Source organism: Nitrospirota bacterium (assembly GCA_004296885.1).
Lineage (GTDB): Bacteria > Nitrospirota > Nitrospiria > Nitrospirales > Nitrospiraceae > SYGV01.
The window spans coordinates 1-57671 of the sequence record SCVN01000007.1; the positions used below are offsets into that span (position 1 = coordinate 1).

Sequence of the window (57671 nt, forward strand, 5' to 3'; positions counted from 1 at the left end):
ATCCAGCGAGTTGGCCGTCTGGGGCGAAATGGCCGTGCCGCCGCCGGCCTGCCGGGAATTCGCCTGGAACTGTCCGACCGTCAATCGGAGGGGCACCCTGGCCCAGACGTCGTTGTTGATTGCCTTGAAATAGAACGTCTGTTTGTCGTCGATGCGGAAACGCATGTTGAGGTTGACGGTAGTGGTCCAGTAGTTGCTGTGCTGGATGTATCCGTCCTCGCCGACGTAACTGCCGAAGTAGGCGATGTCCACGTTGCCGGAGTTTTTCCCGTAGGCCAGCGCGTGCTTGTGAAAGCCGTAGGAGCCGCCCGCGTTCAGCATTTCCAGGCCGTCGATGTCGCTGCCGCGACGCGTCTTGAAGTGGACCATGCCGCCGAGACAGTAATTGTCGTACCGTGAAGAGCAGGCGCCGCGCTCCACTTCCACTCCTTCCATGAACCAGGGATCGTGCAGGTCCAGCCGGGACAGGCCGTCGGACTGGGTCTGCGAGATTCCGTCCTCGTACATCTTGAGGTTGCGGATGCCGAATGTTTGCTTCGCCCCCTGGCCGCGGATGTTGATATTGAAATCGCGCGGACCGTTTCCCTGCCGGACCACCACGCCTGGCAGGGACTCCAAGGATTCCCTGAAATGCCGGGTGGGCTGCTCGGTGGTTTCGCTCCGTTCGGTGGCGGAGATCGTCACGCCCTCCGCCCGCTTCTGCGGCTTCCCGCTGATGATGCTGATGTCCGTCAAATCCAGTTCCGGCGCTACGCCCGGCTCTTCCGGTTCTACCCGGCCTTTGATGATGCTGGTGCCTTCCGGCGTCCGACGATCGCCTTCAGGTGGGACTTGCTGGAGTTGGTCCAGCTCCTCCAAAATCCTTTGCAGCTCTTTTCTCAGATGTTTTTCCCGCTCGGAGGGTTCGGCCGCCGACCCGCTCTGCGCGGTCGGTTCCTGCGCGAGAATCTGCGCCCCTGGGCTCAGGCCCAACAGGAGCAGGGCCAGCGCCAGATTCCGAATACGAGCCGATACGCCGCATCTCTGTCGGATACGATTCCACGACATCACGATACTCCTTCGAAAAGAATAGATGGATGAAACCCATACATGGGCAGGCGCTCCCGTTCCCCGCCACAAGGCGGCAAACGCGGAACCACGTCATGCGTCAACTAAAACGATTCGATTGTGCGATGAGGTCAGCGGGGCGGCGCGCGGGAGCGGAGGGACGATCCGTAGCGGATCACCGGGAGCGACGAGAGAGCAAACAAAAAGAACGTCGCCACAAGTTGCGGCGTCATCTGGGGCGCGGCGGAAATCAAGCCTTGCGTGGGATTGACCTGGCAGGCCCAGGCGCACAGGGTGGAATGGGCGGGGCCGCTGCCCTGATGATGCCGATGGTGTTGGTGCTGGCTCGATTGCGTCGAGGCGGCCGGATCGAAGAGGCAGGTCGAGGCGGCAACTCCTAGGACCAGATAGAGGAGGACCAGCGCGAGCGCCACCGGTCTGGCGCCCTGTTGGACCAGACGGATCACCGGGCGGCCTCCTTGAGACCCTGAAGCAGTGCGACCGCCTCGGGACTATCCCAGGCCCGAGGTCCGACCGCCCGCCCGACCAGCCGGCCGTCCTTGCCGACCAGGAACGTCGTCGGCAAGCCGCGCACCATGAAGGAACCGGACACCTCCTGATCTTCGTCGAAGAGCACCGGCAAGGCCAACCCCAGATGTTTCATGAACGCCCGGATGCCCTCGCGTTGGTGATCGGTGGTCACGGACAAGACCACCACGTCGGCGGGATCGAATTGTTTCCGGAGCCACTCCAGCGAGGGCATTTCGTCCTTGCAGGGCCCACACCAGGTCGCCCAGAAGTTGAGGAGCACGACCTTTCCTTTTAAGTCCACGGAGGCCACCGCACGACCGTCCAGCGTTTCCAGGCTGAAGGCCGGCATGTCACTGCCGGCACCCAGTCGGCTGATCTTCAGCGCCGCCATGGGGTCGGTCATCGTCTCGCCGGCCGACAGCCCTGCGGCGCCGAACGCACAGACCAGCAAGCCCGCCACCAGCCCGAGCCAACGAGCCGTGCCGGCGTGGCCGGAGAATCCGATTACGGGCCTCTGGTTGTTTCGTCTCCGCATCGTCAGTTCAACAGCTGCTGCGTCACCTGCCCATGCGGCAATTGCAGCGTCTGCAGGATCATCTTGTGACCGGTCATCGCATGTTCCAACCAGGCGAAGGCCGCCAAGCCCTGTTCGTTCATCGAGACAGTCGGACTTTGCCCCTTCTTGTCGTTCAGTTTTTGAGGACGGCTGAAGGTCCGGCCGCGATCCAGGGAGTAGCTCATCACCACTTCCCGCCTCACGGGCGACTGCTCCTCCCAGACGGCCACGATGCGGCCCGCTCCATCCACCGCCATCTGAGGGTGATCGGGGAAGGTGCCCTTGGACACGTTCAACGCCCGCTTGGGAGCAAAGGTCCGGCCTTGATCGTCCGACATGGCCACATAGACGGCTGGCGTCTCGTCTTCGCCCTCGGTATACCAAGCGACGTAGAGCCGGCCCTGACGATCCGCTCCGATCGACGCGGGGCGATGCGGACAACCGAGGTAGACCCACCGATCGTTCCCGACGACGACGGGCGGCGAAAAGGTCTGCCCTCCGTCGGTGGACCGAGCCACGACGGTCTCCCGCACGCCCCCCTCCATGATCTTGCGCCAGGCCACGTAGAGCGTCCCGTCCGGTCCGGTCGCCATGGAAGTCCGGCAACAGACGCAGGTATTGTCGTCCAGCTTCAGATTCTTCGTAACGGTGTGTCCCTGGTCGGCAGAGCGGGCGACAAAGGTGCCTGGGTCCTTCTTCCCTTCCCGGCCGTCGATCCAAGCGATGTGCAGCACGCCGTCGTGGCCGAGGTGCAGCGAATCGAAACTGTGGGTCATCACCTGGTTGTCGTCATTGACCAACACCGACGGCAAGAAGGACCGGCCTCCGTCGGCGGATCGGCTCAACCGCAACTCGCTGCTGAAGGGCTTGTCGGGGCTGATTTTCGGATGCGTCAGCGCCCAGGTGATAAAGACTTCATCGCCGTTGACCGCGAGGGCCGGGGCTTCCTGCCGCCCGTACGGCAATTCCTCAGGCCGGTTGACGACGACCGCCGTCCCCAGAGGACCGCCGGCCTGACCGCGAGCATACCGCACCGAGCGGACCTCTTTTCCTTCCTGCTTGTCTTCCTGCATCCAGGCCAGATGGATCGTGCCCCGCGCATCCACCTGCAACGACGGCGCGGTGATGCTTTTGACCTGATGCTCGATCGTCTGTTTGGCTCCCAAGACGATGCCGGCCGGCGCGGAGCCCGGCTCTTCCGCCACGGACCAGGTTGCGCCCGCAGCCAGCAGAAAGCCCAACCCCGCGAATATGCCCCGCATCATCGATGTTTTCATCGCCGGCTCCCGACCATTCCCAGGCTGATTACTGCAGCTTGTAACTGATCGGCACCTGCACGACGACTTCCGGCCGGCCCAGCGGCTGCCTGAGGTGCAGCGGGCAGGCCCGCTTGATGATCTCGATGGCGTCCAAGTCCAGAATTTCATGGCCGGAGCTTTCCGCCACGTCCACTTTGGCCAGATGGCCATCTTCCCGGATTACCGCCCGGACCACCACCCGCCCCTCCAGATGTTTGGCGCGGGCCAGATGGGGATAGCGTTTCAGGTTGGCCACTCGGTCCCACAAGACTTTCCCCAGCCAGCCATAATCGGCTTTCGTCGCACGGCCTGTGCCGGAGGGGGCCGGTGCATGGTGAACGGCAGCCTCTTGAACCGGTGCGGATGACGACTCGGCAGGCTGTTCCTTGGCGGACTCCTGGGCCGCTTGATGCGCAGGAGCAGGCGGCGCCGCTTCGACCGGCGCACTGGACGCCACGCTGGCGACCATCGGAGCCGACGCAATCATCGTGGCCGGCTCGGAAGACGCATGGGATACGGCCGGCTGCGTGCTGATGTGATGAGTCGGGTGCTGAACCAGAGGCTCCACCGGCTTGGCCACCATCGGCATCGGCGAAGGCGCCTCCGGCTTGATCTCGGGCTTGAGTTCCGGTTCCGGCTTTCTTTCGACGACCGGCGGGACCGGTTCCTGGCGCTGGACCACCGGAGTCGGTGTGGGTTGTGGCGTCGGCACGGCCTGGACGATCGTCGTCTGCCGTTCGACCGGTTTCGGCGCCGGAGCCTGCTTGGCCGGTTGCGCCGGCTTCGGCTGGGCGTCGGCTGGCTGGGCGACCTGTCGCGGCGGCGGTTCGACCATCGCGACATTCCACTTGAACGGCTCCGGCTTCGGCGTCAGCGTCAAATCGCCCAACATCAGCACCGTCACGCCCAGCGCCAATCCGTGGATGAGCAGGGACAGGCCCCAGCCCTGGGCATGGTGGAACGAGCCAGAGGCCCGCTGCGTCAGCGCTTCATGCATCGTGTTCGATCTCTGATGTCAGATGGCGTCATGAGCGACTCTCGATCCGAGCCGGTCAGCCTTCAGACGGCTTTTTACCCCAACTATTCGTGTCGAAATACTTGGTGAGTCCAAATGTGTAACTCACGTCCTGGGCCAGGTTGTTGTTGGAGTCACGGGCCACAGGGATCTGCGCAAAGAAGTAGAACGAGGTCGTGTCGTTCGCGCTGATCTGGAACCCCGGTGTATAGGCCAGATATGTCGAACCGGTGTTCGGCACCCGCCGGTCCCGGATGAGCGGGTTGATCACCACCGGTTCGCCTGGGTAATCCGGGGCATCGCTGGGAACGGCAGATCGTGACAGGGATGCGCTCATGTTGTCGTGGGTTAGGTACCGGTAGTTGACCTGCTGGGTCAGCACAAGCCAGGGCACCGTCACGAGATTGAAGCCGGCGTTCAGCGTGTACTCATCCCCGAACTGGTACCCGGCGTTGTTCCGGAACGTATGCCGATAACTGGCAAAAGAAAACTGGTTCAGCCGGTGGGGAATGATCTCATAGGTCTGATACACGGACCCGATCAGCCCGGCCTGCCCCCGTCCGAGCTGCGTGGGGGCCTCCATCACACCGCTCGCGGCGTCCCGTGAGTTGTATTTACCGGTGGGCAGTTCCACACCGATTCCCGTCACCACCATACTCGTGAGCGTAGGCAACACGTTGTACTTGGCGGTGAGTCGGAGATCCCCGATCCCATTGTCGAAGAAATCTATGTTATTCCCGGATCCCCCGTTGGCTTCACCGAGCCCGTCGATATGATGATGGGTCCGGCTCAGATAGGGCAAGGTGACCTCGATCCCGAAGCGATCCGTCACCCCGTAGTTCAAGTCCAGTGTGGCGGTTTGCGTGATCGTGCGCGTCTCTTGGTGATGGTCCAGGATCATCCGGCGCCGGTCCTGGTCAACGGCAGGAATCACACCGGTGGTCCCGCCCGGCAGGGTCATGGGGGTCAGGGAATAAAACACATTCATCGTCAAGAGGCCCTGCTGCGGAATCTGCTGCTGAGCCCCGATGACGATAAAACAGGTCACGCTTCCGCAGGCCGCCTCCGCCTGCGGGGCAACCCAGGTATGGAGTCCGACCGCGACCGCGAACGATACAAACGTATGAATGATGCGACGAATCATGATGGTCCGATCCCTCTCTGCGTCTAATGAAAGGCATGGCACACACCCATCAGAATCGGCGCCTTCAATCGGCGCTTAGCCTCGAAGGGTAACGGCCGAATGCCGACGATTGGCCGGGACAGCTTAGTTAGATGGAGAAGGAAGGAGGACCGCGGGCAACTGACGTCAAGCGAACCGCGCTAAGCGGCTTGTGAGCGACCGGCAGGTCAGCCAGCGCGAGCAGGTCCCGCTCTACCTGGAAATCAAAAGCGACACCTTCAAGACTTTGACCGGCCGCGCACATCCAGGCGCAGATGCCGGTGCCGTGCATGCCGGGCGAATGGTGGCCCGCGTGCTGAACCTCGTGGGCGAACGCGCTGCCGGTGGTTGCGCCGAGGAGAAGCAGGAAACCCAGCGCCAGCACGGCGGCAAAGGCTTTGAATGTATGTCGTGCGCCCATCCCAGTCAGTCAATCCGTAAAAGAATTCGTCAGCGAACCGTGGCGCCGGCTAACGGACCGACGCCGTCTTCATATGAGCGGCCGTCTTTACCCGTTCGACCATCTCCAGAATCTTTGGCTCGGTCAGGAGACCGCCCTTGATGTATTCCTGGACCACGCCCTGCTCGTCGATCAGCACGCTCACAGGGAGACCATAGACCCCGTACATGTTGGCCACGCGGTTGTCCTTGTCCATCAGCACCGGGAACGTGTGGCCGTACGCTTTGACATGTTCAGCAACCTTCTGGGCGTCTTCCAACTCATTCACGGCCAAAACAACAAAGCCCTTGTCCCGCAATTTGTCATAACAGGCTTGCATGGCCGGCATTTCGGTTGTGCAGGGTTTACACCACGTCGCCCAGAAGTTGAGCAACACGACTTTGCCCCGATACTGGCCCAGGCTCTGGGGCTTGCCCTGGAGATCCAGCAGCGTAAAATCCGCCGCCGGCATCCCCGTAACCGGTGGCCGTTCCCCCATACTCCAGGACGGCTCAACGGGGAACACCGCCTGGCCCAGCAGGGCCATCATGAAGCTTGCAACGAGTATCCGCATATACCGCGCCATGGGATTCCTCTCTCGAACGATTCTCCGTGTCGATTTCGCGCACTGCGCCGCTGTCGGCGCCGTCAGGTGAGGGCCACCCATCGCAATGCGACCACACAGCCTTCCGGCTTTGTGGCCCGCCCTACCGAAACCTGACCGAGCAGAGTGGACTACTGGAAGAAGAGGGGAGGAGCGCGGGAGGCGGATGTGTGCTGGATACTCGCTGCGGGAACTGGCGCGGCAGGGATGCCGAGCGTGCCGACGTGGGGGGCCAGGGCCTGCGGGGGGACATTCACGCCATCCAAGGCGCTGCCGGCGGCGCACATCCAAGCGCAGATGCCCTGGCTGTGCATGCCGGCGTTGTGGTGCCCCGCATGCTGAATCTCGTGGGCAAAGGCGCTACCGGTGGTGCCGCCGAGCAACAACAGGAAGCCGACGGCCAACGTCCAGGCAAGAATCCTTATGGACCGTCCTCGGTGCTTCATGGCAACCCTTCACCCGATACGCCCGCAATCATACTCAAGCCGGGGCCTTACGTCAAATATTTAGCCGTTGGGCGTCCTTGCTTCTTTTCCGACACCCCGGCGCCGTCATTTTCCGCCGCCCTGGTTGCGCCCGCCCTGGCTCCCCCCCAACTGATGGACGATGCGCTCGACCCGCTCGTCGGTGCCGCCCAACTCCAGATACCGCCGGTACTGGGCCAGTGCCTTCCCGACATCCTTGCGGTGCAGTTCGAAGAAGATCCCCAGGTTGTAATGGGCCTCGGCCAACGTCGGCTTCAGGGTGATGGCGGCCTCGTACTCCTTCTCCGCCTCGTCCAGCTTGCCCTGGGCCGTATAGATCACGCCGAGATTCATGTGCGCTTCGGCATAGTCCGGATTCAGTCGGAGCACCTCTTTGAATTGCTTGGCCGCCTCTTCCCGCCGCTCCTGGCTCAGGTAGACGAAGCCGAGATTGTAGTGCGCGTCGACCAGGTCCGGCTTGGCCGCGATCGCCATCCGGTAGCCATCCATGGCGTCTTTCAGCCGGTTCTCCTTTTCCGCGAGACGGCCGAGCAGGTACCAACCATCCGCATGGCCCGGGTCGATCTTGGTGAGCCGCTCCAGCAAAGCGCGGGCATCCTTCGCCTTGCCCTGACCGTCGTAAATATGCCCCAGGCTGTACAGCGCGCCGGGATGATTCGGGTTCAACCGCAGGGCTTTCGTCAAGGTCTCGATGGCCGCCGGGTAATTCCCCTCCCTGTAGAGTTTCACCCCCTGTTCGTAGGCTTGCCTGGCCGGATCGGGTTTGACGGGCTCCGCAAAAACCGGTGCGGAGAGGACCAGGAGCAGCCCCCCCAGAAACGCCGCCGACGCCAGGCCCCCTTCACGCCTCTGTATGGTTTCTCGCGTCATATCCGCTCCGCCATCCTGTCGCCGTCCACGCCCTGCCCCCACGAACTATAAGCGGAGCCGTCCGTGAAATCAACGCAGCCCGGCGCCCTGACGCGGACAAGTCGCTGCCAAGGACGAGGCCCTGCGCTTTTGCTGGTGAAACCGGTCACGATTCCTGTATACTGAACAACGTCATTCGAAAATCGTCTTTAGTCTGAACGGGTTACATCTATGATCGTCAAGCTCCTCAACGCGCTCTTCGGCAGCAAGAACGAGCGCGAAATCAAACGCCTCCGGCCGGTGGTGGATCAGATCAACGCGCTGGAAGCAAGCCTCACGCCGCTGTCCGACCAAGCCCTGCGTGAAAAAAGCGAGGAGTTCAAAAAGCGCCTGGCCGATGGGCTGCCCTTGGACGATTTGCTCCCGGAAGCCTTCGCGGTCTGCCGGGAATCCTCCCGCCGCTGCCTCAACATGCGGCACTTCGACGTGCAGTTGCTGGGCGGCATGGTGCTGCACCAGGGCAAGATCTCCGAGATGAAGACCGGCGAGGGCAAGACCCTCGTCGCCACGCTGCCGCTGTATCTCAATGCGCTGGCCGGCAAGGGCGCGCACCTGGTCACCGTCAACGACTACCTGGCCAAGCGCGACGCCCAGTGGATGGCGCCGCTCTACCATTCCCTCGGCCTCTCGGTGGGCGTGATCCAACACGACGCCTCGTTCCTGTTCGACCCGACGTACGACGCGGAGGACAAGCGCCTGCAGCACCTGCGCCCCTGCAGCCGCCCCGAGGCCTACCGGACCGACATCACCTACGGCACCAACAACGAGTTCGGGTTCGACTACCTGCGCGACAACCTGATCGTGAGCGACATCGGCCAGTGCGTGCAGCGCGAGCTGAACTTCGCGATCGTGGACGAGGTGGACAGCATCCTGATCGACGAGGCCCGCACCCCGCTGATCATTTCGGGCCCCACGGACGAAACCACCGACCTCTACTACCGGATCAACGCGATCATTCCGCAGCTCAAGATCGAGCGCGATTACACGATCGAGGAAAAGACCAAGACCGCGGCGCTCACCGACGACGGCAACGCGCGCGTCGAGAAGCTCCTGGGCGTGGACAACCTCTACGACCTGGCGCACCTGGACCTGGTCCACCACGTCGTCAAGGCGCTGCAAGCCTATGCGATCTACAAACGCGACGTGGACTACGTGGTCAAGGACGGCGAAGTCATCATCGTGGACGAGTTCACCGGCCGCCTGATGCCGGGTCGCCGCTGGAGCGACGGTCTGCACCAAGCCGTGGAGGCGAAGGAAGGGGTCAAGATCGCCAACGAGAACCAGACGCTGGCCTCGGTCACCTTCCAGAACTTCTTCCGCATGTACAAGAAACTGGCCGGCATGACCGGCACCGCCGACACGGAAGCCAGCGAGTTCGCCAAGATCTACAACCTCGACGTGAACGTGATCCCCACCAACCGGCAGATGGTGCGCAAGGACTATGCGGACGTCATCTTCCGGACCGAGAAGGAAAAGTTCGACGCGATCGTGGAGGAAATCAAGGACTGTTACGAGCGAGGCCAGCCGGTGCTGGTCGGCACCATCTCGATCGAGAAGTCCGAGCGCCTCGCGGGCCACCTGAAACGGCACGGCATCAAACACAACGTGCTGAACGCCAAGTACCACGAGAAAGAGGCGGAGATCATCGCCCAGGCGGGCCGCAAGCAGGCCGTGACCATCGCCACCAACATGGCGGGCCGCGGCACGGACATCCTGCTGGGCGGCAACCCGGACTTCCTGTTCAAGCGCATCCTCTACGGAGGCGAGGAGCTGACCGAGGAACGGAAGAAACAAATCTTCGACGAGATCAAAGCCGACTGCGAGCAGGACAAGCAGGCGGTGATGGCCGCAGGCGGCCTGCACATCCTGGGCACCGAACGGCACGAGAGCCGCCGCATCGACAACCAACTCCGCGGCCGCGCCGGTCGCCAGGGCGACCAGGGCTCCTCCCGTTTCTATCTTTCGCTGGAAGACGACCTCCTGCGCATCTTCGCCTCCGAGCGCATCTCCAACCTCATGCTCAAGCTCGGCATGGAGGAGGGGGTGCCCATCGAGCACGGGATGGTCACCAAGGCCATCGAGAACGCGCAGAAGAAAGTCGAGGCGCACAACTTCGAGATCCGCAAACAGCTCCTCGAATACGACGACGTGATGAACAAGCAGCGCGAGGTCATCTACCAGCACCGCCGCGCCATCCTCACCGGCGAGAACCTCTCCGAAGAGGTCGCACAGATGATGGCGGAGGTGATCGGCGGGCTGGTGGACGTCTACTGCCCGGCGGAACAGTATCCGGAGGAATGGGACTTCGCCGGCCTCAGCGAAGCGCTGCAAGCCCAGTTCGGCCTGGACCTGTTCAACCAGCAACCGGATGCGGCCGGCAACGGCGATACCCTGGACCTCAAGACCCTGGGCCGCGAAGCCCTGCTCGACGAACTGCGGGAGCGGGCGGAGCGGGCCTACCAGGCCAAGGAACGGTCGCTCGGATCGGACCTGCTCCGCTACCTGGAGAAGATGCTCCTGCTCCAGGTGATCGACCACCATTGGAAAGACCACCTATTGGGCATGGACCAGCTCCGGGACGGCATCGGCCTGCGGGGCTACGGGCAGAAGGACCCGCTGCTGGAATACAAACGCGAAGGCTTCGACATGTTCTCCGGCATGATGGCGCGCATTCAGTCCGATGCGTTGGAGCGGCTGTTCCGCGTCCAGGCGGTCAAGGGCGAAATGCCCGAGCCCCAGGCGCCGCCTCCGCCGCCGCCGGTCCGCCTGACCCTCAACCGGGGCGAGGAGCCCGTGGCGCCCCAGACCGCCCACCGCACCGCCGACAAGGTCGGCCGCAACGACCCCTGCCCCTGCGGCTCCGGCAAGAAATACAAGAAGTGCCACGGGCAGTAACGGACCAGGAGACCCGCCATGTCTAAGAAATTCACGGCGGTGCTCACCAAGGAAGACACGTGGCACGTCGCTCATTGCGTCGAACTGGGCGTGGTGAGCCAGGACAACACGGTTGAAGAAGCCCAAAGTAACCTCAAAGAGGCCGTCGAACTCTACCTGGAGAGCTTTGGGACAGAGGACCTGCCTGAAAGCACGGGTGAAGTGATGTTCTATCCTCTTGAGGTCACGGTCGGTGGCTAAACGGCCGGTCCTCTCCTGAAAGACACTCATCGCAGCGCTCAAGAAGGACGGCTTCGAGGTCGTGAGGCAGAAGGGACGTCATGTGAGTCTTCGAAAGGGAGCCAAGAGAACGGTGGTCCCGCTCCACGATGAGTTGGCACAGGGAACCCTGCTCGGCATTCTGAAACAATGCGACCTTTCAAAGGAAGCCCTGTTGAGCCTGATGAGGCAATAGGCCCGTTGTCGCTGCCCCTGCGGCTCCGGCAAGACATACGAGCGGTTCATACTCTCCTCGTATCCGTCCTGGCCGCCCTCCTCCTGAGCGCGCCTGCCGCGCTGGCGCAGGCGCCAGCCACCGTTCCCCTCTTCAACAACCTCGGCACCCTGCATCATCCGATCACGACCCCGTCCGACCTGGCGCAGCAATACTTCGACCAAGGGCTCCGGCTGGTGTACGGCTTCAACCACGAAGAGGCGATCAACTCGTTCCAGGAAGCGGCGCGCCAGGACCCTCTCGCAGCCATGCCCTACTGGGGCATCGCGCTCGCGCTCGGGCCCAACGTCAACGCCGAGATGGACAAGGTGCAGGCGCGCCGGGCGGTGGAGGCGATCCACAAGGCCAAGGCCAGACTGGCCCAGGCCTCCCCGCAGGAGCGGGCGTACATCGACGCCCTGGCCACACGCTATTCCACGGACAAGAAAACCAAACGGCAGATTCTGGACCAGGCCTATGCCAACGCCATGCGCCAGGTCTCACGTCGCTTCCCGGACGACACGGATGCCGCCGTACTGTTCGCCGAGGCGCTTATGGACCTGAGCCCCTGGAATTACTGGACGCCGGACGGCAAGCCGAAGCCGGGGCTGGAGGAAGTCGTCCCGACGCTGGAGCAGGTCATCGCCCGACATCCGGACCATCCGGGCGCCTGCCACTACTACATCCATGCGGTCGAGGCCTCCGCGCAGCCGGAGCGCGCGCTTCCCTGCGCGCAGCGGCTGCCGAGCCTGATGCCCGGCGCCGGCCACCTGGTCCACATGCCGGCCCACATCTATATGCGACTCGGGCAGTACAAGGCGGCGGTCGAGCGCAACGCCGAAGCCGCGGACGTGGACCAGGCCTACCTGGACCGGCGCCGCCTCACGGGCGACTATCCTCACAGCTACTACTTGCACAACATTCACTTTCTCTGGGCCGCGTTGCTGATGGAAGGCCGGAGCAAGGAGGCCCTGCAAGCGGCCCACCGGCTCATCTCCACGATGCGAGAAGAAGATCCCGACAAGGTCAGCCATCCGGATTTCTTCGCCTCCGTTCCGCTGTTGACCCTCGCGCGATTCGGCCGCTGGGACGAGCTGCTGCGCGAGCCGGCCCCCAAGCCGGAGTGGCGGCTCACCGTCGGCCTCTGGCATTACGCCCGCGCCCTGGCGCTGACCGCCACGGAACGGTTCGGCCAGGCGGAAGCCGAGCAGGCCGAACTCCTCGAGAGCATCAAGCTCCTGTCCAAACAGCGCGGAGCCGAGGCGGAGACGGAGCGGCAGGTGCTCAAGGTGGCCGAGCGGGTGGCGGCGGGAGAGCTGGCGGCCAAGCGCCGGGACTTCGACGAAGCCATCCGGGCGCTCAAAGAAGCAGTCGCGTTGGAAGACGCCCTCCGCTACAGCGAGCCTCCCTACTGGCACGCTCCGGCGCGGCAGAACCTGGGCGCCCTGCTGATGGCCGTCGGACATCCGATCGAGGCGGAAACGGTCTACCGGGAAGATTTGAAACGGAACCCCGAGAACGGCTGGTCGCTCTTCGGTCTGGCCCAAAGCCTGCGCGCGCAAGAGAAGATGGAGGACGCTCGGACGGTGGAGGATCGCTTCCGGCAAGCCTGGGTCCGCGCCGACGTCAAGCTCGCCGAATCACGGTTTTAATCCTGAAGCTCGGCTCGACCGACGAACGGTGCGCGCGCATCGGTGGCCGGTCCGATGCGTAACCATCGGCCTGCCGATGCAAGCCATCCCGCCGGCCCGGCGACACCCGTTTACGGTTCCATCATGGATTCGAATCCTTCTCGCCTCCCGACCAATGAGCCCCGTTCCAAATGCGTATGGGGGAGCGCCCGTTCGGATGCGCACCGGCATCCTGTCGTATTTCATTGATTAATAGAGGCGGCGCTCCTAAGCTCTTGTTCGCAAGGCCCTCTTGCTGCGCCGGTCGCGTCTGCTTGTGGCCTTTCTTATCTCCCGATGCCGGTACCCGTCCGATTCTTCCTGTTTGCCGTTTGGTCTCGAGGGCGTTAGAATCTTACCGGTCGTCTTTGTTGTCCCGATGAGGATGCAGGAGGTGGCGCGATGCATATCGAGCAGACCCGCTGGACGGAGGCCACTGGCTGGGACCCTGAACCGCCGGGCAGGCTCGACACGGCCGCCAACCTCGTATTGCTTTTCGGGAGTCCCGCGCGACTCAAAGAACGGCCCCTCCTCGACACCGTCAAGAAAGCCTATCCCCATGCCCATCTGATGGGGTGTTCCACCTCGGGCGAAATTTGCGGAACCCGGGTGCTGGATGACTCGTTGGTCGTGACGGCGGTGCAGTTTGAACATACCAAGATCGCGGGAACCCGCATCGTCATCGGCGACAACGGGGATAGCGTGCACGTGGGTGAGCGCTTGGCGAAATCCCTCGATCCCACCGAACTGACACATGTGCTCGTGCTCTCCGACGGCTTGAACGTCAACGGCAGCGATCTCGTCCGCGGGCTGACCACACATCTGCCCAGGGGCGTGACCATTACCGGCGGCCTGGCCGGCGACGGAGCGCGGTTCGCCGAGACGCTGACGTTGTTCGACAGCCCGCCGGAGCGGAACGTGGTGAGCGTGCTCGGCCTGTACGGAGCCCGTCTCAAAGTCGGCTACGGCTCGCTGGGCGGCTGGGACCCCTTCGGTCCCGAGCGTCTCATCACGAAATCGGTGGGCAACGTGCTGTACGAGCTCGACGGAAAATCCGCCCTGGAACTCTATAAACAATACTTGGGCGAGCATGCCAACGGGCTCCCGGCCACCGGACTACTGTTCCCGTTGAGCCTCCGGACCAAGGAAGGCGAGGCCGGGGTGGTGCGCACGATTCTCTCGATCAACGAAGTCGAGCAGAGCATGACCTTCGCGGGCGACATGCCCGTCGGCACCTATGCCCGGCTGATGAAGGCGAACTTCGATCGACTGATCGACGGCGCCGTGGGCGCCGCACAGACCAGTTTCGAGGCGATCGGCTCCTCGTCGCCGGACTTGGCCATCTTGATCAGTTGCGTCGGCCGAAAACTCGTGCTGAAGCAACGCATCGAGGAGGAAGTGGAGGGCGTGCGCGACATCCTCGGCGAACGGGCGGTCTTCGCCGGCTTCTATTCCTACGGGGAAATTTCTCCGTTTGCCCCGCGCGAGAAATGCACCCTGCATAACCAGACCATGACCATCACCACATTGACCGAGCCATAGGCATGGCCCAGCACAGCTTACTCAAACGTCAGCTCAAGCGGCTCCTCGGCGATGCGGAGCCCATCCCGAAGCACTGGCAAGCTTTCATTGACGCCGTGGATCAAGCCTATCTCGCCGCCGACGCGGACAGAAAAGTGCTGGAGCGCTCCCTTGACCTGAGTTCCCATGAACTGCTCCAGGCGAATTCGGAGATGCGGGCCGTGGTGCAGGCCTTCCCGGACATTTTCTTCCTGCTGGATACACAAGGCACGATCTTGAGCTACAAGGGCGGCACGAGCACCGACTTCTACCTCTCGCCGGAACAGTTGCTGGGCAAACGCCTGCAGGACGTGCCGTTGGCCAATGCCGGCACCCAATTCGAACACGCGATCCGGGAAGTGCAGGTACGCAACGCCATCGTCAGCGTGGAATATGCCCTGACGGCGCGGAATCGAACGGACTATTACGAGGCCCGCTTGGCCCCCCTGCCGAACCAGCAGATCCTGATGATCGTGAGAAATATCAGCGAACGCAAACAGGCCGAGATCGCGCTGCGCAACGCGCACGGCGAGTTGGAATACCGGGTCGCGGACCGCACCACGGACCTTTTGAGAGCCAACGAAGCGTTGCGGGATCAAATCACCCAACGCAAGCGGGCGGAAGCGGAGCGCGACCGCTTTTTCGCCGTCTCGGTCGACTTGCTTTGCGTCGCAGGGTTTGACGGCTCCTGGAAGCACCTGAACCCCGCGTGGGAGAAGACGCTCGGCTGGACTATTGCGGAACTGCGCGCACGGCCCTATCACGAATTTATCCACCCGGACGATCAGGCCGCGACGATCGCCGCGATGCGGAAGCTCGCGGAAGGCAGCCCGACCATTTCCTTTGAGAACCGCTACCAATGCAAGGACGGCTCGTACCGGTGGTTCCAATGGAACGCGGCTCCGTTTCCGGAACAACGCCTGATCTACGCCACGGCGCGCGACGTCACGGAACACCGGCAACTGGAGGAACAACTGCGCCAAGCGCAGAAGATGGAAGCGATCGGGAAGCTCGCCGGCGGGATCGCCCACGACTTCAACAACATCTTGACGGTCATCACAGGCCACAGCCAGATGCTCCTGGAGACCCTGGACCGCAGCGATCCCCAGCGCGAGCATGTGCAGGAGATTCAGGAGGCAGGAGACCGGGCCACCGCGCTGACCAACCAACTGCTCACGTTCAGCCGTCGACAGGTGGTGCAGCCCAAAGTGCTGGACCTCAATGCGATCGTGGGCCACATCGAAGGCATGCTGCGGCGCCTCATCGGGGAAGACATCCATCTGGCGACGAAACTGATCCAGGAGCCGGCGTTCGTCAAAGTCGATCCCGGACAGATCGAACAAGTCATCGTCAACCTGGCGGTCAATGCGCGCGACGCGATGCCGCAGGGCGGCCGATTGGCCATCGAGACGTCCACGGTCGAACTGGATCAGCCCCCGATCCATGCGCACGGCGTCGCCCAAGCCGGGCCCTACGTGATGCTGACCATCAGCGACACCGGCCAGGGGATGGACGCCACGACCCAAGCGCGGATCTTCGAGCCCTTCTTCACCACCAAAGAGCAAGGCAAAGGCACCGGGCTGGGATTGTCCACCGTGTACGGGATCGTCAGCCAAAGCAGCGGATCCATCGTCGTCCACAGTGAGCCGGGACGCGGCACGACCTTCAAGATCTACCTGCCGCGGATCAGGCAGGAGACCCTGGACATCGCCCCGACGTCGGTCGTGACGCAGCCCCCGCATGGCTCGGAATCCATCCTGCTCGTTGAAGATGAAGAGAAGGTCCGGATGCTGGTGGCGGCGGTACTCCGCAGAAAAGGCTTCACCGTGCAGACGGCACGGGATGGGGCGGAGGCCTTAAAGACCCTTGAAGCCCACACAGGACCGCTGCATCTGCTGCTCACAGATATGGTGATGCCGGGCATGAATGGGCGGGAGTTGGCCGAACAAGTCACCCGTCGGCATCCGACGATCAAAGTCTTGTACATGTCGGGCTACACGGATGACGCGACCGTCCGCCATGGCGCGCTGGACGCCAGCACACCGTTCCTGCAAAAGCCCTTCCCCCCCGACGTGCTCGTGCGCAAGCTGCGCGAGCTGCTGGACGCGTAAGAGAAGGGTGTACCGCGTGGCGCCGTTGCGCCGACGTCAAGCTCACCGAGTCACGGGTTTAGTGAGCGCGGCTGACGAACGGTGCGGGCCTCGTCGGCGGCATGATGCGTTGGAGCCAGACTCCTACTGATACCTTCCTGTTGGCCGAACGCCTTGCCGGATAAACTGAACGGCGTCCGGTACCCGCGCCGCTATCAAACAGGCAATGTTCGCCACGCCTTCTCCTCGACCTGCACCCATTCCAGCCGAGAGGAACACGGTTGACACTCATTTGTTAAAAAAGTAGCTTATCCTCATTCCATCCCAACGCTAACCGAAAGAGGCCCTCCATGCTTCCAGGACTTTATTCCGTCGTGTTTTCAGCGCCAAGCGGAAATGCCGGCATCGGGTTAGTAGTGGCAGACCGTGGGAAGCTTCATGGAGGCGATCTCAGTTACTTATATCGTGGCACTTATGAAACGGAAGGGTCTTCAGTAAAGGCAAGAATTTATGTTTCACACTATCGAGGACAGCCCAATTCGATTCTGGGCCCACTTGGCAGCTTCACCTTAATACTTTCAGGAAATTCGAGCGATACTGGTTTTGTGCTGTCCGGACATGTCGAAGATCGTCCACAACTTATGATCTCGATTACCGCAGAGAGACGAGCACCTCTTATCGAATAACATGGACTTCTTTTTTGCGGATGACTCACGTCAGGCCACACCATCGAGAGCCAGGATGGGTCCTCTTGTTGGCATAGGTGGCATACGCGTTCCTGACGAACAAGTTCCAGTTCTGGAGAAGGCCCTTAACGATATCTGCAAAGACTTTGGCTTCCCTGGGCGAGAGAGTTTCAAATGGTCCCCGGGACGTGAACTATGGATGCGAGACAACCTCAGACACCCTCGAAGAGAAGAATTTTTCTTGACCATACTGGAGCTTGCCAAAACTAGCGGAGTCAAAGCGTTAGTAATAGCTGAAGATACGGGACACCGCCGAGCCACAGCTGGCGCGCCAAATCCCGAAGCCGATGTGACTCGCTTATTTTTAGAACGAGTACATAACGAACTGGTGCGAAGTGATAAGTATGGTGTGGTCGTAGTTGCAAGACCGACAGGAGATCGCTCTGATGAAGACCGTTTCCTCGCAGATTGCCTTGAAACGATTGCTTCCGGAACAGCCTATGTCAAGCCTGACCATATCGCTCTGAATGTACTTTCAGCACATGCGAGAGTCGTACGACTTCTTCAGCTTGCAGACGTGGTTGCTTCTTGTTCTATAGCAGCCCTTGCTGGCGAGAAAAAATATGCCCCGCCTGTATTTGAGGCAATCAAGCTGATACTCGTAAGAGATTCAGAGAGGATTGGCGGCATCGGCTTCAAAGTTCACCCCGACTACATTTACGCCAATATCTACCATTGGCTCCTCGGAGATTCTCATTTTTGGAAGCGCGCATGTGGAATACCAATGCCAATGAAGACTAGGCCTTACGGCACAGACCCGCTTAAGTACTAGAACAAACGGGCTTAGGCTATAGACAAAATCCTCGGCGGAAGTATGGCATACTCGCGTAGCCTTGAGAGACTGTCAGCGAAGGAGGACCGGGCATGAGGCGATCGCTCTACCGCCTGCTTATCATCAGTTCGGTTCCGATTCTTCTACTTTCGGCGGTGAGCTGCAGCGGCACTCATGGGAGGACGGCCACGGCAGACACCAACGACCTCGGATCGGTGTTCGACGCCCATGTGAAGCATGAGTTCGTGGAGCATGACGTGGAGGCGACGATGCGGACGATGGCTCCGCAGCCGGACTTGCTGCACCTCCCCACCCTGGCCGGGGGCAGAGGCGTCGATCAGGTGCGAAGCTTCTACGGAACCTACTTCGTCGGAAAGTGGCCGGCCGACACGAAGGTGGAGCAGGTGTCGCGGACGGTGGGCCGAGAGCAAGTGGTGGACGAACTGCTCGTGAGCTTCACCCACGATATCCGGCTCGATTTCATGCTGCCCGGCATCCCGCCGACCGGCAAACGTGTGGAGATGCCCGTCGTGGTGGTCATGAAATTCGCCGACGGCAAGATCGCCTACGAACACATCTACTGGGACCAGGCTTCGCTGCTCGTACAGGTCGGGCTGTTGGATCCCAAGCTCCTGCCGGCCATCGGCGTGGAACAGGCCAAGGCGCTTCGCGATCCCTCCTTTCCGTTGAACCCGTTCCTGAAGCTGCCCACGCCTTAAAGACTGTGGGCGGAGAGGCGGCAATCACAGATCATCCGGAAACGGAATCGGCCCCGCCCACTGTCCCTTCGCCAGCTTCACTTCCTGAAACCCTCCGTCCGGCCATTGAAAGCAGCCGGACGAATCCACTTCGACGATGAAGGGTTCCATATCGCCCGCTCCGCCTCGGTACCAGTACCAGCCGGCCCCGGTTGGTTTCTCGTCGGTCCATCGCAATCCGGCCATCCTCAATTCCTTCCTTGCTCTCGTTGTCACACCTGACGATCCGGAGCGCCCCCCTCTTCGACCAATTCCTTGAACGTCGCCAGGAAGGTCTTCCCGGTGGGTTTTCCGAAGCGTTGAATGAACCACATCAGCGCCCGGAATACCAGAGGGATGCCGGAGCGGCCCAGCTCGATGGTCTGCACCAGCCTGGTACCGCCGGGGATCGGCGTCAGGTCGTAGACTTCCCGCGCGAAGGCCCCCTTGGGCATCTTGCCGCCCGAGACGCGAACGGCCAGCCTGACCGGCGGCTGGTACTCGTCGATCTCCGCGTCCATTTCATTCGCGTTCCCCCGGAGGACATAGGTGGCGCGATACCGGAAGCCCTTGGCCGGCGCTCCCCAGGTGATGGGCCCCACCCGCTGTACGTTCGGATTCCAGGCCGGCAGATTGTTGGGATCTTCGAGAAACCGCCACACAACTTCCGGCGACCGGCCGACGTCCACTTGATCCCGCAGATTCATCGCCTCAGCCTCTTCAGGCTCCACCCGGCTAAAGAATGTCGAGCAGACACTGCACCTCCGGCGCCCCATATTCGGCCCGGCCGGTCAAGACTTCCAGGTTCGGGAGCAGCCGCGCGCGGCCGGCCCCATGCGCATGGCCGCAGAGAACGGTGAGCTGCCGGTCAGGCCGCTTGGTCATGGCCTCCAACAGAACATCTCCGACCGCCCGGCAGGTGAAGAACGGCGCCCAGTTATCGTCGGCGGTCTTGCCTTCGTGCCAACAGGCCTCGACGAACGGCGGCACATGAGTGAGGAGAATCACCCGCTCATAGGCATCCAGCACCGGGGGCAGCACGGCCCTCAGATGATCCGCCGCTTCATCTCCGAGTCGCTTCAGGCGCGCGAGCAACTCGCTCCGATCCAGGCCGCTCAGCTCGCGGATCAACCGATGGTCGTTGAGCCGGACCGTCGAGTTGGCATAGTCGCCCAGCCGCCCGTCGCCCCAGCCGTCATGGCCGACCAAGCCGGTGGTGTCGGTCAGCTTCACGCAGCCAACGTGCGAGAGATAGGTCAACCGGCTTTCGGCGCGGCAGAGCCCGTCCATGCTCTTGCGGACGGTCGGGATGGACCCCTGGTAGAAATCATGGTTGCCAAGCACGAAGTAGATGGGCCGCTGAATGTCCGCCGCCATGGTCTTGAGGTACCACTCGACCGTATCCGCCTCGGCGATGTCGCCGCCGACCAGGACAATGTCCGGGTTCTCGGCGCGAAGGGCCGCGCAAAAGGCCTGCACCTGCTCGGCGCTCAGAAAGTTCAAGTGTATGTCCGTGACCCAGGCTGCCCGCATCGTCCTGATCTTACTCCTGTCATGATGCCGCAATATGATTTCTGACTACCTTATGATGAACAGGCTCGGCCGTTCGGTCAACCGCGACGAATTTCCGCCCTCTCCCCGATATAGGTCTTTCGGCCTATTTTGACCATGGGCATCTCCGTACTCAAAACTCCTACAAACCACTGGCGTTTCAAGGTCTTTCCCCCTTGACTTGCTCTTGGCCCACCGGCTAATGTAGCACTCCCTTTGGACCTATACGGGGGAGTTTGTCTTGACGCAGCCTGCTGCCATCGGACATCCCGGCCTCGTCGCCGCCATTGCGGAGGATATCCACGCCTCCGGTCCGATCACGTTTGCCCGCTTCATAGAACTGGCCCTCTACCATCCGCAATTCGGCTACTACACCCGTACAACCGACAGGAACAGCGACGAACGGATCGACTCTGATCAAAGCTCCGAAAATCGCGCCGGCCTGGGGCGAACCCGCGAAGACCGCATCGGCCCAGGTCGAGCCTGCGAAGACCGTATCGGATGGAACGGCGACTTCTACACCAGTAGCGACGTTCATCCGGTCATGGCCCAGGCCCTGGCCCGCCAAGTCCAGCAAGTGGACGAGGCGCTCGGCCGGCCCGATCCGGTGACCGTCCTCGAGATGGGCGCAGGCAAGGGCCTGCTGGCCCGCGACTTCCTGACGGCCTGTGAGCGCACGCCCGGCGATTTCTTCCGCCGCCTCCGCTACGTGATCATTGAGCGGAGCCCCGCCATGCGGGCCTCGCAACGGCAGCAATTAACCCGCTGGCTCAACGCCCCCGCAACCGTGTCCTGGCTCGATGACCTGGCCCAACTGGAAACAGGCAGTCTGGTCGGCATCGTGCTCTCCAACGAACTGGTGGATGCCTTTCCCGTGCACCGGATCACGGTCGAACAGGGCCGGCCGAAGGAACTCTTCGTCGGATGGGAGCAGGGCCGGTTTGTCGAGCAGGCACAGCCTCTGGCCAACCAGGACCTGCAACGGTATCTACAGCGTCTCTCGTCCATCGACATCACGCTGGCCGAGGGCTACCGCACGGAAGTCAATCTTGCCGCCGTGGCCTGGATGAAGGACGTGGCGCGGGTGCTGGGACGCGGCCTGGTCCTGACGATCGACTACGGACACACGGCCCAGGACCTCTACGGACCGGACCGGCGCAAGGGCACGCTGCTCTGTTACTACCATCAAATGGCCTCGGACGATCCCTATACGCGCGTCGGCCTGCAGGACATGACGGCCCACGTGGATTTCACGAGCCTGGCCACCGCCGGGGAAGAAGCAGGGCTCGCCACCACCGGCTTCACGAACCAGATGAGCTTTCTGATGGGCCTGGGCGTGGAGCAGATATTGGACGGACTGGAGCCGGGATCGCGGGATTTTCAGGCGATCGTGCATCTGCTCCGCCCGGAGGGGATGGGGCGGACGTTCAAGATTCTGGCGCAGCACAAGGGCGTGGCGCTCCCCGAGCTGGACGGCTTGCGGTTCAAGCCCTTTTTCGGCTCGGCGTTGCGCATGCCCGCGTACGCCAAGTAAGGTTTAACGAACGACTGGAGCACCTGATGGGGGGCGATCTCGTTCCGCTCAATTATCTGCCGATCCTGATCTTCATCGGGGTCGCCCTGGCCTTCGGAGTCGTGTCGCTCCTGGCCGGCTGGGTCGTGCGCCCCAGCAAGCCCTACCGGGCCAAGCTCTCCCCCTACGAGAGCGGCAGCCCTCTGTTCCAAGACGCGCGGGTCCCGTTCCCGATGCGATACTACGTGATCGCGATGCTGTTCGTGATCTTCGACATCGAGATCGTGTTCCTGTTCCCCTGGGCCGTGTCGTTCCGCAAACTGGGGCTGGTAGGGTTGATGGAGATGGTCCTGTTCATCGCCATCCTGGTCGTTGGATTCTGGTACGCCTGGAAGAAGGGGGCGCTGGAGTGGGATTGAGCTGTGAGTCTAGAAGTCGATAAAGTCTGAAAGTTGTAAAGTCCTAGGGCTTCGAGACTTTACGACCTGACAACTTTCCAACTTGAAGGACGAAGAATATGGGCATGTTCGATAGACAGTTGGAAGCGAACGTCATCACCACCAACCTGGATGCCGTCGTGAGCTGGGCGCGCAAGTCGGCGCTCTGGCCCATGACGTTCGGGCTGGCTTGCTGCGCGATCGAGATGATCGCCTCCGTGTCCTCGCGCTACGACCTGGACCGGTTCGGCGCCGGCGTGTTCCGGGCCTCGCCCCGCCAGGCCGACCTCATGATCGTGGCCGGGACGGTGACCCGCAAGATGGCCGAAGTGATCCGGCGCATCTACGACCAGATGCCGGAGCCCCGCTACGTCATCTCGATGGGGTCCTGTGCCACGTCGGGCAACCATTACAACAGCTACAGCGTCGTGCAGGGGGTGGATCAGATCGTCCCCGTGGACGTCTACATTCCCGGCTGCCCGCCGAGGCCCGAGGCGCTGCTGGATGGGTTGCTCAAGCTGCAGGAAAAAATTCAACGGGAAAAGGTCTTTGTGAAGTAACGGTCGTAAAGTCCGAAAGTCTTTCAAGTCCCTTAACTTGATGACTTTATAGACTTGATGACTTTATGACGAATGGCACCATGCATCCACTGCTCGACACGATAAAGAGCCGGTTCCCCGAGGCGGTCCTGGCCGTCCAGGAGGACAAGCAGCGGGGGGACCTCTCCGTCCGCGTGGCCGCCCCGCGCCTGCTGGAGGTCGCCCGGTTTCTGCACGACGACCCGGTCGCGGCCTTCGACCACATTACCGACATCTGCTCGGCCGACTATCCGGACGATCCGGAGCGGTTCGAGGTCATCTACCATTTTCTGTCGCTGCCGCACGGGATCCGGATTCGCGTCAAGACCCGCGTGACCGAAGAGCATCCGGTCGTCCCGTCGGTCACGAGCGTCTGGAAGGGCGCCGACTTCATGGAGCGGGAGGTCTACGACCTCATGGGCATCACGTTCAGCGGCCATCCGGACTTGCGCCGCATCCTGATGCCGGAGGACTACGACGAAGGGCATCCGCTGCGGAAGGACTTCCCCGCCGAGGGCCGGGGTTGGCGCAGCCGGTTCGACTTCCTGCCCCGTCTCGACGAAGCGCCGGTGGCGGAAACCGGGGGAGACATCCCTGAAGCGGAGAAGCGTGCCTTCCGGACCGAGCCGGGCCACTCGTCGGCCCGTCGGACCGAAGAACTCCTCCTGAACATGGGACCGCAGCACCCGGCGACCCACGGCGTGCTGCGGGTCGTGCTGGAACTGGACGGGGAGCGCATCACCAAGGCGACGGCCGACCTGGGCTACCTGCACCGCGGCGTGGAGAAGCTGGCCGAGGGGCTGGCCTATATGCAGATCATCCCCCACACGGACCGGCTGGACTACGTCTGCTCGATGACCAACAACTACGCCTACGTACGGACCGTGGAAAAGCTGCTGGGGCTCAAGATTCCCGAGCGCGCCGAGTACATCCGGACCATCGTGGCCGAAATGCAGCGGATCATCGGGCACCTCTTCTGGCTCGGCACCCAGGCCCTGGACATCGGGGCGATGACGGTGTTCTTCTGGACCTTCCGCGAGCGGGAAGTGCTGTTGGACATGTTCGAAAAGCTCTGCGGCGCCAGGCTGACGCTGAACTATTTCCGCATCGGCGGGGTGGACAGCGACTTTACGCCGGACCTCGTGGAACGGCTGCGCGCCTTCCTGAAGGATTTCCCCGCGCACATCGCGGAGTACGAGACCCTGCTCCAGACGAACCGGATTTGGGTGGGCCGCACGAAGGACGTGGCGGTCATTTCCGCCGAAGACGCGATCAACTTCGGGCTCACCGGCCCGGTGCTCCGCGCGTCGGGCGTGGCCTACGACGTGCGGAAGCTGGAGCCTTACGGAGCCTACGACAAGGTCGAGTGGGAAGTGCCGATCGGCAAAAACGGCGACACCTACGACCGGTACTGGGTGCGGATGGAAGAGCTGCGCCAGAGCTCCCGCATCATCGCCCAATGTCTGGATCTGCTGCCGGAGGGGCCGATCGTGGCCGACGCGCCCAAGATCATCCCCCCGCCCAAGGCCCACGTGATGCGGGACATGGAAAGTTTGATCCACCATTTCATCATCTTCACCCAGGGCTTCAAGCCGCCCAAGGGGGAAACCTATTGCGCGACCGAGGCGCCGAAGGGCGAGTTGGGCTTCTTCATCATCAGCGACGGAAGCCCGAGGCCCTACCGGATGAAAATCCGCGCCCCCTCCTTCGTGCACATGGGCGCCTTCGACCATATGGCGCGAGGCTATTTGATCTCGGACATCATCACGATCTTCGGGACGTACGACATCGTCATGGGGGAGTGCGATCGATAACGATGAAGTATGAATGATGAACGATGAATGGCCGAACAGACCGCTTCCCATTCATCATTCAGCATTCATCATTTATCGTTCAGACACGTAGGTGAGTTGCAATGCTGAGAGAAAAGTATAAGACCGAGATCGAGGAAATTCTGTCCCGCTACCCCGTGAAGCGCTCGGCCTTGCTGCCCCTGCTCTACCTGGCGCAGCGCGAGGCCGGCTACATCAGCGAAGAGGCGATGCAGGAGATTGCCGGACTCCTGCGGCTCACGCCGCCTCAGGTCTATGAGACGGCGACCTTTTATACGATGCTGAACCTGAAGCCGGTCGGGAAGTTTCACCTCCAGGTCTGCAAGTCGCTCATGTGCGCTTTGGTGGGCTCCGACACCTTGATCGGCTGGCTGGAAAAGAAATTGGGCATCAAGTCCGGCGAAACGAGCAAGGACGGTCTCTTCACGCTGAGCAAGGTGGAATGTCTGGGGGCCTGCGGGACCGGACCGATGATGCAGATCAACGACGACTATTACGAGCGGTTGACCGAAGAAAAGGTGGACCGGATCCTGGCCGACCTGAAGCGGGACGGCACCAGCGCCTTGAAGACCGGTCCCTTCATGTGGCCCGAGCCCAACGGAGCAAAGCCATAGGCGCATATGGCCTATGGCTCGGACAGACAGAACTTTCTTGCCATAAGCTATAGGCCATAAGCTCTTAGTACAAACCATGCCGAAACACGAACCAGTCCTACTCAAGAACATGCTGCAGCCTGGCTACACCGGTTCGCTCGCGGAGTACGAGCGGGCGGGCGGGTACCAGGCCTTGAAAAAAGTCGTCGGCAAGGTCGCGCCTGCGGATGTGACCGCCATGGTCATCAAATCCGGCCTCCGCGGCCGTGGCGGGGCCGGGTTCCCCACCGGCGTCAAGTGGGGATTCCTGCCGAAGGATTACCAGGGCCCCAAGTACCTCTGCTGCAACGCCGACGAGAGCGAACCGGGCACGTTCAAGGACCGGCAGTTGATGGAGCGCGATCCGCACCAGGTCCTGGAAGGGATCGCCCTCGCCTGTTATGCGATCGGATCGGAAACCGCCTACATCTACATCCGCGGCGAGTTCGTCCTGGGCTCCAGAATTCTGGACAAGGCCGTCGCGGAAGCGCGCGCGGCCGGCTACCTGGGCAGGAACATTCTCGGCAGGGGAATCAACCTGGACATCTGGGTCCACCGCGGCGCCGGCGCCTACATCTGCGGCGAGGAAACGGCCCTGCTGGAATCGCTGGAGGGCAAGCGCGGGCTGCCCCGCGTGAAGCCGCCCTTTCCGGCTACGAGCGGCCTCTACGGCAAGCCGACCGTGATCAACAACGTGGAGACACTGGCAAACCTCCCGCATATCGTCAACCGGGGGCCCGAATGGTTCGCCTCGATCGGCTCCCCGCCCAAGAGCGCGGGCACCCGCATCTTCTGCGTCAGTGGACACGTGAAGCGGCCCGGCAACTATGAAGTCCCGATGGGCGTCACGTGCCGGGAGCTGATCTTCGAGCACGCCGGCGGCATGAGGGGAGACAAGCCGCTGAAGGCCTTTATTCCCGGCGGCGCCTCGGCCCCCTTTCTCACACCGGACCATCTGGACGTGAAGCTGGACTTCGAATCCGTGGCCCAAGCCGGTTCGATGCTGGGCTCCGGCGGGGTCACGGTGATGGAAGAGGGCACGGATATGGTTTGGGCCGCGCTGCGACTGATGGAGTTTTTTCACCACGAGTCCTGCGGCAAGTGCAGCCCCTGTCGGGAAGGCAGCTCCTGGCTGGTGCAAACCCTGCGCCGCATTCTGGCCAAGCGGGGCCGGATGGAAGACCTTGAAACCCTCGTGCAGTTGTGCAACAACATCGCAGGCCGCACGGTCTGCGCCTTCGGAGACGCGGAGGTGGCCCCGATCCTGAGCACTTTGAAGTACTGGCGGCCCGAATACGAGGCCTTGATCCGAGAGGCCGAGGCCCAGCGCGCACACGAGCTTCCGATGGCGGCGGCGCGGCATTGACGAGTCTTGAAAGTCCGAAAGTCGTAAAGTCTCATGACCAGCGACTTTCGAATTTCAGACTTTAAGACTTGACGGACTTTTAGACTTTATCGACTGACTTATGGCCACGACAGCAGCAGAAACAGTCAAACTGACGATCGACGGGCAGAGCCTCACCGTGCCGAAGGGGACGCTCGTCATCGAGGCGGCACGCCAGGTCGGCGTGATGGTGCCGCACTTCTGCTACCATCCGAAACTCAAGCCGGACGCCAACTGCCGCATGTGCCTGGTGGAGATCGAGAAGATCCCCAAGTTGCAGACCGCCTGCAGCACGCCGGTGGCCGATGGGATGGTCGTCCGCACCGCCACCACCGTCGTCAACGATGCCCACAAGTCGGTCCTCGAGTTCATTCTGGCCAACCACCCGCTGGACTGCCCGGTCTGCGACCAGGGCGGCCGTTGCGACTTGCAGGACTTCTCCCACGAATACACGCCCACGACCAGCCGCTTCATCGAGGTCAAGCGGGTCTTCGACAAGGAATACTTCAGCCCGCTGATCGAAAAACAGATGAACCGCTGCGTCCAGTGCCTGCGCTGCGTGCGCTACTGCGACGAGGTCATGGACGTGAAGGCCCTGGCGCCGGTGAACCGCGGCACGATGACCGAGATCAAGCACTTCGGCGCCCATGAGTTGGACTGCGAGTTTTGCGGCGGCTGCATCCAGATTTGCCCGGTGGGCGCCATCACCAGCCGTCTCTCGATGTACGAGTTTCGCCCCTGGATGCTGAAGCGCGCGGATACGGTCTGCACCTACTGCGGGGACGGCTGCCAGATCACGATCCAGGCCAAAGACAACCAGCTCATCGAGGTCAACTCCTCGCTCGGGGCCGGGCGCAACAACGGCGATCTCTGCGCCAAGGGCTATTTTGGCTACCACGCCACCACCAACCCGGAGCGGCTGACTACTCCCCTCATCCGACGCGACGGCCGGCTGGTACCGGCCACCTGGGACGAGGCGCTGGAATATGTGGCCGAAACCTTCGTCCGGCTCAAGCTCAAGCACGGGGCCCAGGCCTTTGCCGGCCTGATCACCGCCCGCTGCACGAACGAAGACCTCTATCTGTTCCAGAAGTTCATGCGGCTGGCCCTCGGCACGAACAAGCTCGACAGCAGCGCCCGCTACGGGCAGGTCAACGCCGTGCGCGCCCTGTGTCGCGTCCAGGGCACCCACCGCTGGCCCGTCACGTTCGAAGACATTGCCGCCGCCGAGGCCTTGCTCCTGGTCGGCACCAACATCACCGAGGCCAACCCGATCACGGGCCTCCGGGTCAAGGAGGCGGTAAAAAAACGAGGCGCCGTCCTGCTGACGGTCGAGTCGCTGGAACCGACGGTGGGCGCCATCAGCAACATCGCCAACCTGGCCGCCCACCATTTTACGGCGCACCCGGATCAGTACAAACCGGTGGTGCTCGGATTGATCAAGGCGGTGATCGACGAGGGCCTGGCGGACCGGACCCTGTCGCAGAAGGCTCCCGCCTACTTCCAGGCGATCAGCGGGGCGGTGCAGAAACTGTCCTGGCCCGCGATCGAGCAAGCCACCGGCAGCAGCGCCACGGCGTTCAAAGAAGCGGCGCGGGCGTTTGCACAGACCGCGCGCGCCGTGATCATCGTCGGCGCCGGCGTGCTGCGGGAGCCTGGCGGAAGCGGTCTTGCCGCCACCTTACAGGATCTCCTGTTGCTCACCGGCCACCACGGCCGTCCCGGCTGCGGCCTGGCGCCCCTGGCCGAGCAGAACAACGACCAGGGCGCGGTGGAAATGGGGACCGTGGCGGAGTGTCTGCCCGGCCCTTGCGACCTCGGCGACCAGGAAGCCCGCGCACGGGTCTCGGCGCTCTGGCGGGAGGAGCTGCCCCAAGGGCCGGGCCGGACGATCCCGGAAATCCTGGAGGAAGCGCGCAGCAAGACCATCAAGGCCCTGTACCTCGTCGGCGAAGATCCGGCCGGCTCCCTGCCGGATTCGGCCCGCGCCAAGGAGGCGCTCGAAGGCCTGGAGTTCCTGGTCTGCCAGGAGCTGTTCCTGACCGACACGGCGCGGCTGGCCCACGTGGTGCTGCCCGCCTGCTCCTACGCCGAAAAGGACGGGACTTTCACGAACACCGAGGGCCATGTCCAGCAAGTCCGGCACGCCATCGAGCCGGTCGGCGAGAGCCGCCCCGATTGGGAAATCTTCTCGGCCCTGTCGGGGCTGATGAGCTATCCGCTGGAATACGGCGACGCCAAGGAAATCCTGAAGGAGATCCGGGCCCTGATTCCCGGCTACGGCCTGCCGGGACCGGCGCCCAAACCGTCCCGTCCGGACGACGAGGCGGTCGCCCGCTACTTGAAACAGGGCTATGCGGAGGATCTGGTGGAGCGATACGGCTACGCCCCTCCGGTGAAGGCCGCAGGCCGGTTGACCCTGCTGGTGGATCAGTCCTTGTTCCATTCAGGCAAGTTCTCCACCAGGGCGAAGGGATTGTTGCACCTGCAAGCGGGCGGCGCGCTGAGCCTCAACCCGGCCGACGCGGCCCGGCTCGGGATCGCCGAGGGGGACCGGGTCCTGATCTCGAACGAACTGGGACAATGCCGCACGACGGCCAAGTTGTGGGACCGGGTGCCGGCCGGTCTGTGCCGCTTCCCGGAACATTTCGACCAGGAAGCGCGCCGGCTCCTGTCGATCTCGATTGACGTCGTGACCGGCGTGCCGTATTACAGAACGGCGCAGGTGAAGATCGAGCGTCTGTAGCGTCGGAAAGTCTATCAAGTCCGAAAGTAGCCAAGTCGGCGTCGGACTTTTTGACGTGATGACTTTTTAACTTGAGGGACTCAGTCATGACCGAAGTCGGAATCAAACTTGCGTTTTCACTGGCTCAGATCGCCGTCGTCCTGGGCATCGTACTGCTCACGGTCATGATCCTGACCCTGGCGGAACGCAAGGTGCTCGGCTGGATGCAGGACCGGATGGGCCCGATGGAAGTCGGACCCTACGGCGTGCTGCAGCCCATCGCGGACGGCTTGAAGCTCTTTTTCAAGGAGGACATCGTCCCGGCCGGGGCCAACAAGTTCCTGTTTTCCCTCGCGCCCATCCTGGCACTGGTGCCCGCGCTGATCGGCTTCGCGGTGATCCCGTTCGGCCCCAACAAGACCATCGAGCTGTTCGGCTACCAGTTCCAGCCTTTCGTGATCAGCGACATCAACATCGGCATTCTGTACATCCTGGCCTTCACCTCGATCGGCGCCTACGGGATCATCCTGGGCGGCTGGGCCTCGAACAGCAAATATTCCCTGCTGGGGGGCCTGCGGTCGGCCGCGCAGGTCATCAGCTACGAATTGAACGTGGGGCTGGCGATCGTGGGCGTCCTGCTCCTGGCCGGCTCGCTGAGCCTGGTCAAGATCACCGAGGCCCAGGCCGGCGGCTTCTGGCACTGGTACGTGTTCGCCTTTCCGTTCCCGCAAATCTTCGCGTTCGTCGTCTACGTGATCTCCTCCGTGGCGGAAACCAACCGGCTGCCGTTCGACCTGCCGGAAGCGGAGAGCGAGCTGGTTGCGGGCTTCTTCACCGAGTACAGCGGCATGCGGTTCGCCTTCTTCTTCCTGGCCGAATACGCGAACATGATCCTGGTCTCCTGCATCGCCGCCGCCCTGTTCCTGGGCGGCTGGAATGCCCCCTACCCCGGCACCCTCCTGCCGGAAACGCTGGCCTGGGTGGAAGGGGTCATGTGGTTCACGGTCAAGGTGTACTTCTTCCTGTTCCTGTTCTTCTGGTTGCGGGCGACGCTGCCGCGCCTGCGGTACGACCAGCTCATGCGGTTCGGCTGGAAGGTGATGCTGCCGATCGCCCTGGGCAATATTCTCGTGACGGCCATCGCGGCGTATCTCTTCCCAAGGTGACGCGAAGAAGTTGACAGTTATCAGTTCACCGTTCCGGAAAAACTGATTACTGAAAACTGACCACTGAGAACTCAGATGACGAAATTCACAGCTTGGATCAAGACCATCATCTTCTACGAGATCCTCGTGGGCATGAAGGCCACGCTCTCGCACTTGCTGCGCTACAAGCCGATCACGCTCCAGTATCCGCACGAGAAGCGGACCCTGCCGGACAGTTACCGGGGGATGCTGGCGCTGCTCCGCTACGACGACGGCACGGAGAAGTGCGTGGGCTGCGACCTCTGCGAAGCGGCCTGTCCCTCGCGGGTCATCAAGGTCTTCAGCGCCGAAGTGCCCGGCGAACCGACCAAGCGGTTTGCCAAGGAATATTACATGGACATGACCCGCTGCCTCTTCTGCGGGCTCTGCGTGGACGCCTGCCCGGTGGACGCGCTGGGCATGACCCGCGAGTTCGAATGGGCGGTGTACGACAAGCGGCAGTTGCGGTTGAACAAGGAACAGCTCCTGGCGATCGGAGACCGGTCGTACCCGGTCCGCGAGAAGCGGCTGGAGTTCCAACATCCGAACGTCGCGTTCTTCAACGTGGCGTTCAAGAACTTGCCCGAAAAGGAAGCGTAGCGCGATTGTTCTCGCCCTCTGGCCGGGCGAACACGAGTCACGTGGGCTGACGCGCGTAGCAGGCGAGAGGGTTTGCCATAGTGAGCTATCTGTTCTTCCTGTACTTTGCCGGTGTGATCGTCGTCACCTCCATCCTGGTGGTGGCGTTGCGCAACCCCGTCTACAGCGCCCTGTCCCTGCTGATCATGTTCTTCCACGTAGCGGGCCTCTACGTCACGCTGCACGCGGAGTTTCTGGCCGCCGTCCAGATCATCGTCTATGCGGGCGCGATCCTGGTGCTGTATCTCTTCGTCGTCATGCTGTTGAACGTGAAACGCGACGAACGGTACCACGTCCAGGCGCCGGCCGCCGCCTTCCTGGGGCTCGTCCTTCTGACGGAGGTCGTGCTGCTGGTCAGCCAACGGACCTACCAGGTCGCGCCGGCCGGCCCTCCCGCCGCCGACCAGGCAGGGAATACGGAGACGATCGGCGAAGTCCTCTACTCCGCGTACCTGTTCCCGTTCGAGGTCGCGTCGCTGATCCTGCTGGTCGCCATGATCGGCGCGATCATCCTGGCGAAAAAAGACCTTGGGATGCGTGAGGAGTAAGGGGTGAGGCGCAAGGAGAGCCGGCGGCGGCGTGCCGTTTCACGCTTCACGCGTCGCATTTCACGAGGAAGCTTATGATTCCCGTTTCCTATTACCTGATTCTGAGCATGATCGTGTTCGTCACCGGACTCGTGGGAGTACTGGTGCGGCGCAACATCATCATCATTTTGCTCTCGGTCGAGCTGATGTTGAACGCCACGAACATCAACTTCGTGGCGTTTTCCCACTATTTTCACAACGTGGCCGGCCAAGTCTTCGTCTTCTTTGCCTTGACCGTGGCGGCGGCGGAAGTGGCGGTGGGCCTCGCCATCATCATCGCCTTGCACCGGAGCAAGTCCAGCATCAACGTGGACGAGTTCCAGCTTCTTAAATGGTAAACGCGAAATGATGAACGATGAACGAAGGAAAGCCCTGCAGGACCGTATCGCCGCCGGTCATCACTCATCATTCATCATTCATCGTTGATTTATGGAATACGCGCTCATCCCATTGCTGCCCTTTGCCGCGTTTCTGATCCTCGGCCTCTTCGGTCACTGGATCAAGGACCGGGCGCATTTCATCGCGGTTCCGGCGGTCGTGGTATCGTTCCTCCTGTCCGTCCTGGCGTTTCTGGACGTGGCGGGTGGACGGCAGACCACGATGCCGCTCTATACCTGGCTGCAGTCCGGCGACGTCACCATCGCCCTCGGCCTGTCCATCGACCGGCTTACCGCCGTCATGCTGCTGCTCGTGACCACCGTGAGCTCGCTGGTGCACGTCTACACCATCGGCTATATGCACGGGGAAAAGGGCTACGCCCGGTTCTTCGCCTACATCGCGCTCTTCACCTTTTCCATGCTGATGTTGGTGATGGCGGATAATTTCCTGCAGCTGTTCGTCTTCTGGGAAGCGGTCGGCCTCTGCTCCTACCTCCTGATCGGCCACTGGTACGAACGACCTTCGGCCTGTAACGCGGCCACCAAGGCCTTCGTCGTCAACCGCGTGGGGGACTTCGGCTTCCTCCTGGGCCTCCTGCTGGTGCTGGCGAGCTTCGGCACGTTGGATTATCACCAGGTGTTCGCCCAAGCCGCCGCCTACACGACCGATACGGTCAACCTGCTCCGGCCTTTCGGCGGCGAATGGCGCGTCTCGACGCTCACCCTGATCTGCCTGCTGCTCTTCGTCGGCGCGATCGGCAAATCGGCCCAGGTGCCGCTGCACGTCTGGCTGCCGGACGCGATGGAAGGCCCGACGCCCATTTCGGCCCTGATCCATGCGGCCACGATGGTCACGGCGGGGGTCTTCATGGTCGCGCGGCTCTCCCCCCTCTACAACCTGTCGCCGGCCGCGATGAACGTGGTGGCGGTCGTGGGCGGGCTGACGATGGTGCTCGGGGCCACGATCGCGCTCACCCAGTACGACATCAAGCGGGTCGTCGCCTACTCGACCGTGAGTCAGCTCGGCTACATGGTCATGGCCTGCGGCTTCGGCGCCTATACGGCCGGCATGTACCACCTGCTGACCCATGGGGCCTTCAAGGCCTTGCTGTTCCTGGGCTGCGGGTCGGTCATTATCGCCTTGCACCATGAGCAGGACATGCGCCGGATGGGCGGCCTGAAGGACAAGCTCCCCGTCACCTACTGGACTTTCGTGATCGGCTCGCTGGCCCTGGCCGGCTTTCCCCTGACCTCCGGCTTCTTCAGCAAGGACGAGATCCTCGTGAGCGCCTGGTCCGCCGGCGCCCTGGGCAAGACGCTGGCGGTGGCGGGCCTCCTGACCGCGGGCCTCACCGCGTTCTACAGCTTCCGCCTCGTGTTCGTGACCTTCTGGGGCCCCTCCCATGTGGACCCGCATCATGCGGGGCACGTGCACGAACCTTCCAAGACCATGACGGTCCCGCTGGTGATATTGGCAGTTCTGGCCCTGCTGGCCGGTTATGTGGGGATTCCGCAGTTCTTGGAGCCGGCCTTGCCAGGTCCGGAGGGGACGGGAGGCCACCACGAAGGGAGCGCCGCCGCCGGGATCATGATCGTGGCGACCCTGCTGGGCCTGAGCGGCATCGCCGCCGCCTACTTGATGTACGTCAAGCTGCCCGGCCTCGCCGAGAGTCTGGCCAATCAATGGCAAGGGGCCTATCGGCTGTCCTTCAACAAATGGTATGTGGACGAGCTCTACGACCGGACCTTCGTGAAGCCGACGTTCCAGCTCGCGGACCGGCTCTGGCAGAGAGTGGACGTGGGCATCATCGACGCGGCGGTGAACGGGCTCGCCCGCGGCGTGGCTTGGTTCGGCTGGATCCTGCGGCTGATCCAAAGCGGCCAGACCCAACATTATGCGCTGGGCATGACCTTGGGGGCCGTGCTGATTCTGACCGTGTATTTGCTCTCTTGGTGATGTGATGAGCCACTTTCCCTGGCTGACCGCGATCATCTTCCTCCCGCTCGCCGGGGCAGCGGCGCTGTTCTTCGTCAAGGCGCAGCAGGCCCGCTGGCTTGCGCTGGGCGTGACGCTGGCGGACTTTGCCCTGTCGCTGCCCCTCTGGTTCGGTTTCGACGCCACGACGTCCCAGATGCAGTTCACCGAGCGGGCGTCGTGGATCACGTCGCCCGCCATCAACTATGCACTCGGATTGGACGGCATCAGCCTGCCGATGATCCTCCTGACCACGTTCCTGACTCCCTTCTGCGTGGGGATTTCCTGGCGCGCGATCGAAAGCCGGGTCCAGCTCTTCATGGCCAGCCTCCTGGTCATGGAAACCGCCATGCTGGGGGTCTTCGCCGCATTGGACTTCGTGCTGTTTTACGTATTCTGGGAGGCGATGTTGATCCCCATGTACCTGCTCATCGGGGTCTGGGGCGGCCCCAACCGGGTCTACGCGGCGGTGAAGTTTTTCCTGTACACCCTGGTGGGAAGCGTCCTGCTCCTGGTCGCCATCATCGTGTTGTTTTTCAAGGGCGGCCACACGTTCGACATCCTCCAGCTCAGCAAAGGCGATTACGCCCCGGTGCTCCAGAGCTGGATCTTCTGGGCCTTCTTCGCCGCATTCGCCGTCAAGGTGCCGATGTTCCCCTTCCACACCTGGCTCCCGGATGCGCACGTGGAAGCGCCCACGGCGGGCAGCGTGATCCTGGCCAGCGTGCTGTTGAAGATGGGCGCCTACGGATTCCTCCGGTTCACGCTCCCCATGCTTCCGGATGCGACGATCGCGTATACCCCGATCATCATCGCTCTCTCGGTGATCGCGATCCTCTACGGGGCCTACATGGCCCTGGCCCAGGCCGACCTGAAAAAATTGATCGCCTATTCCAGCGTCAGCCACATGGGATTCGTGACCCTCGGCATTTTTGCGCTGAACACCCAGGGGATCGAAGGCGCGATCCTCCAGATGGTCAATCACGGCATCACGACCGGCGCCCTGTTCCTCTGCGTCGGCATCATTTACGAACGGACCCACAGCCGGTTGATCAGCGACAACACCGGCCTGACCGGGCCCATGCCGCGCTATGCCACGTTCCTGGTCATCTTTTCCCTCTCGTCCCTGGGTCTGCCCGGCACGAACAGCTTCGTGGGCGAGTTTCTCGTGCTGGCCGGCACCTTCTTCCGGAGCAAACCGGTGGCGGCGCTGGCCTCGCTCGGCATCATTTTGGCCGCCGCCTACATGCTCTGGATGGTGCAGCGCGTGGCGTTCGGCACGCGCTCCGAACAATCCGCACACCGGCCCGTCCATTTGTCCGATCTGAACCTGCGCGAAATGGCGCTGCTGGCCCCACTGCTTGTGCTCGTCTTCTGGATCGGGTTGGTCCCAAACCAGGTCCTGACCCCCATGCATGCCAGCGTCGCGAACCTGCTGGATCAAATGGACCAGGAAGAAACGGCGCTGGCGCAAATTATAGGCACGGGGCAAGCGGCAAGGGGCGATAGGCAAGAACCGCTCCCCGCTCCCTTGCCCCTTGCCGCTCGCCACAGGCCGGACAAGAGTATTCCATGACGCTTCCCCTGGCCGACATCCTCGCGATCCTGCCCGAGCTCATCGTGACGGGCGCGGCCTGCCTCATCCTGGCGCTGGACCCGATCACGCCCGCGTCACGCAAGGAGTGGCTGGCCTGGATCGGCCTGGGCGCGCTGGCCGCCTGCATCGGTGTCACGGCCTCGCAGATGGGCGTCAAGGTCATGGCCTTCAGCGACCTGGTGATCATCGACCCCTACGCCAGCTTCTGGAAGCTCCTGCTCTACCTGGTCAGCGGGCTCACGATCCTGCTTTCGCTCGCCTACCTGAAGGAAGAAGCCATGCATCTGGCCGAGTATTACGGCTTCCTCCTGCTCTCGCTGGTCGGCATGATGGTGATGGTCTCGGCCGCCGACCTGCTGACCATCTATCTGGGCACGGAGCTCATGTCCTTGTCGCTGTACGTCCTGGCCGGCATCAAGCGGACCTCGGGGCGCTCGCTGGAAGCCTCGGCCAAGTACTTCGTGCTGGGCGCCTTTTCGTCCGGCATCCTGCTCTACGGCATTTCTCTCCTGTTCGGAATCACCGGCAGCACCAAACTGCCGGCGATCGCCGCGGCCATCCACGGTCGCAGTCTGGATGATCCGACGCTGCTGTTGGCCATGATCCTGCTGGTCGTCGGCTTCGGCTTCAAGATTGCCGCCGTGCCTTTTCACATGTGGACGCCGGACGTCTATGAAGGCGCGCCCACGTCCGTCACCGCCTTCATGGCCGTGGCCTCCAAAGCCGCCAGCTTCGGCGCCTTTCTGCGGGTCTTCCTCGAAGGGTTGGGCGGGCTCAAGACCAACTGGTACGGGCTCTTCCTGATCGTCTGCGTCGCAACGCTCATCCTGGGCAACGTGGTGGCCATCGTGCAGACCAACATCAAGCGCATGCTGGCCTATTCGAGCATCGCCCACGCCGGCTACGCGCTGATCGGCGTGGTTGTGGCCGGGCACGCGACGGCGTCCAGCGAGGTCCGAGGCCTGGGGCTCGCCAGCGTGATGCTGTACTTGGCGATCTACGCCTTCATGACGATGGGCGCCTTCGCGGTCGTGGCCCTGCTGCGCAAGGGAGGACTGGAAGGGGAAGAGATCGAGGACTACACGGGACTGGCCAAGCGGCAACCCGTGGCGGCCTTCCTCATGCTGGTATTCATGGTGTCGCTGGCCGGCATCCCGCCCACCGCCGGATTCATCGGCAAGTTTTACCTGTTCATGGGCGCCGTGCGCGCGGGCCTGACCTGGCTCGCCGTGGTAGCGCTGCTCTTCGCCGCGGTCTCGGCCTACTACTATCTGCGCGTGGTGATGGTCATGTATATGCGGGAGCCGGAGGCCTCGGTCACGGTCCTCCCGCGCCTGGCCGCCTCGCCGGCGTTGACCATCGTGCTGGCCTGCGCGCTGGCCGGCGTCGTCTTCTTCGGTCTGTATCCAGACCCCCTCGTCGCGTTGACCCAACACGCGATCCTCGCGCTGAAGTAAGCGCGGGACTTGGACCCTTCACGGGAAGGAGGCTCGTCGACGTTCACCGCAACGCAGGTTCCTTCGATGGCGTTCCTCCGACTGCTGCGTGGCGCGGCGTCCGACTTCCGTCGGCACGGCTGTACGAGCCTGGCCGCGTCGCTGGCCTTCTTCACCCTCCTGTCCTTCTTTCCGATGATCTACCTGCTGCTGTACCTCGTCAGTTTCTTCGTGAGCCACGAACGGATCGGACAGGAATTCCTGCTGAACTTCCTGCACGGATTTCTGCCCATGTTGGGCGCCGACCTGGCCGAGGAAGTCAAACGGGTGGCCGGCGAACAGATCGTGCGCTGGGTCGTCTTCCTGGCGTTCGTCTGGTTCGGAATGCTGGTCTTTTACGAGATGAACTATACGGTGAACGTCGTCTTCGGGACGCCACGGAAGCGCGGCGCGCTGCTGTCCTCACTGGCCTCGTTCGCATTGCTGGGGATGGTGGAGGTCCTCTTGGTCCTGTCGTATCTGGTCACCCAGACCCTGGGGCGTCTGGTGTCCTACGCGCCACGGATCGGGGGCATCGATCTGGTCGCCGTCGCCGCCCACAAGCTGCTGCTCGCCTACGTCCTGCCCTTCGCGCTGGTCCTGGCCGCCGTCACCTGCCTCTACCGCTACCTGCCGGCGGAACGTCCCGCGTGGCGCGATGCGGCCGTCGGGGGCCTGGTGCTGGCGCTCCTCTGGGAAGTCGCCAAGCATCTGTTCGGCACCTATGTGCAGCATCTCTCGGTCTATAGCCGGATGTATGGATCGCTGTTGGTCACGGTGCTGTTCCTGCTGTGGGTCTATTATTCGGCGGCGCTGCTGCTGTTCGGGGCCGCCATCGTGCGCCGGCTGGACGAAACAAGGCGGGAGTGACCCGTACCGAGGCAACCGTGGCGGGTCAGACCTTGCCTCGTTGCCCGTGGATTTATTCGTGGAATGCGGTCGCTATCCGCGCAGCCCACGGAGTTGCAGAAAGCGGGCGATCCCGCCCCTCGTCACCAGCCCCGCAAGCTGTCCATGCTCCATCACGGCAAGCCGGTCCTGGTCTTCCCGCTGCATCTGTTCGAACGCGGCCAAGGCCGACATGTCGCGCCCCGTTTCCATCGCCGGCGACCAGGGCTGCATGATGTCCCGCACGCTTCGCCAGGGCCAGAGCGACTGGGGCAAGGCCTGCACGTCCTGCACCGCCACCATGCCGATCGGCCGGCCCTCTTCCACCACCGGGAAACCGCTGTGGCCCAGGGGCAGAAAATGCTGCGCGACCGCGTCCGCCACCGTGAGATCCGCGGGCAGGGTCGCCACGTCGCGCACCATCAGGTCTCCGACCGAGACCTGCTCCAGCGACGCCCTGAGGTTGGCCTGCCGGCGGCTGCCCCTGGCCGAGCTGAAGAGAAACAGCCCGATCAGGGCCACCCAACTCCCGTTGGCCGCCAGCGGGCCGGGAATCAGGCCGGCGGACGCGCCCAGCACTAGCGCCAATCCGAGCAAGCCGAGGACCAGCCCGAACCCCTGGCCGACCAGCGAGGCTTGCTGCGTGGCCCGGTGATAATTGCCGGACCAAGCCCACAGACCGGCCCGCAGCACCCGCCCACCGTCCAGGGGAAAGCCAGGAATCAGATTGAACAGCCCGAGTTGCAGATTCACGGAACCGAGGAGCAGCCCCAAGGCAATCAAGCCCTGGCCCGTATTAACGGTCCCGGCCAACCCCAGAAGCATCCCGCCCAGCGCGAAGCTCACGAGAGGGCCGGCGATCGCAATCAGGAACTCGGCCTTCGGCCCCGGCGCTTCCCGTCGCATCTGGGCGACGCCGCCGAAGATGAAGAGGGTGATTTGCTGGATGGGAATCTGGTACCGCAGCGCCACGTAGGAATGACCCAGCTCATGCAGCAACACGGACCCGAACAACAGGAGGGCCGCCGTGCCGCCCATGCCCCAATAGCGCTGGGGCGAGAGGCCCGGCAGCATATCCGGCAGATAGCCGGTCGCCAGGCTCCAGGTCACAAACCCGAAGACCAGAAACCAGGACATGTGGACTTTGATCGGGATGCCGAAAATACGTCCGATTTCCCAGTCGGTGCCCAGCATCATGCCTCCAGGCTGGTATCCATAGCAGTCGGACCGAAGAGGCGTCAATATCCATCCCGTTTCCGGTATAATCAACCTCGATGCACACTCCACGTCGGACAATTTTCGGCCGCGCGTTCCTGCTGCCCGCCGTCTGCTGGTTCGCCACCGCCTGCGCCAGCCTTCCCACCACCAGCCTGAGCGGCGAGGTCCACGACATTCTGATCACAGAAGACCGGGTCTCTCCCCAAGACCTGATCGTGCACATCGGCGACGAGGTCCGCTGGGTAAACCACCGGCTGAGTCCGATCTGGGTGTATTTTTTCAGGGACTCCCTCGACGAGGTGTCCTGCGCGCGCGGCTTTTCCCTCTTCTGGGCCAACGAGGAAGAAGCCGTGATCGAGCCGGGGCAATCGGTCAGTGTCTGTTTCTCGAAGGAAGACGCGATCAGTTATACGGTCCAGAGCGAGCGGACCGTGATACGCGGCTCCACCGCCGGGGAAGGCGGTTCATTCAAGGTTCCCCAGGGCCTGCATGCAGCAGTCATTGTCGAAGTGCCGCCGGCACGCACACCCCGATAGCGACGCCCCGGCTGGAGACGGCATGGAACGCATGATCCGGCGTTTCCCTTTCCTTATCCTGGCCCTGCTGTTCTGCCTGGACACCCCCGGCGCAGAGGCGCAGGTCGTCCGCTCCGGCCCTTCGGCCTGCAAGGCCATCGCCTTGACCTTCGACCTCTGTCCGGTGCGCAACGGGCGTGGCTATGACGAGCCCCTGATCAAGACGTTGATCGAGCATCGGATCCCGGCGACTTTTTTCATGTCCGGACGCTGGATCGACCGCCACGAGGCCGAGGTTCGGGAGTTACAGGCGGTTCCCTTCTTCGAGATCGGTACGCATGGACAGGTCCACGCACACCTGCCCATGCTGGATACAACGGAGCAGCGCGCGGAGATCACCGATACGGTGCATCTGCTGAAGACCAAGTATGGGATCGAGGCGTCGCTCTTCCGCCCCCCCTACGGCGAGTTCAACGACGTGACCGTGGAGGTGGTGCGGGCGCTGGGGCTCCGCTTCATCCTGTGGGATCGTATCTCCGGCGACCCGGACCCGAAGCTGAGTCGGGAACAGATCACCGGGCGGCTGACCGCCCAGGCCAGGAACGGTAACATTATCGTCCTGCATGCCAACGGGAAAGGCGCACACACGAAAGATGTGGTGGAAGATCTGTACCGGGAGGTGATCGTCGCCAGAGGATTTCGTCCCGTCACCGTCACCCAGCTGCTGGGCCAATGCCAGGGAGAGCCGCCCCATGCCCGGTGACCGCCCGATAATGAGAGCCTACAGACCGGAGGATCGCGAGCCGGTGGTCCGGTTGCTCGCCGGATCCGATCCCTGGCGGAAGCTCGGGTACGGGGACGAGGACTGGTCCCGCTTGTTCCGGACCGATGGAATCGTCGAGGGCCGCGAGGGCTACGTGTTGGAAGCCGACGGGGCCGTGGCCGGCGTGGCGCTGCTTCGGCCCAAGTTCCTGATGGGGGACTATCTGGAGTTGCTGGCCATCGCCCCGGCGACACGCAACAAGGGATACGGCGCCCTGCTGCTCGCGCAGATCGAGGCCATCACTTTCGCACGGGCCAAGAACCTCTTCGCCTGCGTGTCCGACTTCAACGACGGCGCCAGGCGGTTCTATGTCAGGCAGGGGTACCGTGAGATCGGACCGATGCCCAACCTGTTGATCCCAGGCAACGCAGAGTTGTTGTTACGGAAAACGATGGGGCCGGCGAGAACAAGGTAGCTATCAGCACTCAGCCATCAGCGGTCCGTATTGCTGAGAGCTGACGGCTGTATGCTCATGGAGTCATCGATGCGCGTCAAGAAGCTCCTCCACACCCGCATGCGGGTAAGCGACATGGACCAGACCATCGCATTCTACCGCAATGTGCTGGGGCTCGAAGTCCTGGAGCGTCATACCTCCCCGCGCGGCTCGCACCTGGCGTTTCTGGCCGTGCCCAACAGCGAGGAATTGATCGAGCTGTGCAGCTTTCCGCCCAGCGGCCCGGTGAAGGTGCAAGAGGACCTCGTCCACCTGGCCTTCGAGGTCGAGAACCTGGACGACACGGTCGCGCAGCTCACCGCCAACGGCGTGAAGATCACGGACGGTCCGACGCGCAGCTCGTCCGGCAGCCGCTTTCTCTTCATCGACGCGCCGGACGGCTACGAGATCGAGCTGATCGAACGCCCGCCCGGGACGGCGCCGGCCTAACCGACTCGCGCGAACAGCCGGGCGGACCGTCGCGCTTGCTCGGCACACCGCTAGGTCGTACAATTCCTTCATGGCCGGCAGCTTCACGATCTCCCCCATGCTCCAGTCCAAGCTCGACCACCTGCCCGCGCAGCCCGGCTGCTATCTGATGAAGAACGGGCGGGGCGAGATTCTCTACATCGGGAAGGCATTGGTGCTGGCCGACCGGGTCCGGTCGTACTTTGCCAAGGCCGGCGACCAGACGCCCAAGACGTCGGTCCTCGTCAGCCAGGTGACGGACCTCGAAACGATCGTCACCCGCTCCGAGCTGGAAGCGCTGATCCTGGAAAGCAACCTGGTCAAGCGGCACAAGCCCCGCTTCAACGTCGTCCTGCGCGACGACAAGCAGTACCCCTACCTGCGCCTGCCGATCAAAGAGGCGTTCCCGCGCCTGTCCATCGTGCGGCGGGTGCAGAAGGACGGGGCCCTCTACTACGGCCCCTACGTGCCGACCAATGCCCTGCGCGAAACCTTGAAAGTGATCCGCAAGGTCTTTCCCCTCGCCACCTGCGAGATCGAGATCGACGGGACCGCCGAGCGGGCCTGCATCGAATTCGAAATCAAGCGCTGCATGGCGCCCTGCACCGGCAACCAGAGCCGTGAGGACTACCATCGGATCGTCAAGCAGGTGCGGCAGTTTCTGGAGGGCCGCGACACCGAGCTGCTGAACGGCCTGCGCGCCGACATGCAGCAGGCCGCGGACCGGGAACAGTTCGAGGAAGCGGCCCGCTTGCGCGACCGGATCGTCAAGATCGAGCGGACTCTGGAAAAACAGCGCGTGACCCAGACTGCTTCGACGGACCAGGACGTGATCGGGCTGGCCAGGCAGGGCGCGGCGGTGGATCTTCAGATGCTGTTCGTGCGCGGCGGGCTGCTCATCGGACGGAAGGACTTCTTTTGGCCGGCGGTCGCGGAGGCGTCGGACGAAGAACTGGTCCGCGCCGCGATCGAACAGTTCTACAACAAGGACGGATTGCCGCCCAAGGAACTGCTGGTCCCGACGGCACTCGGCGAAACCGCTTTGCTCGAAGCCTGGCTGTCCGAGAAAAAAGGCGAGTCGGTGCGCATCCTCGCCCCCGAGCGGGGGGGCAAGCACCAGCTCCTGCTGCTCGCGGAGGAAAACGCGGCGGCGGCGGTAGCCGATCACTTGCGCGACGAGGAGATCGATCGTCTGGCGGCCGCAGAACTCAAGCGACTGTTCAGGCTCGAGAAGGCGCCCCGGCGGATCGAGGGGTTCGACATTTCCAATACCATGGGCGACCAGTCGGTGGCTTCGCTGGTCGTCTGGGAGGACGGGCAGGCGAAGAAGGCGGACTACCGCAAGTTTCGGATTCAGACCGTGCAGGGAGCCAACGACTTCGCCAGCATGCAGGAGGCCGTCGTCCGGCGATACGGGGAGACGGAAGCCCTTCCCCTGCCGGATCTCATTCTGATCGACGGAGGGCTCGGACAACTCGTCGCCGCCGTCGAGGGGCTCCGGCAAGTCGGTCGCACCGGGATTCCCATCATCGGACTGGCCAAAGCCCGGGGTGAAAAACAGGAGCGCGTGTTCCTCCCGGGGCGCAAGAACCCGATCGTCCTGCAGGCCTCTTCTCCGGCCACCCACCTGTTGCAGCGGATCAGGGACGAGGCCCACCGGTTCGCCATCACCTACCATCGCAAGCTCCGCGGCAAGGCCCTCCTCGCCTCACGCCTGGATCAGATTTCCGGCGTCGGTGAAACCCGACGCAGCCGCCTTCTGCGAACGTTCGGCAGCCTGGAGCAGATCGCCCGGGCGAGCGACGAAGCGTTGCGGGATGCAGCCGGCGTCGATGCGAAGACGGCTGCGGCAATCCGCAAGGCCCTGGCATAGACCTCGCAGCCTTCCCTTCCTCTCAGCCCTCGATCTCTTCGCCGCCTCAAGTTTTGTGTCACATCTGGCGATCTCAGTTTTTGACAGCTCTTTACCATTTGGGGACGCCGTCCGTGCTCCATTGATCCGGCAGGTGTCCGGCAAGACTTCCGCTATATCTTCCTCTCCTCTCGCACAATGCAGATCCTTACGTTTTCTCTCTTTCGCACACGACCAGCCCATACCCTCTGCCTTTGTGCCGTTGGCCTAGCACTCTTTACAGAAAAAACAAAGTTCAAAGATCATCAATATGGCTGATTGACCATGGCGACCATGGCAAGGCGATGGGTACTATTCCAAATTTCTTCAATATTCTTCATTAAGACATTGCGACTACAAATAAAGTATTACAATAAATTCATTAACTTATAAATATAACCATGCCGGAGAGTACTTTGCTCATCGAGGCATGATCCATGCTCATTCATTGCTTTGCCAGAAAACCACTAGCCATCGAGTAGACGTCTAGAAATCAAAACCGGCGAATGACAAAACTTAAGACAAAACTTAAGAAAGGGACCGGCAGATGCTAAATGCAATCCCGACGAACCTGAGCCTGCCTGCCATGCACCGTAATGAACAACGTGCCCACTATCCAAACCAGGAACCAGACAGTCCATCCATGCCGCCGCAACGAGCCCTACTCCAAGCCGTCATCGTCACCCTCGGCAGCACCATCGGATCACTCCTCATGCCCTCAATGATGCCGCACCTGCTTCGCGGGATCGGCCGTGAATTGGGAACCAGCTTTTACAAGCCCGACGGACCGGTGAAAGAGGTTGGACAAGAACCCGAGCACGAGGCTGCAATGGGCTCCCTGCACGAACAGCTCCTGGACTGCCTTCAGTTGCTCAAGGCGCAATGGGGGTGCCGCTATCAGATCGTGGGGAGAAGCCTGGACCGTCTCGATCTGGCCATCCTCGATTGCCCTCTCGAACCACGAGGTGATGCCCCCCTGCACCTGTGCTGGCTCTATGCCGGCATGCTCGGCGAGGTGGCCGGAAACCGGCTTGGATATGCCAAGACCTCGCTCGGGCCCTGCGCCGGATCACCGGCGCTCTGCGGCACCTCAGAAGCCGCCGCAGAGGGGGCCTGCAACATCACGCTCTATCTGCAGAAAACGGCTGAAAGCGTCGCGGCAGAAGGCACCTCCTATCCCCAGGCCCAGCAGACTCCCGATCATCTCCCGTCCAGAGCGCGTACCGGCCTGCCTTTGGATCGGCTCTCGGACAGGGAATGGCAGGTGCTGCGGCTTATCGGCGAGGGATTCAGCGACAAGGAAATCGCCGACGCGCTGAAGATGAGCGTCCGCACCGCCGAGAATCACGCTTCCAAAGTCTATACCAAGCTGGGAGTACGCGGGCGTGCGCGCTTAATCCGCTATGCCTTGCACCACCGCGTGGTGAACATATGAGCCAATCCGTGTCTCGCACGCAGCCTGCATTGAAAGGATCATTCTCATGACGGACCCGGCGCCACCCTACTCCGAAACCATTTTGCTGGTCGACGACGAGCCGGCTGTACGCGAATTAATCCGCGTCGTCCTGAAGATGAACGGCTACCGCGTCTTTGAGGCAGCCGGCGGAGAAGAGGCGCTTCGACTGCTCGACTCATTCTCCGAGCCTATTCATCTCATATTGACGGATGTGCAGATGCCCGGCATGACGGGACGTGAACTCACGGAACGGGCGCAACAACGCGCCCCCAACATCAAGGTCCTGCTGATCTCCGGCTTTATCAATGCGGCCGATTTTCACGAATGGGCCGTCCCCACGGGAGTCGTCTTCCTACCCAAACCCTTCAACGTGGAAGACCTGGAACGGACGGTCCGTGAAACGTTGAATGGGTACTGCCCCCTGTACAGGCCCTGCGAGCCCCCGCCTCACGAAGCGGCGCTTTCGTGGACGATTCCGTAACGCCAGGCCTTTGCCCACTTTCTCGCCTGCCTTCCGCACCCAGCCTGATGCACCGCCCTCGTCATCATCGACCATGCCGGGCCTGTCAGCCCGGCGACGCGCCGACACGGAGCTCTTGCGAATCGGGCCGGGCTTGCCTATTATCCTCCACACGGGATTCGACGAGACGATAACGTGCAAGACAGCCATCGCCCTGGAGTACGAGCCTTCCTGATGAAGCCCCACCTCTTGCCACACCTTGCCGACCGGAGCCGGCGCATGCAGGCTCAACGACGCGGTCGGAAGGGCGAGGTCGGCCACTCCTGAGCGTTTCACAACACGAGTTCTCCCCGCCCTTGAATACCCCACACCGCACGACTCCGAATCCAGGGTGTCGTCGCTCGGTCGTCCCTTTCGTCCCGTGAAGCCAGGCACTGCAACCCTTAGCCCATAGGAGGCCCCATGTCGAACGTGACCCATCCAGGCTCCACGACAATCGTCCCAACAGGTCCAGGCGGCGTGAGTCGCATCGAACAGGGATTTGAAGTCATGATCTTCGCAAGCCGCTGGATCCAAGCCCCCCTGTATGTCGGCTTGATCGTGGCAGAGCTGCTCTATGCCTACAAATTCCTGACCGAACTCGGAGAGATGGTCTATCACCTCAGCACCTTGACGGAGACCGTGTTCATGCTCGGCATCCTGTCGCTGATCGACATTACGATGGTCGCGAACCTGCTCACGATGGTCGTGATCGGCGGTTACGCGACCTTCGTCAGCAAGCTGGATCTGGAAGGACATCGAGACCGGCCGGACTGGCTCAGCCACGTGGACCCGGGCACGATCAAGGTCAAGCTCGCAGCCTCCTTGATCGGCATATCCAGCATCCATCTGCTCAAGGCCTTCGTCAATGTGAGCAACGTGCCGGTCGAGCATATCAAGTGGCAGATTCTGATCCATATGACCTTCCTGGGTTCTGCGATCTTGTTGGCCTATACGGACAAACTGATGCAGAGAGACCGCAAGCATTGAAGGTTGCGGACGGAAGACTCACGGATACAGGCGAACCGTAGGACTACGAAGAATCCCGCGTGGGAATACCGCATTGACAGGCAGGTGAACCCGTGGGATATTTACGGCCTTTGTTTACCAGGCCTGACGGCAAGTCTTACGTAATCCAAAAAGGGAGGGCGATGCGTCACGGACCGAAGAACGCGATCAGCTGGATTGCACCCCTTCTGCTGTTGATCACGTTCGTGGCAGTCCCTGACGCAGTCCGCGCCAATGGGTTCCGCATCTTCGACCAAGGCGCCTCCGCCACGGGTCAAGGATCAGCGTTTTCGGCTCAAGCGGACGATGCCTCGGCGGTGTACTACAACCCGGCCGGCATGACTCAATTGCGGGGCGTGCAGTTCTCCGGCGGCATGTTGTTCCTCGGGGGAAGCACCAGCTTCAAAGCTCCGAGCGGCGCTAGTGTCACCGGCGGGTTCGGCGACAGTGTGGCCTACCCTCCGCCGGTCAATCTGTACGTCACCGCCAACCTCAAGGATTTGGGGATTCGAGCCCTCGGCGATACCACGCTGGGGCTTGCAGTGATCTCGCCGTTCGGCATCCAGAACGGGTACCCGGCCAACGGCCCATTCGCCACGGCAACGACCTATGTGGCGGTCGAGATATTGGACTTCAAGCCGACCGTGGCCTACAAGCTCAACGACCAGCTGTCGTTCGGAGCCGGCCTCGACATCTACACGTTTGTTCCGTTCATCGGCCAGGGGCAGGCCGAAAACATCTTCAACTCCGCCGGAGGCCCGGGCCAGCCGCCGGCCGGGTCGCGCATCGAAATCAACGGGCGGGACACGGCGGTCGGCTTCAACTTCAGCACGATGTACACGCCGCTGCGCAACGAGGACGGCAAGCCGTTGCTGAACGTGGGCTTTGTCTATCGCAGCAGCACCGCCCTGAACCTGCAGGGGCAGTTCCTGTCCAATGGGAAAGCCACCGCGAATGCCTCCACCAATTTCGTCCTGCCGGAGTCCTATACGCTGGGCGTCGCCTACTGGCCTCTGCGAGACAGAGACCGCGAGTGGAAACTTGAAATCGACCTGGACTACACGGGCTGGCAGAACTTCCGCAACAACAACGTGACCCTGTCCACCGGCTCCACGATTTCCGCCCCACGCCACTGGCAGAACGCGACCACGCTCATGCTCGGCACCGAACACAAGTGGCTCCACGTGGACGAGCTGCCGGACTGGGAAATCGCCGCCCGCGCCGGCTATTGGTATGCGGAGACGCCGGTTCCCGACGCGACGTTCAATCCGTCCCTCCCCAACGCGAACAGCAACTCGATGACGCTGGGCTTCGGCTTCATGTGCAAGGGGCAGGGCCACTTTCTGGGATTCATCGATTGCAGCCCCTCCAGCGAGCAGGGATTCGGGCCGAAGGCAGTCGGCGTGGATCTGGCCTATCGGGCGATTTTCTATGAAACCCGCACCGTCACGGGTAACCAAGCCCCGCTGGCTCTGCCCGGCGTCGTCAACGGCACGTACAATACGACGCTCCACGTCGGTTCACTCAACCTGCGCGTCAATTTCTAACCGCGTCAGGACGCCGCCGTCAACGAACCCTGCCGGCTTCTCCAGCATGGCATCCAGGCCAGGGCCACCAGCTTGACGGCAATGTTGCTCTTGGTTGGCTTGAGCGCCAGGGTTTCGAGTGGCTCCGTCTGTCCGTCGAGCGCAACGGCCAGCTTGTCCACTTCCCCTTGAAACTGCGCCTCGAGTTCCGCGATCTGCTGGTCAAGCGCCGCGACGTTCTCTTTCGCCAGCCCCACATCTTTCGTATCTTTGATCGCCCGCCCGGCCCCCCGGATCGCCGTGGTCGCCTTCCCGATCGTGGAGGCACTCACCGTCTTTCTCCCCATGAAGGCCTGCAATAACGTCGCCCCGACTGAGATAGCCGCTTGCACCTTGCTCTGGTTGGCCTGCTCTTCTTCCCGCGCCACCGATTGCTCGGCCCGCCGCTTCCGCTCCTGAAGCGACGCGAACTTCGGCGCATACTTCTGCCGCAACCGCTCGGTTTCCTGATCCCGCCGTTCATGGGTTGCCTGTTGGAGGCGAATTCGGAAGTCTCGCTCCGTTTCGCCCGGCTTGGATAGGAGCTTGAGCCGGGCGCTCTTGCACAGGGTCACTGATTGAGTTCGGTAGAGCCAGGCCGCAAATTCCTTTCCCCAGGCATCATAGTTCTTCGCCTTGCCGGCGGAAGCGGGCAAGGCGGCGAACTGCGCCGCGTTTTGAGGAGCCTGCTCCAAATCCGACACCGCGATCCCAGCCTCGCGGGCTTCGTCCCAGTTGACCGGTACCGGCGCGTCGGTGATGGCCGACAGAAACGCCACATCTTGCGTGACATCCACGCCGGCTTTGACATCCGCCACGCGCACCTGGGCCGCCCCCAACAACATCGGCTGATAGACCAATGTGCTCTCCGCCGGCTGGTTGCCCCGCAAAGGAACAAAATATTGCGGAACCTCCGGCGGCAGCAACGGACGTGAGGAGTGAGGTATACGGGGTGAGGGATAGCTTGCGCTCTCCACCTTTGTTTCTGTCGCCTCACGCCTCACGCCTGACGCTTTACGAGATTCCATGAGTGTCTTGATCTGGTTGCGCGCCAGCGGACCGCGCAAGTAGGACAAGGTCCAGCGCGACTCGAACACTTCCGGCGCATCCTCATGGACGTTGTTCAACAGAAAGATTCGGCTGCCAAGGCCGGCCAGCAGTTGTTCCATCTTTGGACGGTCGAATTTCTTGCCGCTCCCGGCGGCGGCTCCTTCCAGACCTTCCAGCACCCGCGCCTTGTCGCGTTCCGTCTGCAGCCGCCCGATGAACCAGGTGCCGGTATTGGCCAGGCCCTTGTAATCCAGGTCCACCGGATTCTGCGTCGCCAGGACCACCCCCAGCCCGAAGGCCCTGGCCTGTTTGAGCAAAGTCAGCAAGGGGGCCTTGGACGGAGGGTTGGCCACCGGCGGGAAGTAGCCGAAAATCTCGTCCATGTAAAGCATCGCCCGCAAGCTGGTCGTCCCCGATTGCGCCCGCATCCACCCCAGAGTCTGGCTCAATAACAGCGTGACAAAGAACATGCGTTCGGCATCGTTGAGATGGGCGATCGAGAAGATGGCGATGCGCGGCTTCCCCTCCGGTGTGTGGAGGATCTGATCGATCTCCAGCGGCACCCCCTCCAGCCAGGTCGAAAAACCAGGTGCGGCCAGCAAGTTATTGAGTTTCATAGCCAGGCCGAACCGATCTTTCGACGGGAAGAACGATTCCACATCGAGGACCCCGACCTTCGCGACCGGCGGCTGTTGGATCTGCTGGATCAGCGAGGCCAGATCCAGATCGCGCCCCGTCCGCCAGGCGCAATCCAGTATCGTCGAAAGCAGAATATGCTCCCGGCTCTGGATCGGATCTGCCTCGATCCCCAACAAGCCCAGCAGGCCGGTGACCGTCGTGCCGATGCGCTCACGCAGAAGCTCCGCATCGTCGAGAATGGTCTGCGCCGGGGCGGCGAAGGACTTAAGGATGGAGACGGGGATGCCGGCGTTGCTACCCGGCGTGTAGATGGCAACGTCGGCCGCCTCTTTGAGCCGCGCGATGCGGTCCCCGTCCTGCCCCCATTCGGCCAGGCCCTTCTTCCACAGGTCCGCCTGCTGCCGGGCATAGTCCGCCGGCGTCAGGCCATTTTTGCGGGCATCGTCCTCGTTGATCCAGGGGGCGAAGTCTTCCCCGCGCAACTGCGGAAAGGTCAGAAGCAGGTTGGCCAGATCGCCCTTGGGATCGATCACGATAGCGGGGATGCCGTCGATCGCCGCCTCTTCGAGCAGGCCCAGACAGAGGCCGGTCTTGCCGCTGCCCGTCATGCCCACGCAGACTGCGTGGGTCAGCAGGTCTTTGGACTCATACAGCAGCCAGCCCTTCTTGGGCTTTTTCTTTGCGAGGTCATAGGGTCGTCCGAGGTAGAAGACCCCCAGCTTTTCAAAGTCCTGCATGCACCGGCTCCTTTCCCAACTCAGCCGCCCACCATGTCCCGCGGCCAAGCCATTGTATGGCGCGGCCGTCCCGACCGCAAGAACCGCCTGATGCCGCTTCGGAGCCTGCACTCATTCCGACAAATTCTTGCCAGGCCCATGCCGTTTCATTATGCTGGTTCTGGAGCTGCCCATGCCGATCAGCCGCATCCTCCTTGTCAGCCTCTGGCTCTCCCTCCTTGCCGCCTCTGCCTGGGCGGAGACACCGGCCCCCAGCGTCCACTGGGGCGCCATCGCCTACCCCGATCAAGAGCGGACCCTCGCCACAGGCTTGACGCTGAACCGCTTCACTCAATACGACGGAGCCGGCAAGCAATACAACGACATCAACCAGACGATGGGATTCAATTTCGCTTCCGTCAGTTGGACGGAACGCTGGCAACAACTGCCCGGATGGCAGACCAACCTGACCCTCGGCATCGGCCCCACCGACGACGGCCTCACCCGTTTTCTCCAGAACGACGTGATCCACAAGCTCCGCGGCTTCGCCCCGGTCCCGGTCGGCGCGAAACGCGAAGCCTTGGACTACATGGTCAGCGGCACCCTGACCAAATGGACGCCGGTGTTCGGGCAGCGGGAGGACGGCTTCGCCGGTCTCGGTGTCGCGATGGGCTCGCTCTATCAAGAGCCTTACGCGCAAGCAGGCCTGCGCCGGGTCGCGCTGTCGGATGTCTTTCACTCGGCAACCGGTGAAACCTCGTCGGCGCTCCGGACTTTTTCCAACTGGGTGCGGTTTTCAGCGATGGGCCGGTACGGGCGTCTCTACGGCGGCAGCGCCTTCCCAGTCATCGCGCCTCAGTCGTATCTGGGCCAGTTTTCCATCAGTGCCGGAGACTACCGCGCCAGCCGGAACGAATCGGACACATGGGAACTTGAACTGGCCTTCACCGTGGATTCAGGACTGTTCGTGGATCGCAAGGGGGATGCGCTGGAGGAACGGTTCGTCTCGATCGCCTTCCGCTACTCGTTCGTGACGTTCGAAACGTGGAACGACCTGATCAACCAGAAAGACTATGGGCCCACGTATGGAGGGCGCCTGACGATCGATCTGCTCCGCCTCTATGATAAATGGAAGTGCGACGCCTGAGGCCTTGCCGGAAAAGAGCGTATGGCTGATAGCGAATGGCAAGATGACATCGGAGGCCTCGCCGAGTGATCCTCTTGCCATAAGCCATATGCCATTAGCTCTTCGTCCCTCTTACCACTCTTTGAAGATCACGAACACAGCCCCGACCATCAAGGCAAAGCCGGCCAGATAGTTCCACTTCAGCGGCTCCTTCAGATACCAGACGGAAAACCCGCAAAACACCACCAGCGTGATCACCTCCTGGATCGTCTTCAACTGCGCCGCCGAAAACTGATAGTGGCCGATCCGATTCGCCGGCACCTGAAAACAATATTCCACGAAGGCAATCCCCCAGCTCACGCCAATGGCCATCCACAAGGGCGACTCCTTATACTTCAGATGCCCATACCAGGCCATCGTCATGAAGATGTTCGAAATCGTCAGCAGCACGATCGTATGCATAATCTCCCCTTCAAAAGGACCTCGCGGCCAGATTTCGCGCAGTATATGGCGGTGGTTTTTTCTGGCAAGATAAGGAAAGAAGTCTTCCGATCGGCTGAGGGCCATAAGCGCCATCAGCCGCCACCTCTCTCTCTTTCTAGACCGGGGCTGGAAGGGGTAGTCGGCGAAGCCACGCGACATGGCGGGCATGGCCTGCTGATGGCTGGAAGACGCCGAGCGCCGTTCTGCTCATCCGATAAGGCGCGAAGCCAACGGGACGACATTGCAAGCCGATCCCGCATCAACGCATCATGGCGCGGCTGAGACCGACTACCCCTTCGTCAGCCCGCTTCCGACCCACCAGCCGTCAGCCGAGTCCGGCTTCCTTCAACACTTGGCCCGTGTACGACTTCGCCACCTTCGCGATCGCCGCCGGCGGTCCTTCGGCCACAATCTCCCCGCCCCGGTCTCCCCCCTCCGGTCCGAGATCGATCAGCCAGTCCGCGTTCTTGATCACGTCCAGATTGTGCTCGATCACCAGCACCGTGTTCCCCGCCTCCACCAAGCGGTTCAGCACATCCAGCAGCCGCTGGATGTCGGCGAAGTGCAGGCCAGTCGTCGGCTCGTCCAGGATGTAGAGCGTGCGGCCCGTCGCCCGCTTGGATAGCTCGCGCGAGAGCTTCACCCGCTGCGCCTCGCCTCCGGAGAGGGTCGTCGCCGACTGGCCTAGCTTCACATAGTGGAGCCCCACGTCGTGCAGGGTTTGCAGCTTGGTCCTGATCAGCGGGATAGCCTCGAAGAACTCCAGCGCCTCGTCCACCGTCATGTTCAGGATGTCGGCGATGCTCCGGTCCTTGAATTTAATCTCCAAGGTCTCGCGGTTGTACCGCTGGCCCTTGCAGACCTCGCAGGTCACGTAGATGTCCGGGAGGAAGTGCATCTCGATCTTGATGAGCCCGTCCCCCTCGCAGGCCTCGCAACGCCCGCCCTTGACGTTGAAACTGTAGCGGCCCGCCTTGTACCCCCGCACACGCGACTCAGGCAGCTTGGTGAAGAGGTCCCGGATAAAGGTGAAGAGGCCCGTGTAGGTGGCCGGGTTGGAGCGGGGCGTCCGCCCGATGGGCGACTGGTCGATGTCGATCACTTTGTCCAGGGCTTCCACGCCCTGGAGCGATTGGCAGCCATCGATCTTGGGCTTCTTCTGGTACAGGAGCTGCGACAAGGAATGGAACAGGACCTCCAGCACCAGGGTGCTCTTGCCCGATCCGGACACGCCGGTCACGCAAGTCAGCAGCCCCAGGGGAATCTTGGCGGTGATGTTCTTGAGGTTGTGCTTCCTGGCCCCGACCACGCCGAGGAACTTTTTGGCTTTCCGTTCCCGGTGGGGCAGGGTAACGGATGACTCTCCGCGCAAATACCGACCCGTCAGGGAGGCCTTGTCGGCCATGATCTCCTTCGGCGTCCCTTCTGCGACGATCTTCCCCCCAAGGGCGCCGGCTCCCGGCCCCATGTCCACGATATGATCCGCCGCCATCATCGTTTCCGCATCGTGCTCCACGACCACGACCGTGTTGCCCATGTCGCGCAACCGAATCAGGGTCTGGAGCAGCCGCCGATTGTCCCGCTGGTGCAAGCCGATGGACGGCTCGTCCAGAATGTAGAGGACCCCCACCAGGCCAGACCCGATCTGCGTGGCCAGGCGGATGCGCTGCCCCTCGCCGCCGGAGAGCGTCGCCGCCGCCCGGTCCAGGGTCAGGTAGTCCAGCCCGACGTTGTTCAAAAAGCCCAGCCGCTCGCGGATTTCCTTCAAGATGCGCTGGGCGATAAAGGTCTCCCGCTCGCTGAGTTTGAGCGAACCGAAATAGGCGGCCGCCGTCCGTACGGACAGTTGCGTCACTTCCGCGATGGATTTTCCGCCCAGCTTGATCGAGAGGCTTTCCGGCCTGAGCCTGGCCCCTTTGCAGGTGGGACAGGGCTCCAGGAGGGTGAAATCCTCCTCGATCTCCCCTTCCGAGCTGCCGGGCGCAACCGCAAAGCCGATCCCGTCGCAAGCCGGGCAGGCGCCATGGGGACTGTTGAAGGAAAAGACGCGGGGGGTGATCTCCGGGTAGCTCAGGCCGCAGCGGATGCAAGCCAGCGTTTCGCTGAAGAGTTTCGTTTTGTTGTCCTCGGTCAGCACACCGACGAGACCGCCCGCCAACTTGAGCGAGGTTTCCACCGAATCGGCCAGTCGCCGGGCCAGCGGATCGTCCGGCCCGACCCGCTTCATCACCAACCGGTCCACGACCACTTCGATCGTGTGTTTCTTTTGCTTGTCGAGCGCGATGTCCTCGCCCAGGTCCACGATCTGACCGTCGATCCTGGCCCGCACATAGCCGGCCCGCCGCATATCGAGGAGTTCCTTGCGATATTCCCCCTTCCGCCCCCGGATGATCGGGGCCAGCACCTGGAATTTGGCTCCGGCCGGCAAGGCCAGAATCGCGTCCACCATCTGCTGGACCGTCTGCGCCGTGATCTCCTCGCCGCAACTGAAGCAGAAGGGACGCCCGATGCGGGCGAACAGCAGGCGCAGATAGTCGTAGATCTCCGTGACGGTCCCGACGGTGGAGCGGGGATTGTGGCTGGTGCTCTTTTGCTCAATGGAGATGGCCGGCGAAAGGCCTTCGATCGAATCCACGTCGGGCTTGCCCATCTGTTCGAGGAACTGGCGGGCATAGGCGCTGAGGGACTCGACGTAGCGGCGCTGCCCTTCGGCGTAGATCGTGTCGAAGGCGAGGGAGGACTTGCCGGACCCGCTCAAGCCGGTGATGACCACCAGCTTGTCGCGCGGAATTTCGACGTCCAGATTTTTGAGGTTATGTTCCCGCGCGCCGCGGATGAGAATCGAGCCGGCCATGAACATCCTCCCCAGGCGCGGAATTATAACATGGGGCTCGGCCAAGCGGGGCGCGCCTTGCCTTGACAAAGCCGCGGCGCGGGTGCTACCTCCTTGCGATGCTCGAATTGAAGGAAAAACCGGCGTCGGCCAGGCCTCTTCCGCCTCCGCCGGAGGGGACCGTGCCCGACTGGTCCGGCAAGGGCAAGGAGCAGGCGGTCCAGCGGATGTTCACCGCCATCGCCCGCTGGTACGACCTGAACAACTCGCTCCTCAGTTTCGGCCTGCACCATCGCTGGAAACGCCGCGCCGCTGCCTTCGTCCCGACGACTCAGGCCGGCCGCGCCATGGATATCGGCGCCGGCACCGGCGATCTGGCCCTCTTGATCCACCCGCGCATGGGCGAAGGAGGCCGCGTGGCGGCGGTGGACCTGAACCAGGCCATGCTCCGGGAAGGCGTGCGCAAGATCGCCGGACGAGGACTCGACGGCCATGTCACCTGTCTGCGCGCCAATGCCGAACAGTTAGGATTCCGGGACAACAGCTTCGACGCGGTGACGACGGGATTTTGCATCAGGAACGTGAGCGATCTCCTGAGGGCTTGTACGGAAATCTGCCGGGTCTTGAAGCCCGGCGGCCGGTTCGTCTGTCTGGAGTTTTCCCGCCCGGTCAGCCCTTGGCTGCTGAACCTCTACGACTGGTACTCGTTCAGCCTCCTGCCCAAGGTCGGCACGCTCGTGGCCCACGATAAGACCGGCGTCTATCGCTACCTGCCCGCCTCCATCCGCGCCTTTCCCGACCAGGAAGGACTCAAATCCCTCTTGCTCAAGGCCGGGTTCCGGCAGGTGGACTATCACAATGTGAGCGGCGGGATCGTCGCGATCCATGTGGCAATCAAATAGTTGACAAGTTTATCAAGTCTGAAAGTCATCAAGTCCCAGGATATTCTCGACTTTATAGACTTTGCAACTTTGCGACTTTATAGACCATGAACTCGATTCTTTACGTCTTCCTGCCGTGCAAAAAGGTGTACCCGATCGGGATCACTTATTTGGCGGATTTTATCCATCGGCGGCGACCCGATGTCCGGCAACAAATTCTGGACTTGTCGGTCTACCCGCAAACGGAGCGGCCGAAAGTCCTGCGGGACGCAGCCATGGCGTTCGCGCCGGACCTGGTCTGTTTCTCCTGGCGGGACATTCAGATTTTCTCTCCCCACGAAGGGGATGCGTCGCTGGAACATGCGTTCAATTTTTACTTTTCGAGCAACCCGATCAAGAAAATCGCCGCCTCGTTCCAGGGTGTCAAACAGCTCTATCGGTATTACAACGACATCCGGACCAACCTGTCCTACCCCTGGCTGATCCGGAACGAGTTCCCCCAGACTCAGATCATGATCGGGGGCGGGGCTTTCACCGCCTTCGCGGACCAGTTGATCGAGAAACTGCCGGAAGGGACGGTCGGCATCCTCGGCGAAGGCGAGGACGCCATCCTCAAGATGGTGGAAGGCCGCTCCCTCGCGGAGGAACGGTTTATCGTCAAAGAAGGGGGGAAGGTCTCCAAAGGCGAACAGGGATCGCCTGCCCTGTTGGACGCCCTGACCGTGGATTTGCCTTACCTCACCGGCATCTTCCCCCAATACCGGGACTATCTCGACGAATCCATCGGCGTCCAAAGCAAGCGCGGCTGTCCTTACGACTGTGCCTTCTGTCTCTATCCCTATATCGAGGGCAAACGGGTCCGGTACCGGCCGCCGGAGATGGTCGTCAAGGACATCGCGCAACATTATCACCAATGGGGCGCGCGCAAGTTCTGGTTCACGGACGCCCAGTTCATCACCGGTAAGGAAGCCTATCCCCAATGTACGGAGATTCTGGAGCGTATCCTCCGCGAGAAGCTGGACATCCAATGGTCCGGCTACATCCGAACCTCGCTGATCACGGCGGACCTGGCCAAGCTCATGGTCCGCTCGGGAGTCGGAGACCTGGAAGTGGCCATTACCTCCGGTTCGCAGGAGGTCCTCAACAACCTCCATATGGGGTTCAAGTTGGAGCGGCTCTATGACGGTTGCCGGTACCTGGCCGAAGCCGGCTTTCAAGGCAAGGTCATCCTGAACTACTCCCTGAACTCCCCCAAGGAAACCGAGGACACCCTCTTGCAGAGCGTCGAATCGTACAAAACGGTCGCCTCAATCCTGGGCGAGGAACGGGTGTTTCCCTTGATGTTTTTCCTGGGCATCCAACCGAACACGGACTTGGAACATCGGCTGCTGGAGGAGGGGTACCTCTCGGCCGGCTACAATCCGCTGATGCTCACCCCGACCAGCATCAGAAAACTCCTCTATAACCCGGCCCCGTTGAACAAAATCATCGCCAAGGCCTGCCTGACCGCCTGGCATAAGAAACAGGGGAGTCAGGACCCCCGTCCCTGGTCCGGCTCCCTCTCCGCCAAGCCCCAAGCCTATGCGGACGGCAGCCTTATCCGCGGGGTCGAACACAACAGCGGGCGCCAGGCTCTGCTGACGCTGGAAGAGATTCTCAGGTCACGAAAAACCGCTGGTTCTTCAGCTGCTTCGCCATCGGGGCC

At 62.3% G+C, this 57671-nt stretch carries 52 protein-coding genes and 1 pseudogene (1 of these 53 running past the window's edge); 36 read left to right on the top strand and 17 right to left on the bottom strand.

The window, feature by feature from the left end:
* From EPO61_03470 to EPO61_03515, 10 genes are all read right to left on the bottom strand, one after another.
* Positions 1 to 1047: TonB-dependent receptor (locus tag EPO61_03470; GenBank protein ID TAJ09788.1), on the bottom strand; the 1047-nt coding region annotated here is incomplete at its 3' end.
* Positions 1048 to 1178: 131 nt separating this feature from the next.
* Complete coding sequence (locus EPO61_03475) at positions 1179 to 1514, bottom strand: hypothetical protein (protein TAJ09789.1); 336 nt, start codon at positions 1512 to 1514, stop codon at positions 1179 to 1181.
* Entirely contained in the window at positions 1511 to 2113 is a 603-nt protein-coding gene (locus EPO61_03480; GenBank protein ID TAJ09790.1) for a TlpA family protein disulfide reductase, read from the bottom strand. Before EPO61_03480 ends, EPO61_03475 begins: the two co-directional genes overlap by 4 nt.
* A gap of 2 nt (positions 2114 to 2115) precedes the next feature.
* The gene (locus tag EPO61_03485; GenBank protein TAJ09791.1) at positions 2116 to 3411 is read right to left on the bottom strand and encodes an exo-alpha-sialidase; all 1296 of its coding nucleotides are present in this window, start codon (positions 3409 to 3411) and stop codon (positions 2116 to 2118) included.
* A gap of 28 nt (positions 3412 to 3439) precedes the next feature.
* Positions 3440 to 4429, bottom strand: a complete 990-nt coding sequence (locus tag EPO61_03490; GenBank protein TAJ09792.1) for a TonB family protein — start codon at positions 4427 to 4429, stop codon at positions 3440 to 3442.
* 55 nt (positions 4430 to 4484) lie between these two features.
* Positions 4485 to 5591, bottom strand: coding sequence for a hypothetical protein (locus EPO61_03495; GenBank protein TAJ09793.1), 1107 nt, complete (start codon positions 5589 to 5591; stop codon positions 4485 to 4487).
* 127 nt (positions 5592 to 5718) lie between these two features.
* Positions 5719 to 6030, bottom strand: a complete 312-nt coding sequence (locus EPO61_03500; GenBank protein TAJ09794.1) for a hypothetical protein — start codon at positions 6028 to 6030, stop codon at positions 5719 to 5721.
* 49 nt (positions 6031 to 6079) lie between these two features.
* Positions 6080 to 6715, bottom strand: coding sequence for a TlpA family protein disulfide reductase (locus tag EPO61_03505; protein TAJ09795.1), 636 nt, complete (start codon positions 6713 to 6715; stop codon positions 6080 to 6082).
* A 68-nt stretch (positions 6716 to 6783) separates the two neighbouring features.
* Positions 6784 to 7098, bottom strand: a complete 315-nt coding sequence (locus EPO61_03510; GenBank protein TAJ09796.1) for a hypothetical protein — start codon at positions 7096 to 7098, stop codon at positions 6784 to 6786.
* A 105-nt stretch (positions 7099 to 7203) separates the two neighbouring features.
* A complete protein-coding gene (locus EPO61_03515; GenBank protein ID TAJ09797.1) occupies positions 7204 to 8007 on the bottom strand; it encodes a tetratricopeptide repeat protein in 804 nt (267 codons plus the stop codon).
* A 210-nt stretch (positions 8008 to 8217) separates the two neighbouring features.
* Here EPO61_03515 and secA point away from each other — a divergent pair, with 210 nt between their 5' ends.
* The 9 genes and pseudogenes from secA (at position 8218) to EPO61_03560 (ending at position 18970) form a co-directional block, all read left to right on the top strand.
* On the top strand, positions 8218 to 10941 hold the full coding sequence (gene secA, locus EPO61_03520; protein TAJ09798.1) for a preprotein translocase subunit SecA: 2724 nt from the start codon (positions 8218 to 8220) through the stop codon (positions 10939 to 10941).
* 18 nt (positions 10942 to 10959) lie between these two features.
* Positions 10960 to 11181: a type II toxin-antitoxin system HicB family antitoxin gene (locus EPO61_03525; GenBank protein ID TAJ09799.1), complete on the top strand. Its 222-nt coding sequence runs from the start codon at positions 10960 to 10962 to the stop codon at positions 11179 to 11181.
* A 28-nt stretch (positions 11182 to 11209) separates the two neighbouring features.
* On the top strand, positions 11210 to 11395 hold the full coding sequence (locus EPO61_03530) for a type II toxin-antitoxin system HicA family toxin (GenBank protein TAJ10087.1): 186 nt from the start codon (positions 11210 to 11212) through the stop codon (positions 11393 to 11395).
* Positions 11396 to 11407: 12 nt separating this feature from the next.
* Positions 11408 to 11482, top strand: a pseudogene (locus EPO61_03535) (hypothetical protein).
* A gap of 2003 nt (positions 11483 to 13485) precedes the next feature.
* Positions 13486 to 14625: a hypothetical protein gene (locus EPO61_03540; GenBank protein ID TAJ09800.1), complete on the top strand. Its 1140-nt coding sequence runs from the start codon at positions 13486 to 13488 to the stop codon at positions 14623 to 14625.
* Between the two features lie 2 nt (positions 14626 to 14627).
* Positions 14628 to 16754 carry a PAS domain S-box protein gene (locus tag EPO61_03545; protein TAJ09801.1) on the top strand — a complete coding sequence of 709 codons (2127 nt, stop codon included), beginning with the start codon at positions 14628 to 14630 and terminating at the stop codon, positions 16752 to 16754.
* A gap of 329 nt (positions 16755 to 17083) precedes the next feature.
* Entirely contained in the window at positions 17084 to 17419 is a 336-nt protein-coding gene (locus tag EPO61_03550; protein TAJ09802.1) for a hypothetical protein, read from the top strand.
* A 1-nt stretch (position 17420) separates the two neighbouring features.
* On the top strand, positions 17421 to 18251 hold the full coding sequence (locus EPO61_03555) for a DUF3800 domain-containing protein (GenBank protein ID TAJ09803.1): 831 nt from the start codon (positions 17421 to 17423) through the stop codon (positions 18249 to 18251).
* Positions 18252 to 18343: 92 nt separating this feature from the next.
* The gene (locus tag EPO61_03560; protein ID TAJ09804.1) at positions 18344 to 18970 is read left to right on the top strand and encodes a nuclear transport factor 2 family protein; all 627 of its coding nucleotides are present in this window, start codon (positions 18344 to 18346) and stop codon (positions 18968 to 18970) included.
* Positions 18971 to 18994: 24 nt separating this feature from the next.
* Here EPO61_03560 and EPO61_03565 read toward each other — a convergent pair whose 3' ends face one another.
* The 3 genes from EPO61_03565 to EPO61_03575 are packed head-to-tail and all read right to left on the bottom strand — an operon-like array spanning position 18995 to position 20521.
* Positions 18995 to 19195, bottom strand: coding sequence for a hypothetical protein (locus EPO61_03565; GenBank protein ID TAJ09805.1), 201 nt, complete (start codon positions 19193 to 19195; stop codon positions 18995 to 18997).
* Positions 19196 to 19221: 26 nt separating this feature from the next.
* Complete coding sequence (locus EPO61_03570; protein TAJ09806.1) at positions 19222 to 19764, bottom strand: hypothetical protein; 543 nt, start codon at positions 19762 to 19764, stop codon at positions 19222 to 19224.
* Entirely contained in the window at positions 19724 to 20521 is a 798-nt protein-coding gene (locus EPO61_03575) for a phosphoesterase (protein ID TAJ09807.1), read from the bottom strand. The genes EPO61_03570 and EPO61_03575 overlap by 41 nt, the downstream gene beginning before the upstream one ends.
* A 259-nt stretch (positions 20522 to 20780) precedes the next feature.
* Between EPO61_03575 and EPO61_03580 the strand changes: the two genes are divergently transcribed.
* The 15 genes from EPO61_03580 (at position 20781) to EPO61_03650 (ending at position 38344) form a co-directional block, all read left to right on the top strand.
* Positions 20781 to 22073, top strand: a complete 1293-nt coding sequence (locus EPO61_03580; GenBank protein ID TAJ09808.1) for an SAM-dependent methyltransferase — start codon at positions 20781 to 20783, stop codon at positions 22071 to 22073.
* A gap of 26 nt (positions 22074 to 22099) precedes the next feature.
* Positions 22100 to 22471, top strand: a complete 372-nt coding sequence (locus tag EPO61_03585) for an NADH-quinone oxidoreductase subunit A (protein TAJ09809.1) — start codon at positions 22100 to 22102, stop codon at positions 22469 to 22471.
* Positions 22472 to 22569: 98 nt separating this feature from the next.
* Positions 22570 to 23049, top strand: coding sequence for an NADH-quinone oxidoreductase subunit B (locus tag EPO61_03590; protein ID TAJ09810.1), 480 nt, complete (start codon positions 22570 to 22572; stop codon positions 23047 to 23049).
* An 80-nt stretch (positions 23050 to 23129) separates the two neighbouring features.
* Complete coding sequence (gene nuoD, locus EPO61_03595; protein ID TAJ09811.1) at positions 23130 to 24881, top strand: NADH dehydrogenase (quinone) subunit D; 1752 nt, start codon at positions 23130 to 23132, stop codon at positions 24879 to 24881.
* 101 nt (positions 24882 to 24982) lie between these two features.
* Positions 24983 to 25513 carry an NADH-quinone oxidoreductase subunit NuoE gene (gene nuoE / locus EPO61_03600; protein ID TAJ09812.1) on the top strand — a complete coding sequence of 177 codons (531 nt, stop codon included), beginning with the start codon at positions 24983 to 24985 and terminating at the stop codon, positions 25511 to 25513.
* 76 nt (positions 25514 to 25589) lie between these two features.
* On the top strand, positions 25590 to 26897 hold the full coding sequence (nuoF, locus tag EPO61_03605; protein ID TAJ09813.1) for an NADH oxidoreductase (quinone) subunit F: 1308 nt from the start codon (positions 25590 to 25592) through the stop codon (positions 26895 to 26897).
* A 100-nt stretch (positions 26898 to 26997) separates the two neighbouring features.
* Positions 26998 to 29661: an NADH dehydrogenase (quinone) subunit G gene (nuoG, locus tag EPO61_03610; GenBank protein TAJ09814.1), complete on the top strand. Its 2664-nt coding sequence runs from the start codon at positions 26998 to 27000 to the stop codon at positions 29659 to 29661.
* An 86-nt stretch (positions 29662 to 29747) separates the two neighbouring features.
* Positions 29748 to 30806 carry an NADH-quinone oxidoreductase subunit NuoH gene (gene nuoH / locus EPO61_03615; protein TAJ09815.1) on the top strand — a complete coding sequence of 353 codons (1059 nt, stop codon included), beginning with the start codon at positions 29748 to 29750 and terminating at the stop codon, positions 30804 to 30806.
* 75 nt (positions 30807 to 30881) lie between these two features.
* On the top strand, positions 30882 to 31424 hold the full coding sequence (gene nuoI / locus EPO61_03620) for an NADH-quinone oxidoreductase subunit NuoI (protein TAJ09816.1): 543 nt from the start codon (positions 30882 to 30884) through the stop codon (positions 31422 to 31424).
* 80 nt (positions 31425 to 31504) lie between these two features.
* Positions 31505 to 32011: an NADH-quinone oxidoreductase subunit J gene (locus tag EPO61_03625; GenBank protein ID TAJ09817.1), complete on the top strand. Its 507-nt coding sequence runs from the start codon at positions 31505 to 31507 to the stop codon at positions 32009 to 32011.
* Positions 32012 to 32085: 74 nt separating this feature from the next.
* Positions 32086 to 32388, top strand: a complete 303-nt coding sequence (gene nuoK, locus EPO61_03630) for an NADH-quinone oxidoreductase subunit NuoK (GenBank protein ID TAJ09818.1) — start codon at positions 32086 to 32088, stop codon at positions 32386 to 32388.
* Between the two features lie 91 nt (positions 32389 to 32479).
* Entirely contained in the window at positions 32480 to 34384 is a 1905-nt protein-coding gene (locus EPO61_03635) for an NADH-quinone oxidoreductase subunit L (protein TAJ09819.1), read from the top strand.
* A gap of 4 nt (positions 34385 to 34388) precedes the next feature.
* Entirely contained in the window at positions 34389 to 35978 is a 1590-nt protein-coding gene (locus EPO61_03640; protein ID TAJ09820.1) for an NADH-quinone oxidoreductase subunit M, read from the top strand.
* The gene (locus EPO61_03645; GenBank protein TAJ09821.1) at positions 35975 to 37456 is read left to right on the top strand and encodes an NADH-quinone oxidoreductase subunit N; all 1482 of its coding nucleotides are present in this window, start codon (positions 35975 to 35977) and stop codon (positions 37454 to 37456) included. Before EPO61_03640 ends, EPO61_03645 begins: the two co-directional genes overlap by 4 nt.
* A gap of 66 nt (positions 37457 to 37522) precedes the next feature.
* Positions 37523 to 38344, top strand: coding sequence for a YihY/virulence factor BrkB family protein (locus tag EPO61_03650; GenBank protein TAJ09822.1), 822 nt, complete (start codon positions 37523 to 37525; stop codon positions 38342 to 38344).
* Between the two features lie 72 nt (positions 38345 to 38416).
* On the opposite strand, the gene EPO61_03655 is transcribed toward EPO61_03650, so the two are convergent.
* Positions 38417 to 39559: a site-2 protease family protein gene (locus tag EPO61_03655; protein ID TAJ09823.1), complete on the bottom strand. Its 1143-nt coding sequence runs from the start codon at positions 39557 to 39559 to the stop codon at positions 38417 to 38419.
* Between the two features lie 77 nt (positions 39560 to 39636).
* Between EPO61_03655 and EPO61_03660 the strand changes: the two genes are divergently transcribed.
* The 9 genes from EPO61_03660 (at position 39637) to EPO61_03700 (ending at position 48220) form a co-directional block, all read left to right on the top strand.
* Positions 39637 to 40116, top strand: coding sequence for a hypothetical protein (locus tag EPO61_03660; GenBank protein ID TAJ09824.1), 480 nt, complete (start codon positions 39637 to 39639; stop codon positions 40114 to 40116).
* Positions 40070 to 40858, top strand: coding sequence for a hypothetical protein (locus tag EPO61_03665; protein ID TAJ09825.1), 789 nt, complete (start codon positions 40070 to 40072; stop codon positions 40856 to 40858). The genes EPO61_03660 and EPO61_03665 overlap by 47 nt, the downstream gene beginning before the upstream one ends.
* Positions 40848 to 41333 (top strand): GNAT family N-acetyltransferase, encoded by a 486-nt coding sequence (locus EPO61_03670; protein ID TAJ09826.1) that lies wholly within the window; start codon positions 40848 to 40850, stop codon positions 41331 to 41333. The genes EPO61_03665 and EPO61_03670 overlap by 11 nt, the downstream gene beginning before the upstream one ends.
* A 69-nt stretch (positions 41334 to 41402) precedes the next feature.
* Complete coding sequence (locus EPO61_03675; protein ID TAJ09827.1) at positions 41403 to 41801, top strand: VOC family protein; 399 nt, start codon at positions 41403 to 41405, stop codon at positions 41799 to 41801.
* Between the two features lie 70 nt (positions 41802 to 41871).
* The gene (gene uvrC / locus EPO61_03680) at positions 41872 to 43692 is read left to right on the top strand and encodes an excinuclease ABC subunit UvrC (protein TAJ09828.1); all 1821 of its coding nucleotides are present in this window, start codon (positions 41872 to 41874) and stop codon (positions 43690 to 43692) included.
* 565 nt (positions 43693 to 44257) lie between these two features.
* Entirely contained in the window at positions 44258 to 45145 is an 888-nt protein-coding gene (locus EPO61_03685) for a response regulator transcription factor (protein ID TAJ09829.1), read from the top strand.
* Between the two features lie 46 nt (positions 45146 to 45191).
* Complete coding sequence (locus EPO61_03690) at positions 45192 to 45647, top strand: response regulator (GenBank protein TAJ09830.1); 456 nt, start codon at positions 45192 to 45194, stop codon at positions 45645 to 45647.
* Between the two features lie 441 nt (positions 45648 to 46088).
* The gene (locus tag EPO61_03695) at positions 46089 to 46655 is read left to right on the top strand and encodes a TIGR00645 family protein (protein ID TAJ09831.1); all 567 of its coding nucleotides are present in this window, start codon (positions 46089 to 46091) and stop codon (positions 46653 to 46655) included.
* 212 nt (positions 46656 to 46867) lie between these two features.
* The gene (locus EPO61_03700) at positions 46868 to 48220 is read left to right on the top strand and encodes a long-chain fatty acid transporter (GenBank protein TAJ10088.1); all 1353 of its coding nucleotides are present in this window, start codon (positions 46868 to 46870) and stop codon (positions 48218 to 48220) included.
* 5 nt (positions 48221 to 48225) lie between these two features.
* Here the strand turns inward: EPO61_03700 and EPO61_03705 are convergent, their stop codons facing one another.
* Entirely contained in the window at positions 48226 to 50664 is a 2439-nt protein-coding gene (locus EPO61_03705) for an ATP-binding protein (GenBank protein ID TAJ09832.1), read from the bottom strand.
* A gap of 151 nt (positions 50665 to 50815) precedes the next feature.
* On the opposite strand from EPO61_03705, the gene EPO61_03710 reads away from it, so the two are divergent.
* Positions 50816 to 51790: a hypothetical protein gene (locus tag EPO61_03710; GenBank protein TAJ09833.1), complete on the top strand. Its 975-nt coding sequence runs from the start codon at positions 50816 to 50818 to the stop codon at positions 51788 to 51790.
* Positions 51791 to 51901: 111 nt separating this feature from the next.
* On the opposite strand, the gene EPO61_03715 is transcribed toward EPO61_03710, so the two are convergent.
* Both EPO61_03715 and uvrA read right to left on the bottom strand, forming a co-directional pair.
* Positions 51902 to 52231, bottom strand: coding sequence for a hypothetical protein (locus EPO61_03715; GenBank protein TAJ09834.1), 330 nt, complete (start codon positions 52229 to 52231; stop codon positions 51902 to 51904).
* A 346-nt stretch (positions 52232 to 52577) separates the two neighbouring features.
* A complete protein-coding gene (gene uvrA, locus EPO61_03720) occupies positions 52578 to 55106 on the bottom strand; it encodes an excinuclease ABC subunit A (protein TAJ09835.1) in 2529 nt (842 codons plus the stop codon).
* Between the two features lie 98 nt (positions 55107 to 55204).
* On the opposite strand from uvrA, the gene EPO61_03725 reads away from it, so the two are divergent.
* On the top strand, positions 55205 to 55987 hold the full coding sequence (locus EPO61_03725; protein TAJ09836.1) for a class I SAM-dependent methyltransferase: 783 nt from the start codon (positions 55205 to 55207) through the stop codon (positions 55985 to 55987).
* Between the two features lie 86 nt (positions 55988 to 56073).
* Positions 56074 to 57671, top strand: partial view of a radical SAM protein gene (locus EPO61_03730; GenBank protein ID TAJ09837.1) — the 5' portion only. 22 nt of this gene lie beyond the right edge of the window; the window shows 1598 of its 1620 coding nt (coding positions 1–1598); the start codon lies at positions 56074 to 56076; its stop codon lies beyond the right edge, outside the window.

Coding starts and splice junctions, on each gene's coding strand:
- EPO61_03510 (TAJ09796.1), bottom strand. CDS start 7,098: ATGAAGCACCGAGGACGGTCCATAAGGATTCTTGCCTGGACGTTGGCC.
- uvrC (TAJ09828.1), top strand. CDS start 41,872: ATGGCCGGCAGCTTCACGATCTCCCCCATGCTCCAGTCCAAGCTCGAC.
- EPO61_03500 (TAJ09794.1), bottom strand. CDS start 6,030: ATGGGCGCACGACATACATTCAAAGCCTTTGCCGCCGTGCTGGCGCTG.
- EPO61_03710 (TAJ09833.1), top strand. CDS start 50,816: ATGCTGGTTCTGGAGCTGCCCATGCCGATCAGCCGCATCCTCCTTGTC.
- EPO61_03685 (TAJ09829.1), top strand. CDS start 44,258: ATGCTAAATGCAATCCCGACGAACCTGAGCCTGCCTGCCATGCACCGT.
- EPO61_03575 (TAJ09807.1), bottom strand. CDS start 20,521: ATGCGGGCAGCCTGGGTCACGGACATACACTTGAACTTTCTGAGCGCC.
- nuoF (TAJ09813.1), top strand. CDS start 25,590: ATGCCGAAACACGAACCAGTCCTACTCAAGAACATGCTGCAGCCTGGC.
- EPO61_03585 (TAJ09809.1), top strand. CDS start 22,100: ATGGGGGGCGATCTCGTTCCGCTCAATTATCTGCCGATCCTGATCTTC.
- EPO61_03505 (TAJ09795.1), bottom strand. CDS start 6,715: ATGGGTGGCCCTCACCTGACGGCGCCGACAGCGGCGCAGTGCGCGAAA.
- nuoH (TAJ09815.1), top strand. CDS start 29,748: ATGACCGAAGTCGGAATCAAACTTGCGTTTTCACTGGCTCAGATCGCC.
- nuoE (TAJ09812.1), top strand. CDS start 24,983: ATGCTGAGAGAAAAGTATAAGACCGAGATCGAGGAAATTCTGTCCCGC.
- EPO61_03480 (TAJ09790.1), bottom strand. CDS start 2,113: ATGCGGAGACGAAACAACCAGAGGCCCGTAATCGGATTCTCCGGCCAC.
- nuoG (TAJ09814.1), top strand. CDS start 26,998: ATGGCCACGACAGCAGCAGAAACAGTCAAACTGACGATCGACGGGCAG.
- EPO61_03705 (TAJ09832.1), bottom strand. CDS start 50,664: ATGCAGGACTTTGAAAAGCTGGGGGTCTTCTACCTCGGACGACCCTAT.
- nuoK (TAJ09818.1), top strand. CDS start 32,086: ATGATTCCCGTTTCCTATTACCTGATTCTGAGCATGATCGTGTTCGTC.
- EPO61_03640 (TAJ09820.1), top strand. CDS start 34,389: ATGAGCCACTTTCCCTGGCTGACCGCGATCATCTTCCTCCCGCTCGCC.
- EPO61_03570 (TAJ09806.1), bottom strand. CDS start 19,764: ATGGGGCGCCGGAGGTGCAGTGTCTGCTCGACATTCTTTAGCCGGGTG.
- EPO61_03675 (TAJ09827.1), top strand. CDS start 41,403: ATGCGCGTCAAGAAGCTCCTCCACACCCGCATGCGGGTAAGCGACATG.
- secA (TAJ09798.1), top strand. CDS start 8,218: ATGATCGTCAAGCTCCTCAACGCGCTCTTCGGCAGCAAGAACGAGCGC.
- EPO61_03495 (TAJ09793.1), bottom strand. CDS start 5,591: ATGATTCGTCGCATCATTCATACGTTTGTATCGTTCGCGGTCGCGGTC.
- EPO61_03650 (TAJ09822.1), top strand. CDS start 37,523: ATGGCGTTCCTCCGACTGCTGCGTGGCGCGGCGTCCGACTTCCGTCGG.
- EPO61_03695 (TAJ09831.1), top strand. CDS start 46,089: ATGTCGAACGTGACCCATCCAGGCTCCACGACAATCGTCCCAACAGGT.
- EPO61_03590 (TAJ09810.1), top strand. CDS start 22,570: ATGGGCATGTTCGATAGACAGTTGGAAGCGAACGTCATCACCACCAAC.
- EPO61_03690 (TAJ09830.1), top strand. CDS start 45,192: ATGACGGACCCGGCGCCACCCTACTCCGAAACCATTTTGCTGGTCGAC.
- EPO61_03660 (TAJ09824.1), top strand. CDS start 39,637: ATGCACACTCCACGTCGGACAATTTTCGGCCGCGCGTTCCTGCTGCCC.
- EPO61_03540 (TAJ09800.1), top strand. CDS start 13,486: ATGCATATCGAGCAGACCCGCTGGACGGAGGCCACTGGCTGGGACCCT.
- EPO61_03545 (TAJ09801.1), top strand. CDS start 14,628: ATGGCCCAGCACAGCTTACTCAAACGTCAGCTCAAGCGGCTCCTCGGC.
- EPO61_03515 (TAJ09797.1), bottom strand. CDS start 8,007: ATGACGCGAGAAACCATACAGAGGCGTGAAGGGGGCCTGGCGTCGGCG.
- EPO61_03485 (TAJ09791.1), bottom strand. CDS start 3,411: ATGAAAACATCGATGATGCGGGGCATATTCGCGGGGTTGGGCTTTCTG.
- EPO61_03645 (TAJ09821.1), top strand. CDS start 35,975: ATGACGCTTCCCCTGGCCGACATCCTCGCGATCCTGCCCGAGCTCATC.
- EPO61_03670 (TAJ09826.1), top strand. CDS start 40,848: ATGCCCGGTGACCGCCCGATAATGAGAGCCTACAGACCGGAGGATCGC.
- EPO61_03665 (TAJ09825.1), top strand. CDS start 40,070: ATGCAGCAGTCATTGTCGAAGTGCCGCCGGCACGCACACCCCGATAGC.
- uvrA (TAJ09835.1), bottom strand. CDS start 55,106: ATGGCCGGCTCGATTCTCATCCGCGGCGCGCGGGAACATAACCTCAAA.
- EPO61_03725 (TAJ09836.1), top strand. CDS start 55,205: ATGCTCGAATTGAAGGAAAAACCGGCGTCGGCCAGGCCTCTTCCGCCT.
- EPO61_03655 (TAJ09823.1), bottom strand. CDS start 39,559: ATGATGCTGGGCACCGACTGGGAAATCGGACGTATTTTCGGCATCCCG.
- nuoD (TAJ09811.1), top strand. CDS start 23,130: ATGCATCCACTGCTCGACACGATAAAGAGCCGGTTCCCCGAGGCGGTC.
- EPO61_03565 (TAJ09805.1), bottom strand. CDS start 19,195: ATGGCCGGATTGCGATGGACCGACGAGAAACCAACCGGGGCCGGCTGG.
- EPO61_03635 (TAJ09819.1), top strand. CDS start 32,480: ATGGAATACGCGCTCATCCCATTGCTGCCCTTTGCCGCGTTTCTGATC.
- EPO61_03560 (TAJ09804.1), top strand. CDS start 18,344: ATGAGGCGATCGCTCTACCGCCTGCTTATCATCAGTTCGGTTCCGATT.
- EPO61_03490 (TAJ09792.1), bottom strand. CDS start 4,429: ATGCATGAAGCGCTGACGCAGCGGGCCTCTGGCTCGTTCCACCATGCC.
- nuoI (TAJ09816.1), top strand. CDS start 30,882: ATGACGAAATTCACAGCTTGGATCAAGACCATCATCTTCTACGAGATC.
- EPO61_03525 (TAJ09799.1), top strand. CDS start 10,960: ATGTCTAAGAAATTCACGGCGGTGCTCACCAAGGAAGACACGTGGCAC.
- EPO61_03555 (TAJ09803.1), top strand. CDS start 17,421: ATGGACTTCTTTTTTGCGGATGACTCACGTCAGGCCACACCATCGAGA.
- EPO61_03550 (TAJ09802.1), top strand. CDS start 17,084: ATGCTTCCAGGACTTTATTCCGTCGTGTTTTCAGCGCCAAGCGGAAAT.
- EPO61_03715 (TAJ09834.1), bottom strand. CDS start 52,231: ATGCATACGATCGTGCTGCTGACGATTTCGAACATCTTCATGACGATG.